Genomic DNA, 48,078 nt, shown 5'->3' with positions numbered 1-48,078 from the left:
TTCAGACGTTTCTTATTACGCGGTAAGCAAAACGTCCGAGTCGAATTTTTATTTTTGGCGATGGGATACAACGTCAATAAACTGCATAGCAAGATACAACACAAAAGATGCGGTCATATGCTGCATGAAAAAGAGATAGCTTAGCACCAAAAAAGGCACAACAAATTGCTAGGGAAACTATCTCTTAGCTTTGTTATGCCCTTTTTTCATACCATTTCTTTTTATTCAGTCTTAATCCCATAAAGATCTTATTTTTTACTCACGAAAACAAGAAGGGGCTGCCTCTCATAGGTTAAAATAACCTATTTTGAGACACCCCCTTGAATTTTAATTTAACCCGAGTAAGGAGGCAAGGCGGGACCAGAGGGAAGGGGATTTCACTGGCTCCTGACCGGCGGTCGGTGCAGAGCCCAGGATGGCTTGCAGGTCGTCCTCAGGAGTTGTGATAAGCTGTAAATTAAAGTTATCCTGCAGTACTTTCAGTACGTTGGAAGACATAAAAGCCGGAGGAGTAGGGCCAATCCGGATATTCTTGATACCGAGGCTAAGGAGTGTCAGCAGGATTGCCACGGCTTTTTGCTCATACCAGGACAGGATGAGGGTAAGCGGTAGATCATTTACGCCACAGTTAAAGGCTTTGGACAAGGCCAGGGCAATCTGGATGCCTGAGTAGGAGTTGTTGCATTGTCCGAGGTCGAGTAACCGTGGGATACCGTCAATGTCACCAAGATCAAGATGATTAAAGCGGTATTTGCCGCAGGCTACGGTTAACACTACACAGTCCTTAGGGATTTGCTCCACAAGTTCGGTGTAGTAATTACGGCCAGCCTTGGCACCATCGCAGCCGCCAACCAGGAAGAAGCGTTTTATCTTGCCACTTTTTACTGCGGCAACGATTTTGTCAGCCAAGCCTAAAACAGCAGTGTGGTGGAAGCCGGTCATGAGACTGCCGCCTGTTTTTTCCTGCAGTGCAGGCAGGGACTTGGCTTTGGCAATCAGGGCGCTGAAATCCCGGTTGGTAATATGGGCACATCCCTCCATACCAACTACGCCGCTGGTAAATAGACGGTCGCGGTAAGCATCTTTGACTGGCATGATGCAGTTGGTAGTGACCAAAATAGCGCCAGGAAACTCAGTAAACTCTGTTTGCTGGTTTTGCCAGGCGGTACCATAGTTAGCCACCAGATGGGGGAATTTTTTTAATTCTGGGTAGGCATGGCTTGGCAGCATCTCGCTATGGGTGTAGACATTAATACCAGTGCCTTCAGTTTGTTTAAGTAGTTCATAGAGGTCAAGGATATCATGGCCGGTAATTAATATACCGGGGCCGGCCTTGGTACCTGTCGATACTTTGGTAGGAACCGGATTGCCGAAACGATCTGTATGAGCTTTATCCAGAAGCTCCATAACGCGGTAATTCATTTGACCGCATTTCATTACCATATCGATGTGGCGTTCTAAGTTAAAGTCAACATTTGTTAGAGTAAAGAACATTGCATCATGGACAAATGCGTCAACTTCTTCATCACGGGCGCCAAGCTCGCGGGCGTGGTAGGCATAGGCAGCAATGCCTTTAAGGCCAAAGGTCAGGATATCCTGCAAGCTTTGCAGATCTTCATTCTTACCGCACACACCTACTTTGGTACAACCGGTTCCGTTGGCGGTTTGCTCACATTGATGACAAAACATACTCATATCGTTAAGCCTCCATATCTATTATTCTGATATGTTCAGTATAAAGAAAAGAGGCTTAGATGAATGTGATATAAATCATACCAAACGATGAACCTTGTGGAAAAAATCAATTTTTTATTGAATAAGAGCCATTTTAATACCCATGGCAGTGAAACGTGTAAAAGCTCTGCAGAATGAGGTTTGATTTTGCAGGGCTTCTTACTATTTTACAGAATAAATCAATATTCTCATCTTTTAAGGAAAAAGATACTAAACTGACTATGTGAGGAGGAAAATAAATGTTTGAAACGCCTTTGGAATATCTGGCTAGATTTAGCCAAGTAATTGGCCGGGAGATCTGGATTAAGCGGGACGATTGTAACGGAGATATTCTAACCTCTGGGAATAAGCAAAGAAAGCTTTTAAATCTCTTAAAAGATGCTCAGCATCATGGTGCAAACGTAGTTCTAACATCTGGTGGCCCTCAGTCAAACCATGCTAGAGCAACGGCAGCACTAGCCATCAAATATGGGCTGAAGCCTGTTCTTATTTTGGGTGGGGAAGAACCTGCGATACCCACCGGCAATTACTTGTTGAATAGACTTATGAATGTAAAAATGATCTTCACCGGCGCAAAAACGCAAGAGGAAATGAATAATGCCTTACACCAACAAGCTGAGAAGCTCAAAAGTGAAGGGCATACACCTTACTGCATCCCAGTAGGTGGCTCAAACGGTATCGGATCTTCTGCCTATGTTGAAGCTTATAAGGAACTCAAAAGGCAAACCAAGGAAATCATATTTGACTGGCTGTTTGTTGCGGCTGGTTCAGGGGGGACCATGAGCGGACTGCTTATAGGTAAACATATGTTTAAAGATGCAACCCGGATAGTAGGTATTTCCCCGTGGCTACCAGAGGCGCAGATTAGAGATAAGGTAGAAAAATGTATTGAGGAAACGCTGGCTATCTCAGATACACGCGTAAAGGTCAGTAGAGAGGATATTCAAATCTCTGACGCTTATATTGGTGATGGTTATGGCATTCCCACTAAAGAAGGAGTTGCTGCCTTACAACTTCTAGCACAAACAGAGGCAATTCTTCTTGATTATTCGTATACATCTAAGACAATGGCCGGTTGCCTTCAGTACATCAACCAAGGAATTATTAAGCCATCAGAAAAAATACTCTTTTGGCATACAGGTGGAGCACCTAGTATTTTTACTCGTGGCATAGAATAGTCGGAATGGAGCACCGGTATTTTAGCTAGCCGACGTTTTCTGTGTTGACTAATTAGTGAAAATGGTATTTAATGTAATGTACTACTTCGTTTTTGTCTAATTTAGTCGACTGTATAAGCAAGAAATAGCTTCTTGTCTGTATCACTTGGTTATAAACATTTCGACATTGTCAAAAATCCGCTTCTGGGAGAACAATAGGATGTCAGATAACCGTACAGCATACAATGGGGACAACATGCCTATTTTAGTGACACGATGGGATTGTACAGGCCATGCCGTGAATATCCTATATAACGACTTGAATCTAGGCATGTTACCAAATGAATTCCTCGGAAAGAATTTCCGAGAATTGGGGTTAGAGCAGCAAATCTATGAAAAATGTCAACATTATTTCAATAGGGTCTTAGTAACCACGCAGAAAACGGCTTTTCAACTTCATAGCAGAATGAGGGATTATCAGGTTTCATTTCTGCCGGAATGTAACAGTGATGGTGAAATGGAAACAGTACTCGGAATAGTACGGGATATGACAGGAGAACAAAAAGCAAAAGGTGAACTGGACATTACTAACCGGAAATCACTAGAGATCGAGTTAAAAGAACGGACAGAGCAGTTGGAGAAGGTCAACGATTTGCTTACTGCCGGTTATACCAAGGTTAAGATGGCTGCGCAAATTGCCAAACTGGGGTATTTCGAATGGGATATTGCTAATGGTGAGATATACTGGTCAGATGAGCAGTATCGAAATTTTGGTTATAGCCCGCAGGAATTTATACCGACGAGAGCGTTTATTCGAAGCCGGATCCACCCGGACGATCGGGAAAGAGTATATACGACTGATAAAGTTTCGAGGAAGAGGCACGTCGAATCACAATTTAGAATCATCAGGCCAGATGGGTCTGTCGGCTGGTTATGTGCACGAAGCAAGTCAGTTATGGACGAACGAGGTTGTCTCGTGAAAATATGTGGAATTACCCAGGACATCACCGAACAAAGGCAGACTGAAGACCGTATACACAGAGTGGAAAAAGATTTGATTTTTACTAATCAACTATACAGCCGTAGTGCTTATCTAAATAAATTATTAGTCAATTCATATTCAGCAGAGTATATAACTAAGGCGCTTAATGAATTTGGTATTGAAACCAAAGCGGCGCATTGTTGTTTTGTGGTTCAATTGACAGATAAGTCGATATCTACCGCTGAGACACCTGACTATACTGTAAGTGCTAGAATAACGGGAAAACAAGCAGTATTAGTTTGGCTTGCAGAAAAAGAATTGGGTTGGATATGGAAGTTTAATGAGGATATTGTTCTGCTGATTACTCTTACGGACTCCAATATTGACAGTAAACAAAGTCAAATTGAATTCGCCAATCGACTGATTGGTGAAATAGCGACGATATTTCCCCATATTTGCGTAAAAATTGGTATTTCCGGTACCTCTAGTATTCCTATCGATTTTCGGGATATCTATGAAAAGGCGAACCGGGCGGCTGTTGTTGCTGCTTCTATTGATTGCTCACCGGCAGTTCACTGTGATGATATCGGAATTTATGAAGTGGCTTTTCAATTACTGCATGATAAAAATACCTGTGGGTTAGTTCAAAATACTATCGGCCGCCTTGCTGAATATGACCAGACTCGCGGGAGCAACTTACTATTCACTTTGGAGTTGATACTTGAAAATATGAGCTTGAAGGTGGTGTCGCAAAAGCTTTTTATACACCATAATACCGCCATTTGGCGTAAACGGCGGATCGAGTCATTTCTGGGAATGTCATTGGATAAAATGGAAACAAAGGTTTTGCTTATATTGTACTTAAAAATTTGGAAGTTACAAAAAGCGGAAACTGGCGAAAATAGGTGATTATTGTTGTATGGCAACAATAGTCACCTATTTTTTTTGTACTTTGCACCAATAGCGTTAGGTAAGAAAATATTGTAAAATTATTATGAATTTCAAATAGACGCTAGATTTTTTCCCGTCAATTGTAAAGCGACCTTACCATTAATGTGGACGGAAACAGGAGAAAATCTAAATAGGCGGGTTGTAACTCACTCGGAAGAATTAAAGTACCTAGCTTTGCGTAAGTTAGGTACTATTCTATTTGAACGGAGGATTAGATGTTTCTGAACCAATACTTATTAAGGGTAGAAGAACTTAAGCCAGGCATGGTAGTTGCGCAAGCGGTTGTTTCTGATACGGGTCAAGTTCTACTGGAACAGGGTGTATTTCTAACAGAAGAGTATATAGAGAATCTTAGCAACTGGCAAATAATAAATGTGAGCATAGTACTACCCTACAAAGGCCGCTCCTCAGAGTGGCGATTTTTTAGTATGTATAAAGACACCCTCGATTCAGTAGCGGAAACTTTTAAAAAAGTCAGGGCATTCAAGGAAGTGCCGATTGCAGAGTGCAAGGAATTAGTTGAAAACTACATTGAGCTTATCGTCAATATCGTAGGTGTTATAGATGATTTATATAATGTTAAGTCCCACAATGAGTACACATTTAAACACTCTCTCAATGTTGCAATAATTTCCGGAGTTCTTGGCAAATGGCTGGGCTTTAAAGGACAAAAGTTGAAAGACATTATATTAGCAGGGCTGTTGCACGATATTGGTAAAGCCTTGATTCCTGAAAACATACTTGATAAGCCGGGAAAGCTTACAGATGAAGAGATGGCAATCATTAGAACGCATCCTGCGCATGGCTATCATCTATTAGCCGACTGTTTTGAAATATCGGAAGAAGTCAAATTAGGAATATTGCAGCATCATGAACGGGAAGACGGCAGCGGTTACCCACTGGGCTCATCTCGTGGGGATATACATATTTACGCTAAAATTGTGGCTATTGCCGATATTTATGATGCAATGAGCACAGAGCGGGTGTACCGGCGGAAACTACTACCCTTTACCGTTGTCGAGATTATTCTTGAGCAAATGTATGATAAGCTTAATCCACAAATCTGTCTAACATTTCTGGCACACATTCGTAGATTCCTACTCGGGAGCTCAGTGTTGCTAAATGACGGAAGTAAGGCAAAAGTAGTGTTGCTGAATGAGCTGTTAAGGGTAAGACCAGTGGTACAGTTGGAAAGTGGCGATTTAATTGATCTTGAGGGAAACAGAAAACTTGAGGTTGTCGAGGTACTGGACGAAGTAAATACTGCATAATGCCTCGGAAAAAGTGATAATCGCTTAACACAAAAAAAATATTGGCAAACTTACCGAAAGGTAAGGACGCAAAGCCGTGGATCTAAAGGATGAATTATTCTATGATTGCCAGGTTGCTATTAAACTAACGGAAATATTTCGTCAGCATTGGCAATAGGCAGCTGATGATTTTTTTATTTGTAGGCACTTTTTGTTTATTATGAGTATCTGCAGTTTAACTCGATAATTTTGAATTGATATAGAATATTTACTGGGTAACCATAGCGAAAGTTAGGGACACAAAGCTATGGTCTACGGACAGCGTTGTCTCGCCACGCCGCCAAATAGCAGGATGCTAATTGTTTTCCTAAGGGCAGGCCATACCTGTCTCTTTTTTTTTACTTGGGTTGTGTTTGATGAAGTCACGCACCACACATTCTAGCAAAAGATGAAAAACTATATGATAAAGGGGTCACACTAACAATGAAAATAACAATCGGGAAAAAAATTATGGGCGGTTTTTTGCTTATCATTATCGTTAGCTTACTCATGAGCGCGTACACATACTACAAGCTCGGACAGCTAAATGTAGATTATCAAACTGCGAATACCCTCAATATGGAGAAAATCATTCTGGTAGAAGAATTGGCTCAAGATATTATAGATGAAGCGGCTACTGTAAGAAAATACAATATTTCCGGTGACCCTGCTGCTAAGGAAAGGTTCCGGCAGATAGAAAAGGAATCTACCAATAAAATCGAGAGAATGGAAGAAATATTTGTTACGGAAAAAGCAAGAATTTTGATAAAGGTGATTATGCAGGAAAAAACTCAATACGAGGATTTTGCTCAAAAAGCAATGCAGGCCAAAGATGCTAATGATCAGGAAAAATATCAGCTTTTACTACAGCAAGGGGTAAAACCTTATGAGAACACCCAGCGCAGCACTGAAGAGCTGGTGTCCATGATCAAGGTATTTGTCAAGAACGAACAAGACAAAATCAGTGCGCATGCCGAACACAACCAGATCGTGTTGCTGATCATTAATATCGTCATTGTTCTTCTTTCCATTGTGATTAGTATCAAGATCAGTGGCAGTATTTCCGGTATTGCCCAAGAGCTTGTAATTGAAGCCGCCAGCATTGCCGATGGCAGAATCACAGCAGAAAATATCGACATCAAGTCATCGGACGAAATGGGACAATTGGCAGCCGCCTTCAATAAAATGAAACAAAATATGCGTGCATTGATTCAAGATGTCTCAAGATCGGCTGAACAGGTTGCCGCCTCCTCGCAGCAATTAACGGCAAGTGCTAATCAGTCTGCCGAGGCGGGTAATCAGATCGCGACCTCCATTAGCGAAGTTACACTCAGTTCAGAGCAACAGATGAGCGCTTTAAACGAAACATCAACAGTAATACAAGCACTATCAGCCAGCGTTCAGCAGATAGCTGCCAATACCAACGAAATCAGTGAGAAATCAGTACGAGCCACAATTGAAGCAAATGAAGGCAATATGGCAGTGGACAATGCTATCAATCAAATGATGCAGATTGAACAAAATGTTACTGTATCCGCTGAAGTCGTCAGTATGCTTGGGGAGCGTTCCAAGGAAATTGGACAGATTATCGGTACTATTTCCGGCATCGCAGGCCAGACAAACCTTCTCGCCTTGAATGCCGCTATTGAAGCCGCCCGGGCTGGTGAACAAGGCAAAGGCTTTGCCGTGGTCGCTGAAGAAGTACGCAAATTAGCTGAGCAGTCTCAGGAAGCTGCTAAACAAATCGCCGATTTGATTGGTAAGATTCAGATTGATACTGACAAAGCGGTAAATATCATGGATGAGGGACCACGCTTAGTAAAAAGCGGATCAGAAAAAGTAAATACAGCAGGTCTCGCATTTAAGCAGATTACCAGTCTAATTACCGAAGTTTCCGAACAAATGAAACACATTTCCGCTGCTATTCAGCAAATGGCAAGCGGCAGTCAGCATATTGTATCGTCAGTAAATGAAATTGATGCCTCTAGCCGCAAAAACGTAGAAAGAACGCAGACCGTATCGGCGGCTACGGAGGAACAGTCAGCCTCGGTGCAAGAAATTGCGGCCTCCAGTCAAGCCCTGGCCAGTATGGCTGAGGAATTGCGGCAGGCTGTTGGTCAATTTCAAGTGTAATAGGCATGAATCCACGATACCCTACCTTGCTCGTATTCTCTTCCGCAGTGTGGCTCTAAATTTGACATAGTTTAATCAGTCTGTTAAAATTAACTATAATCATGATAATGATTATCAAATGACTTTGTTTAGCGTAAATGATGGTATGGAGTGTAATACATACCATACTGAAATACAATTCAAGGTAGGTACCAAAATGACACGTTTAGATCGTAATCGACTGTCACGCCAGCAGAATACCCGAAGAAAGCGTGGGGCTATTTTTATATTCAAAACCTTGGGTATCGTGATTTGTTTGGTTCTGTTGTCCCCATTTATTCAATCAGCCATTTCCGTACCGAGTACTTCTCAAGCACATTCTGGAGAGTTTAATGGCAAGAAAGTTCGTTTAGTGTGGGAAGCTATCCCGGATGCAGTAGCCTATCAACTTGTGTTCAGCAATAAGCGTGAGGGTATAAATGACGAGGGAAATCTCGAAAATAGGACTCTTTACAAGGAAATATATACTCCCGGAGTTGAATTAGACACATCGCTTCTTCCTAAGGGAGAGTCAGTTTGGTGGCAAGTAAGGGCGTTAAATTTGGACCGGGAGCCTATTTCCCGGTTTACTGATCCTAAGAAGTTGACAGAAGGTGAAGTTGACCCAGTATCACCATTTATTACCTCTCATTTAGATACTCTGGCTAGGCTTCCTTTATATCCTACATATGCTTGGATTCCAGTTTTGAATGCCGATTCTTATGAGGTTCAAATTTTTTCTGGAGAAGTTCAGCCTGGCAACCTTAAAAAGAGTTATGTAATTAAGGGGTCATCGTCATTTGACTGCTATGACACAGACGCTTTCACAGATGAGGGCATATATTGGTGGCGGGTCGCTGCTCTTGATGCCAAAGGGCGGCAAATAGGAGAATGGTCAGAGGCTCAACTGTTTACAGTTCAGCGAGAAGGAAATATTGTGGCTGCGTTAGGTGACAGCGTTACACATGGTGGTGGTGCGATCTCTAATCCCCCGAGTGATCCAGTTTATGACTGGACAAGTTATGCGGGTTTTCCGGTAAAAAACTTAGGCCGAAGTGGTGATACAACCGATGCTATCTATGCACGGTTTGATCAGGATGTACTGCCTTTTCATCCCAAAATACTTGTAATTATGGGTGGGATTAACGATATTCGCGGTGGAACTCCGGCGTCAGAAGTAATTAATCACTTAAGCCAAATTAGGGAAAAGTGCCAGGAAAATAAGATAATCCCTGTCTTTCTGACACTTACCCCGGTAAACCCTGCACTTATAAAACGTGCTTTTAACGAGGATACAAGCCCGGAGTGGCAGGGGGAGTGGCATAAAGTAAACGAATGGATAAAGGACCAAACCTACTATGTAGATATTGCGCCAATATTTATGAGTAGTGAGGGTGTTATGCCTGCCAAATATGCAACCGATGGATTGCATCCGGATAGCAAAGGAAAGGCCTTGATCGGAAAGGCAGTTGGCGATTTTCTTAGACAAACTTTTGGCGATGATATTAAAAAAAGCAAGCAGCCCTCTAGCTAATGGAGGACTGCTTGCTTTTTGCTAGTTGGTTACTGAAGGAGATGCTCTCTGGCAAAGCTAAGCCATAATTGGGCGGCGTGAGATAAATGACGCCCTTTTTTCCAAATGACAGATAACCTATGCCGTATCTGAGGACGTACCAGCGGAATCGCGGTAATAGCCTTAGAATCAAGTTCCAAGCACAACTTGCTGGATAGAAAAGCGATACCTAGATTGGCAACTACGGTTTGGACCATAAGGTCCCGCTGCGAGGTTTCGAATATAATCCGTGGCTGAAACCCAGCTATTTTGCAGTGACTGATGATTTCGTCATGCAGGCTGAAGTCATCACGATAAATGACAAATGATTCATTGGCGAGAGCGAGTAAATCAAGTTCATTATTGGTGCTTAGTGGATGATGTACATTAATGATGACGTTGAGTGGATCATTGGTGAGTGAAAAAAACTCGTGGACTGTGACGTCCGGGACGCTGCAAATGATGCCAAAGTCCAGAGTACCTTCTTGAATTGCCAGTTCAATTTTTTTGGACCCATATTCATATAGCTCAATATCAATCTGTGGATACTTATTTCTAAACTCACCAAGTAACTGGGCAAAGAGGGTCGCTTCGGTGATGGGTGGCAAGCCTATCACTATTTTTCCCTTTTCTAATTTAAATTCACTTTCAAACTCACTGGTTAGGTTATCAAACAAGAAGACTACTTGCTGAGCTTTTTCAAGAAAGATGATACCGGCATCTGTTAATTGAACTGATTTGGAGTTTCGGTTAAACAGGGCAACCCCTAACTCAACTTCCAAGTCTTTAACCATCTTACTAATCGCCGATTGCGATATATGGTTTATATTGGCTGCTTTGCTAAAATTTTTCTGACGCGCAACCTCCATAAAGTACTTAAGATGATGGATATCCACTGTGACACCTCCTTGCTATTAGTATACTATCTAATTTAGTTATAATGAATATCTAATCTATATATTTTACTTATAGTTTGTCTGTATGTAAAATGATAGTTAACAACAATTTATTTAATAAAGAAAGGTGGGAATAAGATGGCGATGAAACTGAAGGCGATTACTTGGCAATTGCTTGTGCTTTCTCTCATTTCATTTACGGGGGATAGAATAGTTCAGATGTTCCACCTGCCGCTGCCTGGCAGTGTCGTGGGGATGGCCATTTTATTCGCCTTATTAAGCTCTGGTATAGTCAAAGTATCGCAGCTTCAAGTGGTTACCGGTTTTTTACTCAAGCACATGGCGTTCTTTTTTGTCCCAATCACTGTGGGCCTGATGAATTACTGGGATTTCTTTTATTCGAATGGAATAGGACTGTTGGGTTCAATGGCAGTTAGTTTGTTGATAGCATTCCTGGTTTTTAGGGTGACTGCTCCGAAAGAGAAAAGGGGAGAATGAGAATGGAATATATAACTACCTTATCTATGATCATGCTGACCTTTGCGGCATACGTGTTTAGTCGTTTTCTGTTTATGCGTTATAATAACCCGTTATTGAATGTAGTTATTATAAGTTCCGCGATAATAGTGGCAGCTCTTTTCATACTTCACTTGCCGTATGCGGTATATCGGCCGGGAAAAGAAATTATGACAATTTTACTCGGTCCTACCACCGTGGCGTTGGCAGTTCCTTTATACAACAACCGGGCGATATTGAGAAAAAATCTGGTACCAGTGGTTTTTGGGGTATGTATAGCTTCCTCATTGACCTCAATTACCGCAATGAGTATTACCCAGATGCTTGGCATGCCAAGGGATATAGTCGTCTCTATCGGACCCAAATCAGTTACAGCACCGATAGCGGCACAGGTCGCAGAAGTAAATGGCGGAGATCCTGACTTGGCGATTGCCTTTGTGGTCGTGACAGGAGCGTTAGGGGCGATTGCCGGACCAACACTATTGACACTTCTGAAAATTACTAATCCAGTAATTCGGGGACTGGCAATGGGGACTACTTCACACGGGCAAGGAACTGCAACCGCCTTGATGGAAGGCGAACAGCAGGGACTGATGGCCGGAATTGGGATGACGTTGTCGGCTGTGATCACTTCAACCCTGTTTCCGATACTGGTTTCTGTCTTGTTGCATAGCTGAAATACATCTTCATTAAATCTTCACAATGGAGATGTATTATATTAATAGTAAGTGAAGGATAATTAAGAAGCAGCGGAGTGATGATGCATGATGTGGATTCTATTTTTACTTAATTTGTTCGTAATTATTTATGTTGTCAATCTAATTGCGATTATGAAGGCAACCGAGGATAATTAACATATAAAATCCGTTCCTTTGCGTTAATATGCAACACATTAACGCAAATTGGAACGGATTTTTGTTTACATGAATTTTGAGTACATGTGACGGCAATCGTTTTGAGTAACTAAGCGAGGAATGGCTTGTCCCAAAGTTATGAAAACCCTTCGCTTTTGGCGGATTTCATTTGCATGATCAGGATTGCTTAATTTATAATACTGTTAAAGAGAAAATGTCAAGCTTGTCGTATATTGTATCTATCTTTAAGATTCAGAATTTTTAGCCGTGCAGGAGAGAGATATCTGTATGAAATTTTTAGATTTAGTGAATATATCTGAGTTACAAAGACTGCTTGATGCTATGCATGCTGCAACAGGAATACCTTCTGCTCTCCTGGATTCTGATGCTGCTATCTTAACCGCTAGTGGTTGGCAAGATATATGTCAAAAGTTTCATCGTGTTTTTCCCGAAACTGAGGCAAGGTGCCGAGATAGCGATCAGCGAATATCCCGGCAACTATTTGATGGCAAGTTTGTGGGGTATCGATGTGAAAACGGTCTCAATGATTATGCTTGTCCCATTATTATAGAGGGCAAGCATTTAGCTTCTCTATTTGTAGGGCAGTTCTTTACAGAAGAACCAGACGAAGATTTTTTTCGAAACCAGGCACAGAGATTTGGTTTTAACGAGGATGAATATTTGGCCGCCTTGCGAAAGGTTCCGGTAATCCCTGAAGAGAGGGTATCTAATATAGTAGAGTTTTTTTCGCAACTTGCTTCTACGATTGCACACCTTGGTTATCAAGTCCTGCAGTCTAAGGTAGCAATGAACTTTAAAGACACTCTACTTGAGGCTATCCCCAATCCGGTTTTTTATAAAGATCGAAATGGAATATACCTTGGCTGTAATAAAGCCTTTGCTGAACTACTTGGTTTCTCTAAAGAAGAGATCATTGGCAAATCTGTAAGCGAAATTTCACCTTCTCATTTTGCAGACAAATATAATGAAATGGATGCGCGCGTATTTGATAATTCAAAAATTCAATCATACGAATACAAGGTGATAGATGCGGCAGGAGCGGAACGAAGTGTTATTTTTAATAAAGCCTTGTTTACTAATGTAGACGGTTCGATAGGTTTGGTAGGGATCATTCTTGACATCACAGCCCGTAAGCAAATAGAGGCCAAGCTTAAAGAAAGCGAAGAAAACTACCATTTATTATTTAACCATATGATCAACGGATTTATGTTCCTCCAGGCAGTCCCTATGGAAGACGGAATCATGCAGGACTTCATTATTCTTGATGTTAACGAAGGATATGAAGGTATTATTGGACAAACGAAAGAAGAAGTAATAAATAAAAAGATAACTGAGATTATACCATTCACGAAACATGAGAATCCGGAGTGGCTTTTTGTTTTAAACAAGGTTCTTAACACAGGAGAGGCTACTTTACTAGAGTATTATTCGAAACATTTTTCAAAGTGGCTGCGCCTTTCGATTTATAGCCCGAAAAAGGGATACTTAGCAATCGTGGTATCTGATATAACCCGGGAAAAGCGGAGCGAAGAGCAGATACAACAATATGCTTACCACGATCACCTAACAGGGTTGCCCAATCGACGACTACTAGACGATAGACTATCTGTTGCTCTTGCACAAGCGAAAAGAGAAAATGAGCTTATCGCGGTGATATTTTTAGATTTGGATAATTTTAAGCCTGTTAACGACACTTACGGACATGATGCGGGGGATGAACTGTTACAGCAGCTAGCGAACCGAATTATGAGCAGTGTGCGAGAAGGTGATACAGTTTCACGTGTCGGCGGGGACGAGTTTGTTCTCATTCTCCCCAAAATAAAAGCAAAGGCGGAAGCTGAACAGCTTGCTGTACGATTGTTGGAGGCTTGCAGAAAACCGTTTATTATAAGAAGAAATGAAGTATTTGTTTCAGCAAGTATAGGAGTAAGTATATTCCCTTATGACGGAATGGATATTTCAGAGCTTATTAGAACTGCGGACATTGCAATGTATCATTCAAAAAGAAAAGGGCGGAATCGGGTCTGCTTTGTGCATGAATGTGTATAAATTATATATTTTTGGAAGATGGAAAATACTGATACGCGGTGAACTAACAAGACACGTTAGTTTACCGCGTTTACTTTATTAGGAGATAAACAAGTATAAAATAGTCGAAAAGATAAGAAAGATTACCCTCATAGAGTAAGTCAGCTTCGAACCTGTGGAGGTGGCAGTGTCCCTAAAAATAGTATTCGAAGGCGATTGGCGTTGAAGGAGTTTCAGACTTATAAGCGAAACTGTATTGTTTTGGATCATAAATCATTAATTGAGGAGTTGCTACGAGCCCTCATGCGTAAATCATGATGCGATAGGCAGGTAATTTCCTATGAAGTTATTAATAGTTGATGACGATAAAATTATTCGGATGATACTCTCTTCCATGGTCCAGGATTGGGGCTATGAAGTAATGCTGGCGGCAGATGCCTCAGAGGCATGGAATACCCTGTTTGCTGCTGATGAGCCGGTAATTGTCCTTATGGATTGGATTATGCCTGATATAGATGGCATTGAACTGTGTAAAAAGATAAAGCAGGCCAAAAACGAAGGGGATACCTATGTCATTATGCTGACTGCTAAAAATGACATAGAAGATATGGTGGCTGGCTTTGCAGCCGGAGCAGACGATTTTTTGAGTAAGCCGGTAGATGTGAGGGAGCTGGGAAGCCGCCTGTCCGTAGGCAGCCGGGTTCTAAAGTATCAGCATACGCTAATGCAACGGAACGCGGAACTACAGGCTACGAAGCATGTTATGGAAAACATTATGTGGGAGCTGAAAGAGGCCAACGAGAAGCTGCGTGCACTCACACTGATTGATGGACTTACTGGCATCGCCAACCGTCGAAGCTTGGAAGAATTCATTGATAAAGAATGGCGGTTTGCAATGCGGGAGCAAATCTCGCTTACGATCATGATGTTGGACGTTGACTTTTTCAAGTTTTATAATGACACATACGGACACCAGATGGGTGATCTATGCCTGCAAAAGGTAGCCGGTGTTCTTGCCGAATATATAAAACCAAGCGGAGATTTAGCGGCGCGATATGGCGGGGAAGAATTTGCTGTAGTGTTAAGAAACACAGATGTAGCTGAGGCCAAGATGTTTGCCGAAAAAATTCGAATTGCAGTAGAGAGTCTTGAAATTGCCCACTCAGCCTCACCTGTTGCTAAGCACGTTACAGTCAGTTTGGGGGTTTCTACTATGATTCCTCAGCCAGGAGATATATACGGAAAACTGCTTGACTCTGCGGATAAAGCACTTTATCAGGCGAAAAATGAAGGGCGAAACCGCTGGGTTTATATTAGTGGATATGCAGGGAGAGGTGTCATGTGTGCTGGATTATGAGGCTCTTTTAGGAGAATTTGTTAATGAAGGCATGGCCCATGTTCAAAAAATAGAAAAAGGCCTGCTAGATGCAGAAAGAGGTCTCCAGGACACGGAGCAAATTAACGCTATATTTCGATCAGCTCATAGCATCAAAGGTACCGCCGGTTTTTTTGGACTGCAAAAGATGGTGGAATTATCACATGCCATGGAAGCATTGCTGGCAACTATTCGTAATACTAGGAAAAGCATGGATACTGTGATGATTGATGCACTGCTTTCTGCAACAGATAAATTGAAAGAAATGCTTGAGAATGTTAAGGATAGTGAGAGTGCTGACATAGATGCACATGTCGCTCAGCTAACAGACTCTTTACGTAACGAACAACGCCCGGTTTTGCCTTCAGGGAGCAAACTCGCCGGATGCGAAAAGTGTGTTCTTAGCGAAATACCTGATACTTACAAAGAAACGATACGCGATGCGAAAAAACGGGGACAGAAAGTATATCGATTGGTAATTAACCTTCAGGATTGTTCAGAAGAAAATAATGCGCGACCAGATCTCATCAGCAAGATTAGGTCTATAGGCAATGTTATATGTTGTGACGAAGACCGCAATGAAGTAGCTTGTTTGTTCACAACTGTACTGGAACCTGACCTTGTGGATTTAGCTCTTGATGTGTGTGAAGCCGATATTCAGCAAATCAGCGATGCCGCCCAGCAAACTGAGGCATTCGATATTTTTACGAATCCATCAGTAAGCCGATGCTCCCTGGAAGCAACACCTCAGCCAGCGAATGTCGAAAACGGTGTTATACTCACTTCTGTGGGAACTGACAAAAAAGAAGATGAGCGGATTCGTGTAGATGTAGCGCTGCTTGACAGCCTAGTTAACCTGGGCAGCGAGATTGTATTGGGAAGAAATCAGCTTTTTCGGCGTCTGGAAAAATATGCTGCTACAATACCCGGGTTAACCGCTTCGCTGCAGCATATTGACCGTTTAACAACCGAACTGCAAGAGAAGATAATGCGCACTAGGATGCAGCCGGTGGCTAACGTTTTTGATAAGCTGCCGCGTCTCGTAAGGGATTTAGGAAAAAGTACAGGCAAAAATGTTCAGCTACTTATGGAAGGTAAAGACATCGAACTGGATAAGTCCATCATAGAGGCACTGGCAGACCCCCTGGTTCACCTAATTCGTAATGCAGTGGATCATGGGGTTGAGCCATTGGAGGAACGGAAAAATACCGGGAAATCACTGACCGCGCTCATTAGTGTTAAGGCTCACCGGGAAGGTGGGCGTGCTGTTATCTCTGTCTCAGACGACGGAGCCGGGGTCAATCTGGAAAGAGTGGCAAAGAAAGCTCTTCAGCAAAACATTTTAACTCAGGGGCAATTGGCACTCATGGGAGAGCAGGAGCGGCTTAACCTACTGTTTCATCCTGGATTTTCAACATCTAAACAGATTACAGATATTTCCGGACGCGGTGTGGGCTTAGATATTGCAAAATCCAATATTGAAAAACTAGGGGGAAATATTGAGGTCGGCAGCGTTTGGGGTAAGGGAACTACGTTCCGCCTAAGACTGCCTCTCACCTTGGTGGTAGTGCCTTCACTCATTGTCGAGGCAGCAAATCAGCAATTTGTTTTACCCCAAGTCAATCTACGGGAGATTGTGCGCATAATACCTGGTGATAAAATACAAAAAATCGAATATATCAACGGCTACCGTGTTTTAAACCTGAGGGGGGAGTTACTGCCTATCGTCAATTTGGCTGAAAGTCTTGGAAGAACTACGTGCAATATTGTAGAGTGCAATATAACCAGGGTTTTAATTGTGAGAAGTGAGGATAAGGTATTTGGGTTGACAGTTGACAGGATTTATGACCGGGAAGATGTACTGGTAAAACCTGTGCCAAGGTATATAAAGGAATGCAAGGTTTATTCAGGTGTGACCATCTTAGGTGACGGCAAAGTCGCTATGGTATTAGACCCGGATAGCCTTGCCCCAGCACCTGTTTCAATGGTTGCAGAGCGGCAAAATGAAAAATCAACGTACAGTGGAAAAAATAGTAGCACTACTATGGCTGAGCAACAGGAATTCCTGTTATTTAAATGTTCCGGGCCTGAGAACTTTGGCATTAATCTCCCCTTGGTAGCAAGGGTGGATGAGATTGAACCAGGCCAAGTCCAATTAATCGGTGACAAGGAATATGTCAATTATGAGGGAACAATTTTAAGAATTATAAGGCCCGAAGATTACCTTCCGGTCAAAAAGCTGACATCGAGGCGCAGCAAGCTATGCCTAATAATACCCAAACTAGTTAAGTACCCAATAGGAATTGTTGTTGAGAAAATCCAGGATACCGTTCAGATAGCGATAGATGTTAATGAAGAAGATATCAAGGCCAAGGGCTTATGGGGATCAGCCGTAATCAATGATAAAATCGTATTGATTGTAAATCTTTACGGACTGATGGAACTGGCTGATCCTGAGCGTTACTCCGCAGAGCAGGATACAAGTCAACTTAGCAGACGGCATACAGTACTTCTCGTCGAAGATACTGCATTTTTTGCCAGTGTAGTGCGCCAATACCTTGAAGGGTCAGGTTACCATGTATTACTGGCAGGTAACGGCGAAGAGGCACTTAATTTGATTGGTCAGCATGCTGTAGATGTTGTGGTTAGCGATATAAATATGCCGGTAATGGATGGAGTGGAACTGGTGAAGGCAATTCGCGGCAGTAAAAATACAATTTCACTGCCTGTGATTGCGCTCACTTCCCTTGCCAATGAAAGGCTGGAACGGGAAGGCCTGGAAGCTGGTTTTAATGACTATGAACTTAAGCTTGACAAAACCAACTTGCTAAAGAAAGTCGCTTTAGCTCTTAGTGAACGGGAAGGGAGGCTGGCATGAACGGCAAAGTGTTGACTTTTTATCTGTGTGGGATCTTATGCGGTATTGACGTCATCCGTGCTAAAGAGATGAATCGAAATGTTGAGTATACGCCAGTTCCGGGGGCCTCGAACGAAATCGCGGGACTAATGAATTTGAGAGGTCAAATCATTACCCTATTTGATATTACCACAATACTGGGTTTTTCGCGGATGGACAAGCGCCGGGAGATGAATTGCATCATCCTGAAAGCCAGGCCTCATGATTCTGACCAAGCCGGCTTTTTTATCGACAAGACGGGTGATGTAATTGAAGTGACCGCAGATATGTGCGAAGCGCTTCCGGCTAATTTGGGAAATATCGAAAGACGTCTCATACGCGAGGTGGTCAAGCTCGAAGACAATATTTTATTAGTACTCGATCTTGACAAAATCTTTGGGACATGAACAAGTGGCAGTATTGTATGCCCAGCAAAAATATTTTCCCATTATTGAAAGGAGCGAGTATCCGTGAAATGGTTTCGTAATTGTAAAATCGGCGTTAAGCTCACGATTGCTTTTTTTGTACTAGTGCTAATTACCGGCATAACAGGCGTTGTTGGGGTCAGACAGATACAGCAAATGGAAAAGCTGGATGCGGAACTCTATGAGAATAATACAGTTTCTCTCGGTGATATCGGTGCGGCCGGGGTGGATTTTCAACGTATAAGAGTAAACCTTGGTCAGCTTATTCTAGCTGAGAGTAAAGAACAGCGGCAGCAATATGCAAAAATCGTGGTGGATTTAAATGTAGAGTTGGAACAGGACCTGGACCAATTCGGAAAGACTATTCGTTCTGAAGAGATTCGCCGCGAATTCTACCAGTTGAAAGCAATTAAGGCGAAATGGGATGTTGAGCGTGAGGAGCTTGTGCGACTGGTTTTATCAGGAGAGGGTGAGAAAGCTAAGGCTCTACATGTGGGAGCCGGTAATGCTTCTTCATTGGAGATCAACGGACGAATCGACAAATTGACAGAGCTTATAACGGTAGATGCCAAACGGAAAGCAGATACTAACGTCGAGCTGGCGAAAGACGCCGTAAGAGAAATGCTTGTTTTGTTGTTGGTGAGCATATTGATTGCTACAGCTTTGGCCTGGTTTATTACGCGTCAAATTACGCAACCGGTCCACCGTCTTAGAACGCTAATGGCAGAAGTAGAGAAAGGGGACCTGACTGTTCAAGGGCAGGTCTGTTCCAAAGATGAGATCGGCCAGCTTGTAAACTCATTTAATCAATTGATTGGGACCATTCGTACTATTAACATAGAGATACAAGATACAACGATAGTTTTAAATAACTCTTCAGCCAGCTTGCTTGCAATCTCAGAAGTTGTTGCGACTAATAGTGAAGAGACGAGTGCTATTACCTCGGCAGCTAGTTGGGCCGTAGGGGATGTTGCTGCAGGCGTTAGGAACACTGCAGAGGCCATTGGGGAAACCAGCAGCAATATCTATACTATTTCTGCCGCAACAGAAGAAATATCAACGACTATACAGAGCTTAGCGTCTGCTTCGGAGCAAGCCTCAGTGGGTCTCTCGCAGGTGAATGGTCTAATGGAACAAGTCTCTGGCAGTATTCAGGTCGTATCGCATTCGGCTAAAGATGTGTCCGGTTCAGTATCTGACGTGGCAGCAGCTATCAAGGAGATCAACATTTCCCTTAATGAAATCAGCAGAAACTGCGAAAGTTCGATTCATGTGGCTGAGGATGCGCAGGTCAGGGCTAGAGAGACTACTGTGATTATCACCAATCTGAACGGATTATCCAAACAAATCGGCAAGATTGTCAATCTTATTAATGACATTGCCGACCAGACGAATATGCTGGCCCTGAATGCAGCAATTGAAGCGGCAGGCGCGGGAGAAGCAGGCAGGGGGTTTGCTGTTGTCGCTAATGAGGTGAAAGAGTTAGCTAGAAAGACCGCAGGCGCGACAGACGACATCTCCATGCAAATTGAAACAATGCAGACAGAAATGGCTAACGGTGTTCAGGCTATGGAGCGGATAACTCAGGTAATCAGCGAAATTAACCAGAAGAGCGGTAATATAGCGGCGGCAGTAACGGAACAGTCTGCAGTAGTGGGGGAAATCTCCACAGCTGTCATTAAGGCTTCAGAGAAGGTAAACTTAATAACCGGTGAAATAGAGGATATTGCAGATAAATCCCAGTCTATAGCCAGCAGTACTACGGAAACATATGAGGGTGTTTGTACTATTGCGCGGTCAGTGCATGAACTTGCCTTAACTGCCGGTGAGGTGGCCAAGAACACCGACAGAGCATCTGGGCGAATGGGTGAAGTTGCGAAGACTTCTCAGGCTGTTGCCGAAAAAGTAGAGGAGATCTCAAATAGTATCAGCGAAATCAGCAAAGCGTCCAATGACACGGCCGCAAAAGGAACGGTGGCAAGCCAGTCGGCGGATGATCTTGTGGAAGTGGCTGCAAAGCTGGAAGGTTTGTCAAAACAGTTTAAAATATAGTTCTTTCATTAATGTACGCAATTGCAGCCTTTGATTGGTGGTAACCATATGGAACAAAAATTAAGTGTGTTGGTAGTTAATGATCGCGCTGTTTATCGTAAGATACTGTCTGAAGCGGTAGATAGTACCGGTTTGGCGGTTACGAGGGAAACCGCATCAAATGGGGAAATAGCGTTAGAGCGTCTTAAGCAGAATAGCTTTGATATTATTCTTCTGGATGTACTCATGCCAGGGCTGCAAGGCTTAGAAACGTTAGCTGAGATCAGACATCGATATCCGGAGATCAATGTTATCATGGTCAGCGGTGGGGGCGACGAAGGTGCCGCTATTACGCTGAAAGCGTTACAACTAGGCGCATTGGACTTTGTAGTTAAACCTGATACAGTTACCCCGGACAACATTGATGTTTTACAAAAGCGCGTACATACTCTTTTTATGGAGTGCAAACTAAACTGCCTCAGCAAGCGTAAGGCTCCCGGTTCGCAAGAGCGGGCAGCTGAAGCTAAATCTAAGCAGTTACAATCAACAATTGTCCAACGAAGACTGCGGGAGATTAAGCCGTTAAATTCCTTTAAAGGCCCTGTGGAATTAATTGTTATTGCTGCTTCTACAGGCGGGCCTGCAGCCCTTGAACAAGTGTTGAGCGGTCTCCCCGCGTCTTTGCAAATACCGGTATTGGTTGTTCAGCATATGCCGCGAGGGTTTACACAGATTATGGCGCAAACACTGAATAAAAAATGCCTATTGCCTGTAGTTGAGGCGGCGGACGGCCAGTCCCTGGCAAGTGGGGGAGTTTTTATTGCCCCAGGGGGAGTAAACATGTCGCTACAGGTCGGCTCTGATAGGAGAGTTCAGATTAAACTAGATAAAACGCCACCTGTTCATGGCGTTCGCCCTGCTGCAGATGTGCTGTTTAAGTCGGTTGCCCAAGCCTGCAAAACGGTCAGTGTGCTCGCCATAATACTAACAGGCATGGGCTGTGACGGACGGGAGGGCGTTCGGGTTATGAAAGAAGAATGCAAGTGTTATTGTATTGTTCAAAGTGAGCGCACTTGTGTGGTGTATGGAATGCCTCATTGTGTCGCCGAGGCGGGCTTAGCTGATGAAACGGTTGATCTCATTCACATTTCCGACCGTATTATGCAGATTGTTTTAGACGGAGGGGGATTACTATAAATTCTAATCTGTCTCCAGCGGAATTCGCTTTATTCCAGGAGTATATAAAGGAACAGTGCGGTATCGATTTCAATGAAGAAAAATCCTACTTAATCGAAAGCCGGCTTTCCAAATTTTTAATTAAGTTTGGATTAACCAACTTTGAAGAGCTATATCGGATGCTTAATAAGCAAAAAGACGTAGGTCTGGCTGAGGAAATAATTGATGCTATAACTACGAATGAAACACTTTGGTTCAGGGACAAAACGCCGTGGATGATTTTAGAAGAAGTACTATTGCCTGCCTACATCGATGAGATTAGGAAAGGTCAACGTTCCAAGGTAAGAATATGGAGCGCGGCGTGCTCCACAGGACAGGAACCATATTCTATAGCCATGTGTATTGATAGCTATCTTAAGCGTTTTCGGGTGCAGGATGTTACCTTATCCCAGTTTGAAATACTAGCCACTGATATTTCGACAACTGTCCTAAAACTTGCCCGAATGGGGAAATATGACTCAATCTCGATGGCGAGAGGACTGGAAAGCGAATACCGGGATACCTACTTCCGGCAAGAGGGTAGGATTTGGAAGCTTGCAGACACTATTAAAGACGCAGTGGTATTTCGCCAGTTTAATCTTCAAAATAGCTTCATTGGCTTAGGGAATTTTGACACTGTATTTTGCCGGTATGTTACAATTTATTTTTCCGAGCAGTTTAAAAAAGTGGTTTTCTCAAAAATTGCCAACGCTCTAACAGAACAAGGAGTACTCTTCATTGGGAATTCAGAGATATTTTTTGACTATAAAGAAAACTACGAAATGACGCAGTACAAAAACGGTGCCTTTTTTAGGGTGAGGGGTGACTCTTAATGAAAATTTTATCGGTCGATGATTCGGCAATCATCAGGAAGATTATCTGTAGTGGCGTAGAGCTTCTGGATTACGGATTTATAGAAGCCGAGGATGGTCTGGAGGCGCTTAATTTACTGGCAAAGGAAAATGCAACTGATATCGGCTTAATCCTTCTGGACTGGAACATGCCGGGTATGGATGGTTTCGAATTTTTACAAAAAATAAAAAGTGATGCTTCATTAAGACATATTCCTGTTATGATGGTTACAACCGAAAGTGAGAAGGCCTGTATCATCCAGGCGATACAGGCAGGTGCCATAAATTACCTGGTTAAACCATTTTCCATCGAGGAATTGATGAAAAAAATACTAGAATGTACCGGGGAAGGGATATAGACATGGAACTAGCCACAAATGATTTTCTGCAGAAATGCCTCTCCCGGGCCGTTGTCGAAGTTATTGGCACAATAGCGGGCCTTGATTTTTCCCGGAATCCGGAAACTACTCAGAAACAGCATGTTAATTCAGGCGGACTGACCGGGGCTATGTTGGTTCACGGTGAAAGAAATGCGATGCTTTCCATTACCATGTCTAAGGAAGATGCAGCCGCTATCGTATCCGCTATGACTGGAGTAAATCAGTTAGGGCTGTCGGATGCAGATTTATACGATGGGGTTGCGGAAATGGCAAATATGGTTGCCGGCAGGGCAAAGGCTTTATTGTCTGGAACCGGGTATCACTATACTATTACTGCTCCTTTTACTATAGTCGGCGAAAACCATTTTATAGTATATAAGAAGCAGGCGTCACAAGTCTCTATGAGCTTTACTGCCGGTGAAATGATAATCCAATTAGGGTTGGCTTATGTATAACAGAAAGAATATGAAAAAGCACGATTGAGCTGCTCCGGCAGTTCAATCGTGCTTTTTCATATTCTAAGTAGTTGGCGGTTCTGGCTTATCTTCTTACCTGAAGTTTAAATGCTCAGTATTTTGAAAGTCTGTATGAATGCCTGGATAGCTTGGAATTATATGAGAAGTAAGTCTTCCAGATCTCAAGGTAGACGAGGGCGGAAATCGTATGTATTTATGAAACGTTTCCTAAAAATGTAAAGGCAAAGTATTGCTGATTGAAAATAGGATTAAAGACTTAAGAATTGGGAGTCTCAGAAGGGAGGCATATACCTTGAGACATATTCGTAAAATATTTGTACGCACCTTCATGGCCAATTCCTTTAACCGTGATGTAGTAATGCTTGTTATTATCAGTGTGGCTATAGGGGCATTCTTAGCGAGTTTAGTATCAATGGCTGCTAACTCCTACTTTTCAGAAACAATTTCCACCCTTGTGGGTGATTATGGTGAGTTTGATGTTATTATTAATGTCCGCGAAGAAATGAAAGAAGAGGGTAGAGCTCAAATTGAAAAAATTCTGGCGCAAGTATATCCGGGTGCTAAATTAAAGGAGGGGCCGACTTTAACTGGCTTAACCAGTTTTTTCATTGGCTTTCCGACTGAATATAAAACTAAACAAACCTATGAGGCCCTGAATAACAGCTTTGGTAGTGTTCCGGGCCGCTCCGGTATTAGTATTATGACTGAACCGCGTGTTACCGTTAAGGGTGTGCCGGAGGGTGCCAAAAGCAGTATTATTGACCAGATAATGCAAATTGAAGGTGTGTTATTTGCATTTCGTGATGGCGGTTCAGTAACGGTGATTGTATCAGCACTTGATAAATCAGCTTTTGTCAATGCCGAGATCGAGAAGCTGCTCAAGCAGTATCAACTTATTGAGATTGCCTTCCCTGTTGGTAGTGAACCGGATAACCCTATTCGGTTAGGTAAGCAAATTGCTGAAGGTATCCGGGCCGATAAAGCAGTAGGTTATGCGGAGAGCGTATCTGCCGACAGTAAGAACAATGAAATGGTTTCCATGGTGAGTACTATGTTAGAACTTAAACGGTTCCTTTCGTCTTATACCACTCAGGTTACCATTACACCTGCTGCCGGCGTTAAGTTTACTCCCGGGGATGTAATTGCCTTTCAAGGAGCGGCCCCGAACGAGCCGATAGCCGCTAACGTACCAGCGCCGGATAATGTTTTGGTGCAACTAACCGAGGTTGGCGGTGACGGTCTGGCTAAAGGTATGATTATGCAGGGCGATGGTGCGCAGATTAGCAATTACAAGGGTTATATGGTCATTAATAATACAGTAGGCGCTCAGGCCGGTACGGCATCGGTTCACAATCCACGGCAGCAGTTAGGGAATGCCTTAATGGAAACCTCCAAACTCGTTGGCCAGATTCCGGGTTTTGCCCAAGATGCCCAGCAAATGACGACTATCGCCGGCAGTGCCCTCAATAACTATGGCAGCAGCCTTGCCGCCATTGAGCAGACCCTGGTAAGCCTGGAGAGTGCCGGCGCAACCATTCAGGCTGCGACTAGCGGTCTGGCCAACATTAACACCAGTGGTATTCAAACCCAGCTGGACAATTCCTCGCGTGCCCTTGGCGGACTTGTAGGAACCTTTCAAGTGATCAAGGTGATAAATCCTGATATTACCACCTCAATTAATGATTTGAAAAATACTCAGCAAAACATTGAAAATCTTCGTGCCGGTTTAAGCGAGTTAGACAATGTGGCCGCCAATGCCCGCCAGGCGCGCTCGGCTATTGATAATATAGTAGCCAACGGCCATAACACGATAACCACGTTACGTGCCTTTGACGTAGACGGCGCCCGGAAAACGCTAAATAGCGCCAGCACCCATCTGGCTCAGGTTCAGCAGTTTAATACCCCGTTGATTGCGGCGCAGTTACAGGTTCTTGGAACTGCTATCCCTAACCTGAGAGATGATGAGATTAGCCGTACTGTGCAGCTTCTGGATAAGGTTATTGCCGGGCAGGTGACGCCAAGTCAGCGAATACAGATATTAACACATGGTAATATCAGTACTGAGTTGGTTGCACCTATTATCTATCGTGAAGTGGGTCATAACAACCTTTCTTTATATAAGTCCGAGCTAGGGATCATTGAGCCCGATCCCCGTGCCGAAGTCATGACGATTCTGACACAAGTTAAAGCTATTCTTGCCGGGATGATTGCGCTTATTGCCTCAATCTTATTCTTAGTGCTTGACCATACGGCCATAATGTCTGTCATTCGCCGTAACCGCTCAGCTAATAAAGTGCAGGCACAAGGGTGGCGCCGATTTGTTCAAGGTATAAGAAACACCCTTACTGCACCTGAGTGTCTGTATGGTATGGCGATTGGCGCCATGCTGCTTACCGCTATGTTTATCCTGGCTGGTGGCGGCATTCCCTATCTGCCTTGGATTGGGGTGCCGTTTCTGGGGGCACTGTTTGGGTTGCTTGTAGCCAATAATGCAGAGAAGATAAGTCCGGTTTCTATCGATGAGGTAACCGCAGGGGAAGCGCTGGGGCTGTCATTCGATGAAATAATGCGGGAGATTGTTATTCCCAATGGTCGTCCTGGCCTCTTACAAAAACTCAATCGGCGAAAAATGAAATTTAAATAAACGGAGATAGACATGCTTGCTATCCACAATCTCTATAAACAATTTGGTAGCCTGGTGGCTATAAATGACGTTAATCTCACCGTTAACAAAGGGAAGACGGTGGTGCTCATGGGGCCGTCCGGCTGCGGTAAGTCTACTACAATTCGTGCTATTAACCGTCTGGTAGAACCGGACCGCGGCTCTATAATGCTTAATGGTGCCAATATCCTGACAATGCAGCCTGATGAACTGCGTGGCATGCGTAAGCATATCGGCTTTGTGTTTCAGCATTTTAACCTTATTAACCGGTTAACAGCGGTGGAAAACGTCATGTTAGGCTTAGTAATGAGCGGCATAAATCAAGACTTGGCCCGGGATAAGGCAGTTGAGGCACTGACCAAGGTTGGGTTGGAAAATCATTTGGAACATAAACCGGATGAATTATCCGGCGGACAGCAACAACGTGTTGGTATTGCCAGGGCGTTGGCTTATGAACCTGAGCTCATGCTCTGGGACGAGCCGACCGCGTCACTAGACCCTATCCTGGTTCGCGAGGTATTGATTGTCATGGAGGAACTGGCCCGTTATCGCGCAAGTACTATGCTTGTTGTAACCCATGAACTACCTTTTGCCCTGCGTGTAGCCGATCAAATTGTCCTGATGGACAAGGGGCGCATTGTCGAAGTAGGTGCCCCTTCAGAGGTTTTTGTTAATCCGGCCTCAGATATTGGGAAAAAATATAAAGAACTAATCGAATACCAAATGAATACAAGTGCCCAGAGTCTGGCGGGGAAGGCTCATTGAAATAGTAAAAGCACCATGGAACTGTTGCGACAGTTCATGGTGCTCTTTCATAGGTTAAGTAGTTGACACTTCTGCAGTCAAACAAAACACCACAATCTAAATGGAATGAAAGTCATTATCAATAGGATTATAACTGCACTTCCAAATTTGGCTCAATACTATAATTTCGCCCGTCCGTTACTTTTTTAGCTGAAAGTCGTTAAAGTATATGAGACTAGATCTAAAGCAAAGGAGATTAGAATGATTCATTTTAAGAAGAAAACAGTTGCAAATGTGATTATATTAGTGCTGCTAACATTCCTTAGTGGCTGCGCCACTGGCGGGCCAAAGCCGATAAATGAGTCAACTAAGCAAGCTCCAGTTGAGAATGCAGTAAGCAAAGAGAGCGCTATTATGGATGAGTTTAACCGGCTGATCCATAAAAATAATGTTACAGCAGAGGAAATTAGCAAGTTTATCAATGAAAACATGGCTGCTGTTTCCCCTAAGAACGTATCAGCTATGATTATCGCCCTTGAAAAAAATCAGCAGCTTAACCTACTCAAGCTGCAGGACAAGTTTGCCGATAAGGATGCTATCCAAAAGACTCTGGCAGCAGATTACCGGGATGAATTAACAGACAGCTATCTGAATGGGATACAGGACAAGACGGTGAGAGACGTGCTGATAGCAACTCAGAATAACGGGTATAAGATTGAAACAGCAGAAGGTTTTTATTTCCCTGTGATCGACTATTCGTTATACAAGAAATACCGGGCAAATGTAACGCCGGACATTGCTGCCTATATCGATATTATGGTAGTAGAATCGGATAAAACGCCGGTTAAAGATGCCGCCCTTATGATTGGGTGGGAGGAAGTTTTACGACGAGCCGAAAACCAAGAGCGATTTATCAAAGAATATGGCAGCTCTGCCAAAATTGAAGATGTGAAGCAATTGCTCAAGAGATACCTCGCCTTTTCTCTATACGGAGCGAATAATACGCCTCTATTTAGTTATGAGGACAAGAAAATGGTGCCAGCGGCTAAAAAGCCGTACCTTGAAGCTGCATTTAATCCCAATAATGGTAGTTTTTCTAAGATTATAAATGAGTACCGCGCTGTTCTCAAGAAAAACGATTATAAATTAACCAAAGAAGTAGATGAATACAGAAAAAAGGCTGAAGCTGAGTTTCGTTGACTATAATACCGGAGGATAGCAAATTCCTCCGGTATTGCAATCAGCAATTGCGAAGCATGAGGAGGGATTAGTATGTTGAATAAAAAGATCATAGCCCTGATCGTCGGTGCTATAATCTCATCTGCATATGTAATTGGGCTACCAATGCAGGATAAAAACGGTTTTGGTCAAACTGATCAGATACCTCCGGTGGTTTTAGCGGAAGAAAATCGACAAGATAGCGCTAAAGAACATGCGCCCGAAGCAAAAGAGGGGACTCGGCAGCCGAAAAGCAATCGGTATCACGTAGCCGGCTTCGACGACCCTGAGCAATTTGAAGCTGATTTTTTAAAAATTCAAGAGTTAGTAGCGAAAGACAACAAGGAAGAGGTTGCTGAGTTTATCCAGTACCCCCTCAACATATATACTAACGGTACGAAAACAACTATCCAACTGAAAGAAGAGCTTATCGCAAGCTATGACAGGGTTTTTACAACAGGCGTAAAAAGTGCGCTTGCCAGTCAAAAAATTAACGAGACGTTTGTCAATTATAAAGGCGTTATGGTGGGGCGTGGAGAAATATGGTTTACCCAGTCGTCAACCTCAAATCGTAAATACGTCATTTATGCAATTAATCATTAGACTTTTTGAAATAATACCTGGAACGTTTGTGTACCAAAATTATTTACTATGCAGGATACAAAAAGCTCATGCAAACTTATTATAAGTAAGCATGAGCTTTTGCTATGATTGTGGGTAGTTCTTCAGCTTGACAGCTTGAGATGTCAGGTTGATTTCGTGAAAGTGGAGGTTACTTCTCTACCATGTAAGGATAGTTAACTACTGTACGAGGAACCAAGGTCTCCTTAATAGCACGTTGATTCATCCAACGATATAAGTTGATTGCGCTGCCAGCTTTATCATTGGTTCCTGATCCGCGGCTGCCACCGAATGGCTGTTGTCCAACAACTGCACCGGTAGGTTTGTCGTTGATATAGAAGTTGCCTGCTGCATGATCCAATGCTTTTGCTAGCTTGATAATTGCTGCTCTGTCTTGTGCAAATACAGCACCTGTCAATGCATAGCTGGTTGCTGTATCGCATGCTTTTAATGTTTCTTCCAATTTATCATTCGGATATACATAAATGGTCATAACCGGTCCAAAGATTTCCTCGACCATTGTCTTGAATGTAGGTGTCTTTGCTAAGATTACTGTAGGCTCTACAAAGTATCCTACACTGTCATCGCATCCACCACCGATGATGATTTCAGCATCTTTAGACTGTCGTGTATAATCAAGATAGTTTTTGATGTTCTTGAAGGATTTCTGATCAATAACAGCGTTCATGAGGTTTGTAAAATCACGAACATCACCCATCTTAATTTTGCCAATTTCTTCTTCAAGACGTACTTTTACCTTGCCCCATAGACTTTCCGGGATGTAAGCACGGGATGCTGCAGAGCATTTCTGTCCTTGATATTCGAAAGCACCAAGAACAATTGCGCAGGTAAGCGCTTCAACATCTGCTGATTCATGAGCAAAGATAAAGTCTTTACCACCTGTCTCGCCAACAAGACGAGGATAGGTAACATACTTATTAATGTTTTGACCAACTTGATTCCAAATATCATTGAATACGCCTGTTGAGCCTGTGAAATGGAAGCCTGCCATCTTCGGATGCGGAACTACAACCTTACCGAAGTCAACACCCCTGCAAGGTGCAAAGTTGATAACACCTGCAGGTAAACCAGCTTCTATAAGGATTTGCATGAAGTAGTAGTTTGAAAGTACAGCTGTTGATGATGGTTTCCATAAGACAGAGTTACCGCACATAGCCGGAGCTGTAGGAAGGTTGCCCCCAATTGATGTAAAATTGAAAGGTGTGATTGCTGCAACAAACCCATCAAGTGCACGATATTCCACCCGGTTCCAGACCCCATCGGTGCTGAGGGGTTGTTGCTTGTATATCTCTTGAACGAAGTGAGCATTAAAACGAAGGAAATCTGCCATTTCACAGATAACATCAATTTCTGATTGGTAAGGATTCTTGCTTTGTCCAAGCATACAAGCAGCCGATAATTTTGCTCTATATTTTCCTGTTAGTAAATCTGCTGCTTTTAAGAAAATAGTAGCTCTATGCTCCCAGGGCATGTTCTCCCATTGCTCTCTTGCTGCTTCTGCTGCATTAATTGCCATAAGAAGCTCTTTTTCACCAGCTATATAATATTCGCCAAGTACTTGCTGATGATCATGGGGACAAATCATTTTTGCTTTGGTTTCTGTACGAATTTCTTTTCCATCAATAATAAGCGGTACTTCAACTGGGTTAGCTAATTGTCTTTCAAGTTCTGCCTTTAAAGCAACGCATTCAGGTGATCCCGGCATATAACCTTTTATAGGTTCATTTACCGGAGGTTTGACTTGGAAATAGGCATTGTTCATTACTAAAATTCCTCCTTGCGTATTTTTTAATAACCTATGATACCCTTCGCGGCTATCCTGGTCTAAGGATTATCCACAATCTTTACATCGGCACCTAAAACAGCAAGCATTGCTTTGGCAATCTTCTGGTATGCAAAAGTAATTAATTTGCTGAAAAAGTAAAAGCTGCACTGAAGCAAGACCATTGATAATCTATTTTTTGCCACCAACATATACAGTAATATCATGGTGTTTATTTAATGTTAGCTTACATTAAAAATGGAGCTAAGTACATTCAGAGTATTCTATGCATTGTATCAATTTTTTTGAATTATAGGCATTAGCCTGATACAATAAGTTGATTCAAAAATATTGATTTTTTGTATGAATTATCCTAATTTTACTGAATATTTTGATCGTGCTATGATTAGCTCATATAGCTTTAAAATGACCGGAATTTTAACGATATTATTGATAATTCCCCAAAAAAGTCTCAATGACGCCGGATATGTCTTTACTGCTTATTCCCATCGTTTAGAAGAGTTCTGTAGAGAAATTATATGTAAACTAGGTAGAATCCTCAAAATTTAGTGGATCTCTACAGGAGTTTGTGTTTCAATGGTAGATAGTTATATAGTGCTGTATGATACAAGGTGAGGAGGCGCAGAGTGGAATATAAATTCCTTTTGGAATCTATATTAGAGCATCTGGATGAAGGAATTTTAGTGGTAGATAAAAACGCAAATGTTACTTTTTATAATGAACCGGCAACTAATATAGCGGGTATTACACAGGAAAAGGCGATCGGAAAAAATATATTGGACATTTTTCCTGGTCTAACACCTGAAAGCAGTACTTTCTACCGGGTACTGAGAAATAAGCAACCTATCATAGATTATGTTCAGACATATATGAATTATCAGGGACTGAAAGTATCTACCCTGACGACGACGATACCTTTGTTAAAACAAGGGGAAATTGTTGGCGCTCTCGAAATTTACCGGGATTTAACGCAGGTGAAAGAATTATCGGAGAAAATATTAAATCTGCAATCGGAATTATTTAAGAAAAAGAGTAATGAGAAGTCATACAAGGGAAATGGGGTCATATATACCTTTGATGATATCATTGGCGAAAGTGACGCCATAAAAGAGTTAAAAAAACGGGCGCAAAAAATAGTCGACAGTAACTCGCCTGTATTGGTCTATGGAGAAACCGGAACGGGAAAAGAAGTTTTGGTGCAGTCTATTCATAATGCGAGTAAGGTACGAAGAAATAAGCCTTTTATTGCTCAAAACTGCGCAGCACTGCCCAATACACTCTTGGATAGTATATTGTTTGGTACAACATCAGGAAGTTTTACAGGTGCAAAGGATAAGCCGGGGCTTTTTGAGCTTGCGGATGGGGGTACTTTGTTTTTAGATGAAGTTAATTCCATGGATATGGAGCTTCAAGGAAAATTGTTGCGTGTTTTGCAGGATGGTATTGTCCGAAGGGTTGGAGGAGCCAGCACGGTGCTTGTCGATGTAAGAATTATAGCAAGTACTAACGAGCCACCACTAAAACTTGTAGACCAAAAAATTATGCGAAAAGACTTGTTTTACCGGTTAAATGTTATTCCTTTAAGTACTCCTGCTTTGAGAGACAGGAAAGAAGATATTTCGTTACTCACAAGGTTCTTCATTAATATGTATAATGCTAAAGTAAATAAGCAAGTAGAAATGATTTCCGCTGAAGCCTTGAATGTATTGCAGTCCTACTATTGGCCTGGAAACGTCCGGGAATTAAAATATACCATCGAAAGTATTATGAACTTTACTGATAGCAATATTATTGGCGTAAATGACATTCCTCATCATCTGCTTAACGCTAACCAAGTAGCTGGGATGAAGCAGGAAGAACCCGCAGGGGATATAGTGGTTTCTTCATTGGTGGACAATCTAAATGATTATGAGAAGAAACTAATTCAAAAAGCTATAAAACAAGCCAATGGAAATGGGGCTAAAGCTGCAAGAATTTTAAATATTCCCCGGCAGACGTTGCATAATAAAATAAAAAAACACAATATTGATTGGGAAATCTTAATAAATCATAACTAACAGTATGCAGCCCGGTGACTAAACCGTTTCTCAGTAAAAAAAAACAATAAAACGTCCCTAAAATGAGACAATGTCAATTTTTATATCGTCTCATTTTAGGGACGTTTTTCAATTTTCGGAAATATTCAAAAGAACCAATAATTGAAAAGCAAGACAGACCGGGTTTATTGATATTTTTTCAATAGACTGCAATATTTGGCAAGGTTATTGCATTATATAGTTTTTCGCAAGATGCTGTTAGACAGAGGAAAGAGAGGAGGGGCGGTTTTTATACTCAGGGCCCTTGATTGTAGTAAAAAACCAAGTTGATTGGCGGTGCTATGCATGATTACGGGAACGGTATTTAATGTTCAAAAATATTCAATCCATGATGGACCGGGAATACGAACCACTATTTTTTTAAAAGGATGTCCGTTAGCTTGCTGGTGGTGCCATAATCCCGAAAGTTTGGCGTTACAAACAGAAATAGTTTTTTTGAAAAACAAGTGTATCGGCTGCGGCGATTGTGTGAAAAGCTGCCCCAATGGTGCCATAGCGTTTTCTGCCACAGAGTTGAAACGAGATAATGCAAAATGCAGCCTATCCGAAGATTGTGTAGATACATGTCCTACCGGAGCCATGGAGAAGGTCGGCAGGAAAATGTCGGTTAAGGATGTGATGCAGGAAATAGAAAAAGACAGGATCTTTTATGAAGAATCCGGCGGCGGAGCCACGTTTTCTGGTGGAGAAGCACTGATGCAGATCGACTTTCTTGAGGGAATTCTTGATGCATGTAAAACTAAAGGTATTCATACGGCCCTAGATACGTCAGGTTATGCACCCTGGGAATCAATTGCCAGAATAGTAGATAAGGTGGATTTGTTTTTATATGATATTAAGCTTATGGATGCTGAAATGCACAAAAAATATACAGGTGTATCCAACTGGCTTATATTAGAGAATTTAAAAAAGCTTGCGTCAAAAGGCAGTAAAATATGGATTCGCATACCTGTTATACCGGGAATTAACGATGACGCCGAAAATATAAAAAAAACAGGTGAACTTTTATCTTCCTTGCATCTAAAGGATGTTTTTCTACTGCCGTATCACAATATTGCTATTGATAAATATACTAGGCTGGGAAAAATGTATCAGCTAGCTGATCTTCAGCCTCTTTTACATAAGCAAATGAATGAGATTTCACAGAAACTAAAAGAATTTGGGCTAAATGTACAAATAGGAGGATGATGAAAAATGGCAAAAGGGATGAGCGTAAATAACAGAGTGAAACAATTAAGAGATCAGAGTGTCAACACAGTGCCACAGCTGTCTATCGAAAGAGCCATGCTGATGACAGAAGCCTATAAAAAATTTGCCGGTCAGGTGTCTATTCCGGTGCTGAGAGCATTAACCTTTAAACATCTCATGGAAAACAAGACCATTTGTATCAATGAGGGCGAACTCATTGTCGGGGAACGAGGAACAGGGCCGCAGGAGGCGCCGACTTATCCGGAGTTGTGCTGCCATACGGTTGAGGATTTTGACATTATGGATAAGCGGGATAAAATCTTCTTTCGCGTTGATGAAGAAACAAAGCGCACCCAAAAAGAAGAAATTATTCCTTTCTGGCAAGGAAAAGCCATACGGGATTTGATGTTTGCTCAAATGACACCAGCCTGGAAGGACTGCTATGAAGCGGGAATTTATACCGAATTCATGGAGCAACGAGCGCCAGGCCACACGGTTGCGGATGGAAAAATCTACAGCCAAGGCTTCCTGGATTTCAAAAAGACTATTATGAAAAAGCTTGAAGAGCTGGATTATCAACAAGATCCTGATGCCTATGAAAAGCAAGAAGAATTAAACGCCATGGCAATTTGCTGTGATGCCATTATCGTATATGCCCAAAGGCATGCCGCTAAGGCCCGCGAGTTGGCGGATAAAGAACAAGATCCTGTGAGGAAGATAGAATTAGAAGATCTTGCGGAAGTTTGCAGTCATGTACCGGCGTATGCACCGAGAACTTTCCGAGAGGCCTTACAGACCTACTGGTTTGTCCATCTGGGTGTAATTACGGAATTGAATACCTGGGATTCCTTCTGCCCAGGCAAGCTTGATATCCATCTGTATCCTTTCTATGAAAGGGATATTCAGTCAGGAATTTTGACGCGTGAAGCTGCCAAAGAATTGCTGGGCTGTTTCTGGGTGAAATTTAACAACCAGCCGGCACCGCCTAAGGTGGGTATTACACTCCAGGAAAGCGCTACCTATACAGATTTTTGCAACATCAATATTGGGGGAATCAAGCCTGACGGCAGTAACGGAGTTAACGAATTATCCTATTTGCTCTTAGATATTGTTGAAGAAATGGAACTGCTGCAGCCTAGCACAAATGTGCAGGTTAGTAGGAAAAACCCGGATCAATTTGTTATCAGAGCCGCTGAGGTAATTCGGGAAGGAATGGGCTTTCCTTCGGTGTTCAACACCGATGCAGTACTGGAAGAACTTCTCCGCCAGGGGAAAAGTCTTGAGGATGCGCGCGGCGGCGGTACCAGCGGCTGCGTAGAGGTAGGCTGCTTTGGTAAAGAAGCGTATATCTTAACAGGATACTTAAATCTGGTAAAAATACTGGAAATTACCCTTCATAATGGCGTTGACTCGCGAACTGGTAAAATGTTGGGGCTTGAAACAGGGGATGCAACCCAATTTGGTTCATTAGAAGAGCTATTGGCAGCATTTAAGAAGCAGGTCGAGCATTTTGTTGATATTAAGATAAGAGGCAACAACATCATCGAAGTTCTGTATGCCAAGTATATGCCTTCTCCCTTCATGTCTATCGTTATAGATGATTGTATTGAGAAAGGCAAGGATTATAATGCAGGCGGTGCCAGATACAATTCCCGGTATATTCAGGGTGTTGGTATCGGCAGTATTACCGATTGCCTGTCGGCTATTGAATATCATGTGTATGATAATAAGAAATTGTCAATGGATGAGTTATTAGCAGTATTGAAAGTTGATTTCGCAGGCCATGAAAAGGTGCGCCAGCTATTTTTGAACAAGACCCCTAAATACGGTAACGACGATGATTATGCAGATACTATCATGCTCAAGGTATTCGAGATCTTCCATGACGTTGTAAATGGAAGAAAAACTCCAACAGGCGGAACTTACCGGATTGAGATGCTGCCAACTACCTGTCACGTATATTTCGGTTCTGTTATTGGCGCAACTCCGGATGGCAGGAAGGCCGGGCGACCCCTTTCAGAAGGAATTTCACCTGTGCAAGGTGCAGATAGAAACGGCCCTACAGCAGTCATCAAATCGGCAGCCAAAATGGATCAATTAAGAACAGGCGGGGCGTTGCTTAACCAAAAATTCACACCGCAAGTGGTGGCAGGCGAAGAAGGCCTTAGAAAACTAAAAGACTTAATCAGAGCATATTTCAAGCTGGATGGACACCATATTCAATTTAATATTGTAGATGCCGCTACCTTAAGAGATGCCCAAAAGAACCCTGAGAAGTATAACAATCTCATTGTACGGGTTGCCGGTTATAGTGATTACTTTAATAATCTTACGAAAGCCTTACAGGATGAGATTATCGAAAGAACAGAGCACAAAGATTTCTAAATACGAATAAAGCTAGAGACTAGCTTATGTAGTTATGGGGTAAGGGGTGAACTAATGAAGCATTTAGCAAAAAATCAGGCATTATGTACAAAATGTGGTCAATGTGAGGATATATGCGCCACATCTTTCTTTAAGAGTAACGACAAAGAAAAATCCTGCATTCGTATTGAAGAAGCTGCTAAAGAGAATTCACTGATCAAAGTGTGTAATCAATGTGGCGTATGTATTGATATTTGCCCTGTTCAGGCCATTTATAGAGATAAAAGCGGGGTTATAAGGATTAAAAAAGAAATTTGCGTTGGCTGCTTTATGTGTGTGGGCTTTTGTCCGGAAGAGGCCATGATGCAGCATAATGAACATCTCGAACCTTTCAAGTGTATTGCTTGCGGATTGTGTGCCAAAAACTGTCCAGTAGAAGCCATATTTATTGCGGAAAACAATGACGCAAATAGCTAAAAGGAGATGAAGCAGATGGAAATATCAGCAATGCAAACGGCACATAAGCCTTTGACCGAATACAAATACAGTCCGCAGCAGCTTGAAAAAGGCTATTCTGATAAGACTTTATATATCAACCTTACAGAGAACAAAATTGAGTCAAAGCAAGTTACTCAGATGATGAAAGAAAAATTCACCGGCGGCAAGGGATTCGGCCTGTGGTACTTGTGGAATGGCGTAACTCCTCAGACCAAATGGGATGACCCTGAAAATGAAATCGTCATTGCTCCGGGGCCGGTAGCCGGCATTACCCAATATCCTGGAGCAGGAAAGTCTCTTGTTGTTACTTTATCTCCTTTAACCGGAATGCCGATGGACAGTAATGTAGGCGGTTATTTTGGTCCATTATTAAAATTCTCTGGCTGGGATGCACTGGAAATCCAAGGCAAAGCAAAAAACGATGTAATCATTGTTATTGATGGCAATGAAGGAACAATACGAATAGAAGAAGCGCCCCTGGAAGCCGTGGATGGTCATGTATTGGGCGAGCAATTAACCGAAATGTATGCCGAATCGGAAGAAGATAAGCGCAACATTGCTGTTGTAACAGCGGGAACGGCCGCAGAGCACACCCTGATCGGATTGTTAAATTTCACCTTCTATGATGTCAGAAGAAAAGTGCCCCGGTTAAAACAAGCAGGCAGGGGCGGTATTGGCACAGTATTTCGGAACAAAAAGATCAAAGCAGTGGTTGTTCGCTTTCGGGGAGTAAAAGGAGACTTAAACCATCCGGCAGATATAGCCAAAATTAATAAGGCAGGAATTAAACTTCATAAAGAAATATGCAAATTTGATAACACGCAAAACCGGATGAGACAGGTAGGGACGGCCAATATCATTGAAGTTATGGATGAGTACGACTTATTACCCACCCATAACTATAAATTTGGTTCTCATCCTGATACCTATAAAATTGCCTCAAATGTATTTATAGAAAAATATCTAACCCAAGGCATGGCAGACGGCTGCTGGTACGGCTGTTCGTTAGCCTGCGCCAAAGCGGCGGATAATTTCAAGCTAAAAACAGGACCGTATCAAGGGCATTTCGTAACAATAGACGGGCCTGAGTATGAAAATGCCGCAGGACTGGGCTCGAATTGCGGGATATTTGACCCGGAATATATCTTAGAAGCAAACTTTTACTGCGATACCTACGGGGTAGACACTATTTCCTTCGGCACCATTACCGCATTTATTATGGAATGTTACGAAAACGGTATTTTGAACAAAGAAATAACCGGCGGCTTGGAACTGAATTTCGGCAATGCCGGTGCGGCAATAGAGCTTCTTCACCAAATGTCCAGGGGAGAAGGCTTTGGCCTAATTGCCGGGCAGGGTATCCGTCGCATAAAGAAGTTTTTGGTAGAACAATATGGTGCCAATGCCGATTTCTTGCAAGATATCGGCATGGAACAAAAGGGACTGGAGTATTCCGAATATCTGCCTAAAGAATCCCTAGCCCAGCAAGGTGGCTACGGCCTGACTAATAAGGGACCCCAGCACGATGAAGCGTGGCTGATTTTTATGGATATGGTAAATAATCAGATACCTACCTTTGAAGACAAAGCCGAGGCGCTCCACTACTTCCCCATGTTCAGAACCTGGTTTGGCTTAAACGGTTTATGTAAATTGCCGTGGAATGACATTGTGCCTGAAGGCAATGCAAAAACCGCTGAACCTGCGAAAATTCCTGAACATGTACAAAACTACCTTGATATCTTCAGTGGTGTAACTGGAATACAGATTGACCGGGACGAACTGATTGTCCAGTCAGAAAGAGTGTATAACTTCCAAAAAATATTCAATATAAGAATGGGTTATGGTAAGAGAATCCATGATAAGATTCCTTACCGGTCGGCCGGGCCTGTTACCGTCGAAGAATATGAGTCAAGGCAGGAAAGATATGACCAGCAATTACAAGAGCTAATAAACTATAGTCCGGACGGAAAAACAACCGAAGAAAAGGTCAAGGTGTTGCGCAGCTATCGGGAAGCGCAGTATGAAAAGCTGATAGATGCTGTATATAAACGAAGAGGATGGACCCAGGATGGGGTACCAACCATTGAAAAATTAAAAGAAATTGGAATGGACCTTCCGGCCGTTATAGAGGTAGTTCAAGAGCATCTATAACCAGAAAAGTAAGCTGTACATTTAAACAGTCGGCTTTAACTGCACCTACTGTGGAGGCATTGGAATGATTAAAGTAAATGGGAAAGATTTTGACTGGGAAGAACAATTGACAGTAAAAGCATTGTTGCAGAAAAAAGGATTTACCTATTCGAGAATCATCGTAATGATAAATGGTGAGCTTGTAACAAAAGAGGACTATGCCAACAAGCAGATTCTGGATGAGGATGATGTTCAAGTCATTCATCTGATGGCCGGTGGCTAAAGCTGCAATATCTTGCCTGGGTACTTAAACAATTTCTGCGTCTACCCGGAAAATTCCGGCTTACTGTGTCGTCTCCAAGAGTCATGCAGTCAAGAGCGAGTACATATTTGTCAATCTTGACTGCATGACATCAGGAGATTAATTTGTGAAGGAGAGGTGTAGTCCATGGTTTAGCAAAAATCATACGAGAAAAATATCGCAATATTTAGTGATTTAACAATAAATTTGCGCTTGAGGGAGGTGAAGCCAAACACTAATGGGTTCTGTTGGAATATTTGTAAAATAGAAAGCGAAGAATCAAAATGAGCACAGCTTCAAAAGGAATCATTATACCATTAATCATCCTATTCAATGATAAGGGGGAATCTTTAATATGGAATATCTCGGTAAGATAATTGATCTTTTAAATGGCTATGTTTGGTCACCAGCTATGTTGGTATTTGTTGTTGTGTCAGGTGTATATTTTTCCATCAGACTCCGCCTTACCCAAGTCCGTAATTTAAAGGATATGGTGAGAAATCTGGTAAGTAATCAAAGCTCGGAAAGCGGCATCTCCACCTCCCATTCATTTTGGACTACCATGGCTGCCCGTGTTGGTGTCGGTAATATCGCCGGTGTGGCAGTGGCTGTTTATCTGGGAGGTCCGGGTACAATCTTCTGGATGTGGGTTACATCTATTTTGCTTGCCGCCATATCATTTACAGAATGCTCGCTGGGACAGCTATACAAAATTCGGATTGACGGTGAGTACCGCGGCGGTGCATACTATTGTGCAGAAATAGGCTTGGGCTGGAAATGGTTTAGCAAGCTGTTTGCTATAGTCACTGTTGTGGGAATGTTGTTCGGTATGCCTGGTATTCAGGCCAACATGATTGGCGAAGGCTTAAATCACAGCTTGGGGGTTTCCCCGTTGATGACCGGCGTGGTTGGTGCAATATTTCTGGGCATCATCATCCTCGGCGGTATCAAACGTATCAGCAAATTTGCTGCCATTCTTGTTCCCATAAAGGTAGGTATTTTTCTGGTGTTGACGGCAATTGTGCTAATTGCTAATTATGATAAAATCCCGACCATGTTTAGTTGGATTTTTGCATCTGCATTTAATCAAGGCTCGGTATTCGGCGGTATGATGGGCAGTGCGATTGCTATGGGTATTAGACGCGCCACCTTCGCATCCGGTGCCGGTATGGGTGAGGAAACCCCGGCTGCGGCTGCGGCTGAGACTGCACATCCTGTCGGTCAGGGTTTGGCTAATTCCTTCGGTATCTATGCGGACATCGTAATATGTACCTGTTCAGGACTCATGATTCTGGTTACTGACTGCTTCAATACGGCTTCCGGTTATATCGGTTCCGGTTCTGCCAAAATGGCGGAATTAGCTGCTGCCGGCAAGAACGGTATCGTATTTCCCCAGGAGGCTGTTGGTACACTCATGCCTGGTCTGGGCGAATTCGTTATGGGTGTAGTGGTAATAATGTTTGCTTTTACGACAATACTCAGCTACTATTATCAAGCTGAAACCGGTATGGCTTATATCTTAGGCAATGCCAGCGAGAGTACACGTAAAAATGTTTATTTGGTTATGAAGGTTATGGTACTAATGGTGTATATTTATTTCTCCACTACCACTTCGTCCGTTGCCTGGGCGGCAGCTGATCTGGCATGCGGTATGATGGTATGGCTGAATGTGTTAATGCTGTGGTTTTTGTTCCCGAAGGTCGTTGCTATGCTGAATGACTATGAGGAACAACGTAAGGCAGATCAGGTACCCTTCTTTGATCCTGACAAAGTCGGTATTGCGAATGTAGATCTCTGGAAAGAGATTAACAAAGAACAAATCGCTGCTGCAAGAGAGAGCGACAAAGAAAAAATCACTGTTGCAAGATCGGGAAACCTTCAGCTAAATATCTGATACCTTTTGCTGATTATCATAATGGATGAGTAGTTTCTAAAGGCTGGAACAAAGTGGCGATTAGGCTGAAGATTTTGTATCGACATGGTCGGGTAGACGTGAGCCGAGAGGCTCACGTCTACCCGACCACGGAATTTTGCGGATAGCTTAGGGGGCTGACTGACGGTAGGAGATTACTGTTGTTCTTACGAGTAGAATAGAGCTTCGAATCATTGTGGGCAATTAGAATGTTCGATACAATAAAGTGATATAGCAGTAGGTTCATACAAAAGGCAGACATGAGCTTTGTATAACACAGAATTTTATGTCTGCCTTTTGCTTTAAAAAATATATTTTTTGTGTATCACTCAAAATCAAGATAATTATTGTCACGCAGCCAAGAACGGGTGCATGCCAGAAATTTTTTAGCAGCCGGAGATATATTTTTTAGAGAGAGCGCTGCTATGCCGATGATCCGATAATCCGCTTCCTCTAAATCTACAATATGGATGTTATCTGGTACATTCACCAAAATCAGTTCTGGCAGAATACTGATCCCTAAGCCTTTTTGCACCATGGCCAAGATAGTCCGTTCTTCCATTAATTCATATTTTACTTGTAGATTCAATTTGTGTTCGTTCAAGAGGCGTCTGATATTATCATCGCTGCCCCATTGAGGCATAATAAAAGATTCATCTTTGATTTGATCATAGGAGATAACCTTTTGATGGCGCAGTGGGTGATTAGGCGGCAGGATGACAACCAGTTTATCCTTTTTTAGGGGAATGGTTTCAAATGGTTTAGAAGTGGGTAAGCATACAAAGCCAAAATCGACAGTGCCGTTCGATATCCAGTCATTCATTTCATCATAGCAGCCCAGATATGTTTTTACTTCGATGTGAGGATACTTTTCATTAAATTGTCCTAAGATTCCAGGCAACCACTGCATCGAGACACTGGATAGTGTTCCCAAACGGACTGTGCCAGTGTCCAACCCTTTGATTGCAGCTGTTTCTTGTCGCAAGAGTGCTTCTTCATGCAAAATTCTTTGGACATGTTTAAGAATGCGTTCTCCGTTGCTTGTTAAGCTAATACCTGAACGATCGCGCTTAAGCAAGGCAAATCCTAACTCTGCTTCAAGGGTAGAGACGGCATAGCTAACTCCTGACTGGGTCAAATTGAGCTTTTCCGCAGCTTTGGTTAGGCTACCCAATTCAACAATAGTGCTGAATATCTCATATTTTGAAAGTGACAAGATAACCAACCCCCGACATGAATTTTCCACAAATGGTATAGAGGACAAACTACATATTTAATTTGAATGGTAAGTAAGTCGTTACGTAAACAATAATATGAGTTACCACCATAGAATAGAAGGTATATGTCGCATTTTAAATATACTATATGCAGACAAGACATGCTACTCAAAGTTTTTAAAACCTTATTGCGTATATGATTAAATTAGAATGTAATCATATTGAGGAGGGAAGTGATGGACATTGTAGAAATCCCGGAATAGTCATTGAGCGCTATTTGCTTTCCAAGGGGAAACAATAGTAAGCAATTGGTTCAACATTATTTTGATAGCCATACCGATCACTATACAGGTATATTTTAATTCCTCGTTAGCGTACGGCTTGTCCAAAGCCCTGCATGTTCCTCACTCCATTGCGGCTCCTTCAGCGTTAATTGGAGCAAGCAATTTCTTTGAGCTAGCTGTCGCTGTGACTATCTCCTTATTTGGACTACAGTCAGGAGCTACATTGGCCACCGTGGTAGGGGTTCTGGTGGAAGTACCAGTTATGCTTTCTGTTTGCAGTCTGTGCAATAGAACCCGTCACTGGTTCATTGATTCAAAAGTAAAACAAGAGGCATAAGCTCTTTAAATTTCCAGCACCCATTGACATGAGCGTCGTGAAGATTTATCGTAGATACAGTATTAATATGGCTCGTTAATAGCTGATACGAACTTTGGAAATAGTTCAATTGGGGTGTAGATAGATTCATTGGCCAACAAGAGAAACCAAGGGATATCGCCGCTAACAAAAGCGGCGTTATCCCTTGGTTTTTTTAAGCTAAGCCCCAGATGAGATTACTGGTTTTTTAACTCTCGAATAATTATTTTAGCAGTTTCTTCGGCAACTTCACCGGTAAACGCTACGCATTGTTCCATGTGGGTAGGGGAACCTAGTTCCATATCCCGTGTATGTACGCGACAGCAAAGGCATTTATGTCTTTCACTGAACAAATCGTGCAATTCTTTCGAGAGCCGCATTGCTGTATTTACTTTTTCACATTTTGCTTCTGTTCTACCAAAAACTAGACCTAATGCCATGGTTCCACCAACAACTGCCCCGCATATACAGCCAGAACCACCGAGGCCTACGGGAAATCCGGATGCTGCCGCTATCACGATATCGGGCGTATTCGGAGAAAATGCATCCCGGATAGTTTTGACTATTGCCTCCGAGCAATAAAATTCCCCATTACGGTAGTAACTTTCGGCTTGTTCGCGGATTTTTTGAATATCTACTTTCGACAAATTAACCCCTCCTAATATAAATATTTTATATACTTCTTAAATATATCTTATATTCCTGCCTTCCTAGCATAAAGGATATCTATACTTTTAACAAAGAGTTAATATGGCGGTAATTGTCGGGCAATGATTCTTTCCTATCCTTAGAAGGTAGCTCAGGCGACAGTTTACTTACTCGGCAATGCCGAGTTTTTTATTGGAGGAGACGATAATGTTACAAGTCCTGAATTACGGAGGAGATCTAGTAATTTAACAACACATTACTAAGACGGAACTGCCTTGTCCCAAAAAGCCTGATCTTGTGTGATATCCAGAAATTTAGGTGATTTAGACGGTTCCTTACCCTGGGGTTCCTTTTCGTCCGTATTCTTTATTACATTTGGGTCTTGGTCACCGGTTTTGCCTGGTGTGGTTGTAGGTTTACTTTCCATCTTCCAAAGTAGATTATAGTAGAGCAAACTCATCATAATAACCCTCCTAGTTATCCCCTGTTAGACTATTGAGGGGAATTTTTAATTTTAATACTCGTTACCCCTTGTCCAGGCCGTTTTACGTGATACTTAAGACGTATCCGCGGCAACGTGCCAATGAGTGATTGCGTGGCAGTTCGTTTATGGCATCCATATCGCCTCCTCGGAACCTATAGACGATACTACGCAAAAAAAGTTACAGTATAAGAGTTTATTAAGCGAAAAAGCACTGACAGGTGAAGTCAGTGCTTTTTCGCAGGTAACTGTTTTTTCTTTTTTGTGACTGGAAATTTCTGTTCACAGGCCAACTTTCCGCAGCATTCTATATGATAAAAGGTACAGTTTTCCAAAAGAACCTTCTTTAATCTTTCCCGCGCACGATGTAAACGCACTTTTATCACACCAACACTCAAGCCCAGTATTGCTGCAATATCATTAGTCTTAAACCCTTCTATTTCATTAAGAATCATAACAATTCGGTAGTTCTCCGGGAGGAGCGCAATATAGCCCTGGATGCATTCGTTCATCTCCTTACGGATCACCTGATCTTCAATTGAGTGCGATATCACGTCGGAATGTACGGCCTCCATCAAACCATACGTCTCGACAGCCTCCTGTTTATAAGAACGGCTCCTACTTTTGTCTATAGCTACATTTGTTGCGATTTGATAAATCCATGTGGAGAGTTGTGATTGGTGGTTAAAGGTGCTTAATTTTTTTCAGTGGCTCTTTTAGTTCGCATACAATTTGCTATTGCTGGCATAACAGCTCAGTAAAATGGAGCGGTGTTCCTTTTGTCGTGATAATCATTATATATAGAAATGTATTACCTAGTAACTCATGGACTCTAGACGGTTTAACTAGTCGCTATATCAATAGTTGACGCTAACAAATAATGACATTATTGGTATTGACTTGGAATTTACTATCTATTATCATATAAATATATTCATAAGCGTAAATATAATAAAGAGGGTACAGAGTTGATTCGTGTAGTGTGGAGTGCTCTCTAACATGAGTACAACTCGGAAGTGAAACTTGAAGGGAGGGAGAGAATGCCTACATTAGGCCAGCATGTTGGAATGTATATAATATCTTGGTTATTTTGGTTTGTTATTGTTTATTTTTTCAGTTACATGGTTCAGTTAAGGAAGGGGCCTGTATCCGACAAAAAAAGACTGTTTTGGTTGGCAAACAAGATTGCGTTATTTTGTACTTTTGCTAGCTTGGCTGTTAATGTAGTGTTGCGTATGCGTGCCTAAAACAATAATTACTAAAAAATTTCTGGAGGTAGAGAATCGTGAGTGAAAAACGATTGGACTTTTTTGAGCGGTATTTAACGGTTTGGGTTGGGCTTTGTATTGTAGTCGGTATTATTTTGGGTAAGCTATTCCCTGATGTGGTAAGCGCATTAAGTAAAATGGAAATCAGTCATGTAAATCTGCCTATTGCAGTACTAATCTGGCTAATGATTTATCCGATGATGATAAAAATTGACTTTTCGGCGATTTTAAAAGTAGGAGAAAAACCCCGCGGTCTTTTAATTACTCTTTTTATTAATTGGATAGTAAAACCGTTTAGTATGGCGTTCTTAGCTTGGTTATTTTTCAAACATATTTTTATAGGGTATATCGGGGAAGAACTTGCAAATGAGTATATTGCCGGAGCGATTATTCTAGCAGCTGCCCCATGTACGGCCATGGTATTCGTATGGAGCTATTTAACTGATGGAGATCCCGCATACACTTTAGTACAGGTTGCTATTAATGATTTAATAATGCTGGTCTTATTCGCGCCTATTGTTATGTTTTTACTGGGAGTATCAAACATAATCGTACCTAAAGATGTTTTATTCATGTCAGTACTACTCTACATTGTTATCCCACTAGTTGCAGGTTATCTAACCAGGCGCATTTTACTTAAATCAAAAGGAGAAGAGTGGTTTAATACAAAACTCTTAGCTCCTTTAAAACCAGTTACGATTCTTGCGTTGCTCGCAACATTGGTAATAATATTCGCGTTCCAGGGAGAGACCATTTTAAGCAATTGGTTTAACATTATCTTAATTGCTGTTCCGATTACTATTCAGGTTTACTTTAACTCTTCCTTAGCGTATGGTCTTGCAAAGTTGTTAAATGTTCCCCACTCTATTGCGGCTCCCGGTGCACTCATTGGTGCAAGCAATTTCTTTGAACTCGCTGTTGCCGTGACAATATCGCTTTTTGGTTTACAGTCAGGAGCAACGTTAGCTACCGTAGTTGGTGTTCTTGTAGAAGTGCCTGTAATGTTGTCAGTATGTAACTTCTGTAATAGAACACGTCACTGGTTTCCGAATGAAAGCAAGCAAAAAGCTATGTAGTAATATCAGTAAAAGCAGGCGGAAGCCTGCTTTTGTTTTTATGATAGCTTTATGATAGTGTAGAAACCTCTATAAAAATAAAAGCGTTAGGCTTATAGGCCTGACGCAATCCTCTAAAAGAGGAGGGAACAAAGTTCCCCATAACTAAATTGTTTGGTAAATATATATTATCAAATTTTGTAGCAAGCGTCAACAAGGAATTGGAAATTCTGGGCTTAAATGGGAAATGAGTTATATTCTAGAGCAATCTATTGCGGGAGATAGGGTGGTTAGAATAGCGTTGTCCGTATTTTTATGAAAAAGCTAGCTGTCAACTCAAGCAGCTGCAGTAAAAAATGAACGGTGTGCTATGGTCAGAATATTATATTTACTAAATTGTACATAAATATGACAACTATTCACTATGTTCGCTGATTTATAATTAACGTAGAGAAAGACTTGGGAAGGAGGTTAGGTTGGAATTTATTACAGATAATAGATATTCCCCCAAAAATAAAGGGACGAGGAGGTTTACCATGACAAATCCGTATTTAGGCGAATTTCTTGGTGTAGCTGTTCTAATTATTTTGGGTAATGGTGTTGTTGCAAACTCACTGCTTAAATTTTCGAAAGCGGAAGGGGCCGGCTGGTTTAATATTATTACTGGCTGGATGGTTGGCGTTGGTATGGGTGTCTATGTGGCAATTGCCTGTGGAGCGCCGCAAGCCGATATCAACCCGGCTGTAACCTTTGCAAAACTACTTAACGGTGTGTACACAACTCCCGAGGCTATTATGATTATGGTATCTCAGGTTGCAGGCGGCTTTGTTGGCGGATGTCTTACTTATGTGTTTTTCCGTGGGCACTGGGAGGCTACGGAAGACCAGGGGACAAAGCTCGCCGTTTTTTGCACTGGTCCGGCAATTCGCAATTATGGTCAGAATTTGCTCTGTGAGATTATGGCGACCGTTGTCTTGATCTTTGTCATTTTTGCTATGTTCTCCAAACCTGTTGGCGGAATGGCTCCAGGCTTTGGTCCGTTTATGGTTGCTGTACTGGTGTGGGGCTTGGGCGCAAGCTTGGGCGGAACTACCGGTTATGCTATGAATCCTGCTCGTGACTTGGGTCCAAGACTTGCGCATGCTTTCTGCCCAATTCCCGGTAAAGGTTCTTCTGACTGGGCTTATGCTTGGGTTCCAGTGGCTGGACCGTTTATTGGCGGCGGTATAGCTTTTGGTTTGGCTAAAGGATTAGGTATTCTATAACAAATGTATTGTGGTAAGTAAAGGAGGGTTACCGAACGGTAGTCTTCCTTTTTCATGTGCGCCCAGCATGGGCGCTTACTTGTTGGTGAAAGTCCAATACGGGGGTTGATAGTGCCAACCGTTAGCCTAAGACAAGGGTGTCGCCTGTGAGGGCGAATCTGAAGGAAGTCGGCGGCAAAGCTCCGGT

36 protein-coding genes, 2 pseudogenes and 2 riboswitches are annotated in these 48,078 nt (G+C 42.3%); of the genes and pseudogenes, 31 read left to right on the top strand and 7 right to left on the bottom strand.

Annotated elements, in window-relative coordinates:
- Positions 1–327 precede the first annotated feature (327 nt).
- A complete protein-coding gene (gene hcp, locus VN447_RS05855; protein WP_325523774.1) occupies positions 328–1,695 on the bottom strand; it encodes a hydroxylamine reductase in 1,368 nt (455 codons plus the stop codon).
- 278 nt (positions 1,696–1,973) lie between these two features.
- Here hcp and VN447_RS05850 point away from each other — a divergent pair, with 278 nt between their 5' ends.
- The 5 genes from VN447_RS05850 to VN447_RS05830 all read left to right on the top strand — a co-directional run bounded on the left by VN447_RS05850 (position 1,974) and on the right by VN447_RS05830 (position 9,798).
- Positions 1,974–2,912, top strand: a complete 939-nt coding sequence (locus VN447_RS05850) for a D-cysteine desulfhydrase family protein (RefSeq protein ID WP_325523773.1) — start codon at positions 1,974–1,976, stop codon at positions 2,910–2,912.
- A 199-nt stretch (positions 2,913–3,111) separates the two neighbouring features.
- Positions 3,112–4,782, top strand: coding sequence for a PAS domain-containing protein (locus VN447_RS05845; protein ID WP_325523771.1), 1,671 nt, complete (start codon positions 3,112–3,114; stop codon positions 4,780–4,782).
- Between the two features lie 257 nt (positions 4,783–5,039).
- On the top strand, positions 5,040–6,095 hold the full coding sequence (locus tag VN447_RS05840) for an HD-GYP domain-containing protein (RefSeq protein ID WP_325523768.1): 1,056 nt from the start codon (positions 5,040–5,042) through the stop codon (positions 6,093–6,095).
- A 33-nt stretch (positions 6,096–6,128) separates the two neighbouring features.
- Positions 6,129–6,216: riboswitch (cyclic di-GMP riboswitch) on the top strand.
- A 122-nt stretch (positions 6,217–6,338) separates the two neighbouring features.
- Positions 6,339–6,419, top strand: a riboswitch (cyclic di-GMP riboswitch).
- A 138-nt stretch (positions 6,420–6,557) separates the two neighbouring features.
- Positions 6,558–8,246: a methyl-accepting chemotaxis protein gene (locus tag VN447_RS05835; RefSeq protein ID WP_325523766.1), complete on the top strand. Its 1,689-nt coding sequence runs from the start codon at positions 6,558–6,560 to the stop codon at positions 8,244–8,246.
- A gap of 196 nt (positions 8,247–8,442) precedes the next feature.
- Positions 8,443–9,798, top strand: coding sequence for an SGNH/GDSL hydrolase family protein (locus tag VN447_RS05830; RefSeq protein ID WP_325523764.1), 1,356 nt, complete (start codon positions 8,443–8,445; stop codon positions 9,796–9,798).
- A gap of 29 nt (positions 9,799–9,827) precedes the next feature.
- On the opposite strand, the gene VN447_RS05825 is transcribed toward VN447_RS05830, so the two are convergent.
- Entirely contained in the window at positions 9,828–10,712 is an 885-nt protein-coding gene (locus tag VN447_RS05825) for a LysR family transcriptional regulator (RefSeq protein WP_325523762.1), read from the bottom strand.
- A 138-nt stretch (positions 10,713–10,850) separates the two neighbouring features.
- On the opposite strand from VN447_RS05825, the gene VN447_RS05820 reads away from it, so the two are divergent.
- From VN447_RS05820 to VN447_RS05750, 15 genes are all read left to right on the top strand, one after another.
- Positions 10,851–11,210 carry a CidA/LrgA family protein gene (locus tag VN447_RS05820; protein ID WP_325523760.1) on the top strand — a complete coding sequence of 120 codons (360 nt, stop codon included), beginning with the start codon at positions 10,851–10,853 and terminating at the stop codon, positions 11,208–11,210.
- A 2-nt stretch (positions 11,211–11,212) separates the two neighbouring features.
- Positions 11,213–11,905, top strand: a complete 693-nt coding sequence (locus VN447_RS05815) for an LrgB family protein (RefSeq protein WP_325523758.1) — start codon at positions 11,213–11,215, stop codon at positions 11,903–11,905.
- 465 nt (positions 11,906–12,370) lie between these two features.
- Entirely contained in the window at positions 12,371–14,152 is a 1,782-nt protein-coding gene (locus tag VN447_RS05810) for a PocR ligand-binding domain-containing protein (RefSeq protein WP_325523756.1), read from the top strand.
- 319 nt (positions 14,153–14,471) lie between these two features.
- Positions 14,472–15,488 carry a GGDEF domain-containing response regulator gene (locus VN447_RS05805; RefSeq protein ID WP_325523754.1) on the top strand — a complete coding sequence of 339 codons (1,017 nt, stop codon included), beginning with the start codon at positions 14,472–14,474 and terminating at the stop codon, positions 15,486–15,488.
- Positions 15,475–18,384 carry a hybrid sensor histidine kinase/response regulator gene (locus tag VN447_RS05800; protein ID WP_325523752.1) on the top strand — a complete coding sequence of 970 codons (2,910 nt, stop codon included), beginning with the start codon at positions 15,475–15,477 and terminating at the stop codon, positions 18,382–18,384. The genes VN447_RS05805 and VN447_RS05800 overlap by 14 nt, the downstream gene beginning before the upstream one ends.
- On the top strand, positions 18,381–18,809 hold the full coding sequence (locus VN447_RS05795; RefSeq protein ID WP_325523750.1) for a chemotaxis protein CheW: 429 nt from the start codon (positions 18,381–18,383) through the stop codon (positions 18,807–18,809). Before VN447_RS05800 ends, VN447_RS05795 begins: the two co-directional genes overlap by 4 nt.
- Positions 18,810–18,872: 63 nt before the next feature.
- On the top strand, positions 18,873–20,879 hold the full coding sequence (locus tag VN447_RS05790; protein WP_325523748.1) for a methyl-accepting chemotaxis protein: 2,007 nt from the start codon (positions 18,873–18,875) through the stop codon (positions 20,877–20,879).
- A 48-nt stretch (positions 20,880–20,927) separates the two neighbouring features.
- Entirely contained in the window at positions 20,928–22,055 is a 1,128-nt protein-coding gene (gene cheB / locus VN447_RS05785; protein WP_325523746.1) for a chemotaxis-specific protein-glutamate methyltransferase CheB, read from the top strand.
- Entirely contained in the window at positions 22,046–22,906 is an 861-nt protein-coding gene (locus VN447_RS05780; protein WP_325523778.1) for a protein-glutamate O-methyltransferase CheR, read from the top strand. The genes cheB and VN447_RS05780 overlap by 10 nt, the downstream gene beginning before the upstream one ends.
- Complete coding sequence (locus VN447_RS05775) at positions 22,906–23,283, top strand: response regulator (protein WP_325523744.1); 378 nt, start codon at positions 22,906–22,908, stop codon at positions 23,281–23,283. The genes VN447_RS05780 and VN447_RS05775 overlap by 1 nt, the downstream gene beginning before the upstream one ends.
- A 2-nt stretch (positions 23,284–23,285) precedes the next feature.
- Entirely contained in the window at positions 23,286–23,759 is a 474-nt protein-coding gene (locus VN447_RS05770; protein ID WP_325523742.1) for a chemotaxis protein CheX, read from the top strand.
- Between the two features lie 313 nt (positions 23,760–24,072).
- On the top strand, positions 24,073–26,424 hold the full coding sequence (locus VN447_RS05765) for a hypothetical protein (protein ID WP_325523740.1): 2,352 nt from the start codon (positions 24,073–24,075) through the stop codon (positions 26,422–26,424).
- 12 nt (positions 26,425–26,436) lie between these two features.
- Positions 26,437–27,207 carry an amino acid ABC transporter ATP-binding protein gene (locus VN447_RS05760; protein ID WP_325523737.1) on the top strand — a complete coding sequence of 257 codons (771 nt, stop codon included), beginning with the start codon at positions 26,437–26,439 and terminating at the stop codon, positions 27,205–27,207.
- 240 nt (positions 27,208–27,447) lie between these two features.
- A complete protein-coding gene (locus VN447_RS05755) occupies positions 27,448–28,386 on the top strand; it encodes a hypothetical protein (RefSeq protein WP_325523735.1) in 939 nt (312 codons plus the stop codon).
- A gap of 72 nt (positions 28,387–28,458) precedes the next feature.
- Positions 28,459–29,007 carry a hypothetical protein gene (locus VN447_RS05750; RefSeq protein ID WP_325523733.1) on the top strand — a complete coding sequence of 183 codons (549 nt, stop codon included), beginning with the start codon at positions 28,459–28,461 and terminating at the stop codon, positions 29,005–29,007.
- Positions 29,008–29,176: 169 nt separating this feature from the next.
- Here the strand turns inward: VN447_RS05750 and pruA are convergent, their stop codons facing one another.
- Positions 29,177–30,808, bottom strand: a complete 1,632-nt coding sequence (gene pruA / locus VN447_RS05745; RefSeq protein WP_325523731.1) for an L-glutamate gamma-semialdehyde dehydrogenase — start codon at positions 30,806–30,808, stop codon at positions 29,177–29,179.
- A 647-nt stretch (positions 30,809–31,455) separates the two neighbouring features.
- Between pruA and VN447_RS05740 the strand changes: the two genes are divergently transcribed.
- From VN447_RS05740 to VN447_RS05710, 7 genes are all read left to right on the top strand, one after another.
- Complete coding sequence (locus VN447_RS05740) at positions 31,456–32,886, top strand: sigma-54 interaction domain-containing protein (protein ID WP_325523729.1); 1,431 nt, start codon at positions 31,456–31,458, stop codon at positions 32,884–32,886.
- Between the two features lie 324 nt (positions 32,887–33,210).
- Entirely contained in the window at positions 33,211–34,113 is a 903-nt protein-coding gene (locus VN447_RS05735; protein ID WP_325523726.1) for a trans-4-hydroxy-L-proline dehydratase activase, read from the top strand.
- 6 nt (positions 34,114–34,119) lie between these two features.
- Positions 34,120–36,498 (top strand): trans-4-hydroxy-L-proline dehydratase, encoded by a 2,379-nt coding sequence (gene hypD / locus VN447_RS05730; protein WP_325523724.1) that lies wholly within the window; start codon positions 34,120–34,122, stop codon positions 36,496–36,498.
- A gap of 54 nt (positions 36,499–36,552) precedes the next feature.
- Entirely contained in the window at positions 36,553–36,954 is a 402-nt protein-coding gene (locus tag VN447_RS05725; RefSeq protein WP_325523722.1) for a 4Fe-4S binding protein, read from the top strand.
- A gap of 15 nt (positions 36,955–36,969) precedes the next feature.
- A complete protein-coding gene (locus VN447_RS05720; RefSeq protein WP_325523720.1) occupies positions 36,970–39,126 on the top strand; it encodes an aldehyde ferredoxin oxidoreductase family protein in 2,157 nt (718 codons plus the stop codon).
- A gap of 64 nt (positions 39,127–39,190) precedes the next feature.
- Positions 39,191–39,388, top strand: coding sequence for a sulfur carrier protein ThiS (gene thiS, locus VN447_RS05715; protein WP_325523718.1), 198 nt, complete (start codon positions 39,191–39,193; stop codon positions 39,386–39,388).
- Positions 39,389–39,761: 373 nt separating this feature from the next.
- Positions 39,762–41,300: an alanine/glycine:cation symporter family protein gene (locus VN447_RS05710; RefSeq protein ID WP_325523716.1), complete on the top strand. Its 1,539-nt coding sequence runs from the start codon at positions 39,762–39,764 to the stop codon at positions 41,298–41,300.
- Between the two features lie 343 nt (positions 41,301–41,643).
- Here the strand turns inward: VN447_RS05710 and VN447_RS05705 are convergent, their stop codons facing one another.
- Complete coding sequence (locus tag VN447_RS05705; protein WP_325523714.1) at positions 41,644–42,534, bottom strand: LysR family transcriptional regulator; 891 nt, start codon at positions 42,532–42,534, stop codon at positions 41,644–41,646.
- A 274-nt stretch (positions 42,535–42,808) separates the two neighbouring features.
- Between VN447_RS05705 and VN447_RS23205 the strand changes: the two are divergent.
- Positions 42,809–43,156, top strand: a pseudogene (locus VN447_RS23205) (arsenic resistance protein); the annotation flags it as partial.
- 215 nt (positions 43,157–43,371) lie between these two features.
- Here VN447_RS23205 and VN447_RS05700 read toward each other — a convergent pair.
- The 3 genes and pseudogenes from VN447_RS05700 to VN447_RS05690 all read right to left on the bottom strand — a co-directional run.
- On the bottom strand, positions 43,372–43,821 hold the full coding sequence (locus tag VN447_RS05700; RefSeq protein ID WP_325523712.1) for a C-GCAxxG-C-C family (seleno)protein: 450 nt from the start codon (positions 43,819–43,821) through the stop codon (positions 43,372–43,374).
- A gap of 260 nt (positions 43,822–44,081) precedes the next feature.
- The gene (locus tag VN447_RS05695; protein WP_325523710.1) at positions 44,082–44,285 is read right to left on the bottom strand and encodes a hypothetical protein; all 204 of its coding nucleotides are present in this window, start codon (positions 44,283–44,285) and stop codon (positions 44,082–44,084) included.
- Positions 44,286–44,530: 245 nt separating this feature from the next.
- Positions 44,531–44,992, bottom strand: a pseudogene (locus tag VN447_RS05690) (RNA polymerase sigma factor); the annotation flags it as partial.
- A 351-nt stretch (positions 44,993–45,343) separates the two neighbouring features.
- Between VN447_RS05690 and VN447_RS05685 the strand changes: the two are divergent.
- The 3 genes from VN447_RS05685 (at position 45,344) to VN447_RS05675 (ending at position 47,891) form a co-directional block, all read left to right on the top strand.
- Entirely contained in the window at positions 45,344–45,550 is a 207-nt protein-coding gene (locus VN447_RS05685; protein WP_325523708.1) for a hypothetical protein, read from the top strand.
- A 38-nt stretch (positions 45,551–45,588) separates the two neighbouring features.
- Positions 45,589–46,647, top strand: a complete 1,059-nt coding sequence (gene arsB, locus VN447_RS05680; protein ID WP_414714883.1) for an ACR3 family arsenite efflux transporter — start codon at positions 45,589–45,591, stop codon at positions 46,645–46,647.
- A 515-nt stretch (positions 46,648–47,162) separates the two neighbouring features.
- Entirely contained in the window at positions 47,163–47,891 is a 729-nt protein-coding gene (locus VN447_RS05675) for an MIP/aquaporin family protein (RefSeq protein ID WP_325523706.1), read from the top strand.
- The last annotated feature ends 187 nt before the right edge of the window (positions 47,892–48,078 follow it).

This window comes from Sporomusa sp. (assembly GCF_035561155.1).
Classification (GTDB): domain Bacteria; phylum Bacillota; class Negativicutes; order Sporomusales; family Sporomusaceae; genus Sporomusa.
The sequence above is the reverse complement of the archived record's forward strand: the minus strand, read 5'-3'. Positions and strand labels throughout refer to the sequence as shown.

Bases quoted from the DNA above. Each gene is read 5' to 3' on its own strand.
- VN447_RS05725 (WP_325523722.1), top strand. From the start codon at position 36,553: ATGAAGCATTTAGCAAAAAATCAGGCATTATGTACAAAATGTGGTCAA.
- VN447_RS05770 (WP_325523742.1), top strand. From the start codon at position 23,286: ATGGAACTAGCCACAAATGATTTTCTGCAGAAATGCCTCTCCCGGGCC.
- thiS (WP_325523718.1), top strand. From the start codon at position 39,191: ATGATTAAAGTAAATGGGAAAGATTTTGACTGGGAAGAACAATTGACA.
- VN447_RS05760 (WP_325523737.1), top strand. From the start codon at position 26,437: ATGCTTGCTATCCACAATCTCTATAAACAATTTGGTAGCCTGGTGGCT.
- VN447_RS05830 (WP_325523764.1), top strand. From the start codon at position 8,443: ATGACACGTTTAGATCGTAATCGACTGTCACGCCAGCAGAATACCCGA.
- VN447_RS05815 (WP_325523758.1), top strand. From the start codon at position 11,213: ATGGAATATATAACTACCTTATCTATGATCATGCTGACCTTTGCGGCA.
- VN447_RS05810 (WP_325523756.1), top strand. From the start codon at position 12,371: ATGAAATTTTTAGATTTAGTGAATATATCTGAGTTACAAAGACTGCTT.
- cheB (WP_325523746.1), top strand. From the start codon at position 20,928: ATGGAACAAAAATTAAGTGTGTTGGTAGTTAATGATCGCGCTGTTTAT.
- VN447_RS05850 (WP_325523773.1), top strand. From the start codon at position 1,974: ATGTTTGAAACGCCTTTGGAATATCTGGCTAGATTTAGCCAAGTAATT.
- VN447_RS05820 (WP_325523760.1), top strand. From the start codon at position 10,851: ATGGCGATGAAACTGAAGGCGATTACTTGGCAATTGCTTGTGCTTTCT.
- hcp (WP_325523774.1), bottom strand. From the start codon at position 1,695: ATGAGTATGTTTTGTCATCAATGTGAGCAAACCGCCAACGGAACCGGT.
- VN447_RS05795 (WP_325523750.1), top strand. From the start codon at position 18,381: ATGAACGGCAAAGTGTTGACTTTTTATCTGTGTGGGATCTTATGCGGT.
- VN447_RS05735 (WP_325523726.1), top strand. From the start codon at position 33,211: ATGATTACGGGAACGGTATTTAATGTTCAAAAATATTCAATCCATGAT.
- VN447_RS05775 (WP_325523744.1), top strand. From the start codon at position 22,906: ATGAAAATTTTATCGGTCGATGATTCGGCAATCATCAGGAAGATTATC.
- hypD (WP_325523724.1), top strand. From the start codon at position 34,120: ATGGCAAAAGGGATGAGCGTAAATAACAGAGTGAAACAATTAAGAGAT.
- VN447_RS05720 (WP_325523720.1), top strand. From the start codon at position 36,970: ATGGAAATATCAGCAATGCAAACGGCACATAAGCCTTTGACCGAATAC.
- VN447_RS05835 (WP_325523766.1), top strand. From the start codon at position 6,558: ATGAAAATAACAATCGGGAAAAAAATTATGGGCGGTTTTTTGCTTATC.
- VN447_RS05845 (WP_325523771.1), top strand. From the start codon at position 3,112: ATGTCAGATAACCGTACAGCATACAATGGGGACAACATGCCTATTTTA.
- pruA (WP_325523731.1), bottom strand. From the start codon at position 30,808: ATGAACAATGCCTATTTCCAAGTCAAACCTCCGGTAAATGAACCTATA.
- VN447_RS05805 (WP_325523754.1), top strand. From the start codon at position 14,472: ATGAAGTTATTAATAGTTGATGACGATAAAATTATTCGGATGATACTC.
- VN447_RS05755 (WP_325523735.1), top strand. From the start codon at position 27,448: ATGATTCATTTTAAGAAGAAAACAGTTGCAAATGTGATTATATTAGTG.
- VN447_RS05840 (WP_325523768.1), top strand. From the start codon at position 5,040: ATGTTTCTGAACCAATACTTATTAAGGGTAGAAGAACTTAAGCCAGGC.
- VN447_RS05710 (WP_325523716.1), top strand. From the start codon at position 39,762: ATGGAATATCTCGGTAAGATAATTGATCTTTTAAATGGCTATGTTTGG.
- VN447_RS05695 (WP_325523710.1), bottom strand. From the start codon at position 44,285: ATGATGAGTTTGCTCTACTATAATCTACTTTGGAAGATGGAAAGTAAA.
- VN447_RS05750 (WP_325523733.1), top strand. From the start codon at position 28,459: ATGTTGAATAAAAAGATCATAGCCCTGATCGTCGGTGCTATAATCTCA.
- VN447_RS05675 (WP_325523706.1), top strand. From the start codon at position 47,163: ATGACAAATCCGTATTTAGGCGAATTTCTTGGTGTAGCTGTTCTAATT.
- VN447_RS05685 (WP_325523708.1), top strand. From the start codon at position 45,344: ATGCCTACATTAGGCCAGCATGTTGGAATGTATATAATATCTTGGTTA.